Here is a 57,671-nt window from a genome sequence, read left to right on the forward strand (position 1 = left end):
CGGGCGATAACATCACGATGGACATCGAGCTCATCGCGCCGGTCGCGCTCGAGGAGCAGATGCGGTTCGCGATCCGCGAGGGTGGGAAGACCGTCGGCGCGGGCATCGTGACGAAGATCCTCAAGTAGCGAGATCGAGATGTCGGTGCAGGGCGGCGGGTCTGGCGGGCCCTCGGGAGAACGAGGGACACGAATCTCGATCTCGCTGGCCTGCACCGAATGTACGGCGAGGAACTACAAGACGACCAAGTCTCCCGGGGATTACGTGGAACTGAAGAAGTTCTGCAAGCAGTGCAAGAAGCACACGCTGCACCGGGAGACGAAGTAGTCGGGATCGAAAGTAGACGAACTGCTTGGCGCGTGGCAATCAGTCCCGGGTCGAGCAGCTTGAAGGGGTATAGCTCAGCTGGTAGAGCAGCGGATTCCAAATCCGCAGGTCGGGAGTTCGAGCCTCTCTGCCCCTGCCCACAAGGGCTCCTTCCGGTCAGCACGAGGTAGGGGCCACACGAGACGCCTCGCTCGGCCTCGCGAACGCGAGCGGGCGAGGCGTAGATGTCGGTGACGCTGCTCGAGGCGAGATCCGGCACGTTGGGACGAACGGCGATGGCGACACGACGAGAGAAAGACGAGGCACAGAAGGCCCAGAAAAAGGGCTCTGCGCCGGACTCTGCCCCGGACTCGGCTCCGGATGCTTCGCTCGCGGTGCGCGAGGGGAGCGATCTCGACGTGGCGGCTGCCGAGGGCGAGGGCGAGGAAGAGCACGACGAGGCCTCGGAAGGCTCGGAGACGCAGGCGTCGGAGGGCGACGGGGCCGGCGAGGACGGGGAGGTCGCGGCGGCGCGGCAGCTCGGGACCGACCGCTACGTGATGGCGGGGTTCTTCGGGGCGGCGATCCTCGGCGCGTACGTGCTCGGCAAGGCCATCCACGGACTCTGGGGCAACCTCTCGAACCGGGACTGGTTCAGCCGGGCGGTGCCGACGCTCGCGGCGGTCACGGACGAGGACAAGGCGATGTACGCGACGATGATCGCGGGCGTCATTGCGCTCGTCGTCACGCTGCGGACCTACCGTCGGCCCGACGTGCGGGAGTGGACGGACGAGGTTGCTTCGGAGCTCATCAAGGTCAAGTGGCCGACCAAGAAGGACGTCACGAACTCAACCGTGGTGGTCATCGCGGCGAGCGCGGTTGCCACCCTTTATCTCGCGCTGCTCGACCGGTTGTGGTCGTTCGTGACGGGCATCGTCTACGGCACTGGGAGCTAGGGCCGTTAGGGAGCCACGCGCCATGGCGAAGAAGTGGTACGTCATTCATACCTACTCGGGCTACGAGGCGAAGGTGCGCGATGCGCTCCAGCAGCGAGCCAAGCAGCACGGTCTCGAGGATAAAATTGGCGAGATCCTGATCCCGAGTGAGACGGTCACGGAGAACCGTCCGGGGGGCAAGCAGCGGGTTCGTCAGAAGCTCAGCTTGCCTGGTTACATCTTCGCTGAGATGGAGATGAGCGAGACGGTGTGGCACCTCGTGAAGGACACGCCGAAGGTGACGGGCTTCATCGGCAACCAGACGCCGCAGGAGGTCCCGGCCCCGCAGATCGAGAGTCTGCGTCGAGGCATCGTGGAGGGCGCGGTCAAGCCGAAGCCCAAGCTCACGTTCGAGGTCGGCGAGGAGGTTCGCGTGCTCGACGGCGCGTTCGCCAACTTCACCGGGACCGTGGACGACGTGAAGATGGATAAGCAGAAGCTGAAGGTCAAGGTGTCGATCTTCGGCCGTCCGACCAGCGTGGAGCTCGATTTTTCGGCGGTGGAGAAGCGCTGAGCGACGCTCCGGGGCGGAACGAACAAGGTAGACGCAGCACAGAACGGGTAAAGCAATGGCGAAGAAGGTCACCGGGTACGTCAAGCTTCAGCTCCCTGCGGGGAAGGCCAACCCCTCGCCGCCGGTCGGTCCTGCGCTCGGCCAGCACGGCGTGAACATCATGGCGTTCTGCAAGGACTTCAACTCGCGGACCGCCTCGCAGGGCGACATGATCATCCCGGTGGTGATCACGGTCTATTCGGACCGGTCGTTCACGTTCATCTTGAAGACGCCGCCCGCGTCGGTGCTTCTCAAGAAGGCCGCGGGGCTGGAGACCAAGAAGAAGCCTGGTTCGGGTTCGAAGGAGCCGAACAAGGTGAAGGTCGGCCAGGTGTCGAGCAAGCAGCTCCAAGAGCTCGCGCAGATGAAGATGCAGGACATGAACACGACGAACCTCGAGTCGGCGATGCGCAGCATGGCGGGTACGGCCCGCTCGATGGGCATCACGATCGTCGACTGAGGCGTGATTTCGCGCGTTCTGCAGCACCTCCGTTCGTCGGAGAAGCCGGCTGCGAGCGCGCGGCCGCGTGAAGGCGCGGCTTGAAAAGAGCACCCCCCCACGTTGGGAGGAGAGCACCACGGTTAAAACGGCGCACCGTGGGAGGCGTAAGCCGATAAAACAGGAGGGCAGATGCCGAAAGTCGCCAAGAAACGCGTTGCGGCCCAGGCCATGGTGGACCGTACGCGCAAGTACACGCTTCAGGAAGCGTGTACGCTCGTCAAGCAGGCTGCGAACGCGAAGTTCGACGAGACCGTCGATCTCGCGGTGCGGCTGGGCGTGAATCCGCGCCATGCGGACCAGATGGTCCGTGGTGCCGTGGTCATGCCGGCAGGAACGGGCCAGTCGGTCCGCGTCCTCGTCTTCGCCAAGGGCGAAAAGGCGAAGGAAGCGGAGGCGGCGGGCGCCGATGTTGTCGGTGAGGCCGACCTGGTGAACAAGATCCAGGAAGGTTTCATGGACTTCGACCGCGTGATCGCGACCCCGGACATGATGGGGTTGGTCGGTAAGCTCGGTCGTATCCTCGGTCCGCGAGGCCTCATGCCGAACCCGAAGGTCGGCACCGTCACCGTCGACGTGAAGACGGCGGTGTCCGAAGCGAAGGCCGGCAAGGTGGAGTACCGCGTCGAGAAGGCGGGCATCGTGCACGCTCGGATCGGCAAGGTCTCCTTCAAGGAGGACGCGCTCGCCAAGAACGCGGAGGCCTTGATTCAGGCTCTCATCCGCGCGAAGCCGTCGACGGCGAAGGGGGTGTACCTCCGGAGCATCACGATGTCTTCGACGATGGGGCCGGGCGTCCGGATCGACCCGGTGCACCTCAGCGACAAGGGTGAGGAGGGCTGATCATGGAGCGCACGGAGAAAGAGGCTCTGGTCGGCGAGGTCAAGCAGCGATTCGATCGCATGACCTCGGCGGTCTTCCTCGACTTCACGGGGCTCAACGTCGCGGTGGTCACGAAGCTGCGCGACGAGTTCCGGAAGGCGGGCGTCGAGTATCGAGTCGTGAAAAACACGCTCGTTCGTCATGCGATCAAGCATCACGCGTGGTCGCAGAAGCTCGACGACACGCTGGTCGGGATGACCGGGATCGCCTGGAGTTACGAAGACCCCAGCGCGGCCGCGAAGGTTGTCAAGGCCTTCCGCAAGGACAAAGAGCACGAGAAGCTGAAGATCAAGGCGGGCCTCATCGAGGGCCAGATTCTCGACGCCGCCGGCGTGGAGAATCAGCTCGCGACGATGCCTGGCAAGGACGAGCTCCGGGCGATGCTGCTTGCCACGTTGCAGGCGCCTCTCACGCAGTTCGTGCAGCAGCTCAACGCGCCTCTTCAGAACTTCGCGTACCTGTTGAAGGCCAAGGAGGACGCGGCGGGCGGGGCCGGCTGAGGAGCCCTGGTACCGGGTCCGATCGTGGTCGGGGCGAGGGCTGCCGGGGGTGATTCGGCACGCCAAACGCTCGACCAGTGAGAAAGGGCATTGCGCCCTTCGGGTTTTGATCTAGAGACGCGCCCCGGGGTACTCATCCCACCGCGGCGCGCAGACGGTTTGAAGGAGTCTCGTCATGGCTGAGATCACGCGGGAGCAGGTCGTCGATTACCTTTCCAACCTGCCGGTCATCCAGATCGCCGAGCTCATCAAGGAGCTCGAGAACAAGTGGGGCGTGAAGGCTGCTCCGGCTGCGGTGGCGGTTGCTGCTGGCCCGGCGGCTGCGGCCGAGGCGCCCAAGGCTGAGGAGAAGACCGAGTTCGACGTCGTGCTGGCGAACGCCGGCGCGAACAAGATCGCGGTCATCAAGGCGGTCCGCGAGATCACGGGCCTTGGCCTCAAGGAGGCGAAGGACCTGGTCGAGGGCGCGCCCAAGAACGTGAAGGAAGCGGTCTCCAAGGCCGACGCCGAGGAGATGAAGAAGAAGCTCACCGAGGCAGGTGCGACGGTCGAGCTCAAGTAAGGATCCGAGCTTCCCTGTTAGGGACAGCGCGATCCGCCATGCGACGGCGGCAGGGGCGAACGTCCCTGCCGCGCGTCGAGTTTTGTCTTTGGGGGGTTTGCTGCTGCGTCTGCCGCGCGTTTCGAGCGTGGTGTCCAGGTCGCGGTAGCGCAGCCGAGTTTGTCCGTCGCCGGGACCTTTGATGGCTGTTTCGTAGCTTCGAGGCTGATGCTCGGTTCGTGGAGCGCGCGGGGAACGAGCCCTGTGCACCCGTAGGAGCCGGAGGAATATCGATGCCGTCGGTCGTCCAATCCAACTTCCGCATCCGTAAGAATCTGGGGCGCGTTCGTCGCATCATCGACGTTCCGAACCTGATCGACATCCAGAAGTCCAGCTACGACAAGTTCCTCCAGATGAACGTCCCGCCGCACGAGCGGGAGGAAGTCGGGCTCCAGGCGGTGTTCCGCTCGGTGTTCCCCATCAAGGACTTCAACGGGACGAGTGAGCTCGTCTTCGTATCGTACAACCTCGAGCCGCCGAAGTACGACGTCGAGGAGTGCCGCCAGCGAGGCATGACCTACGCGGCGCCGATCAAGGTCACCAACCAGCTCATGATCTACGACACCCGTGACGGCGGCGAGCGCATCGTCCGGGATATCAAGGAGCAGGAGGTGTACTTCGGCGAGCTGCCGCTGATGACCGAGACGGGCACGTTCATCATCAACGGCACCGAGCGCGTGGTCGTCAGCCAGCTCCACCGCTCGCCGGGCGTGTTCTTCGATCACGACAAGGGCAAGACGCACTCGAGCGGCAAGCTGCTCTACTCGGCGCGCGTCATCCCGTACCGCGGCTCGTGGCTCGATTTCGAGTTCGACCCGAAGGACATCATCTACGTGCGCATCGACCGTCGCCGGAAGATGCACGCGACGGTGCTCCTGCGCGCGCTCGGCTACTCGACGCAGGACCTGCTCAACTACTTCTACTCGACGGAGACGGTCTACCTCGAGAAGGGCGGCAAGTACGCGAAGAGCATCGAGTACGACCTCCTCGCCGGCCAGCGCGCGACGCGTGACATCAAGATCAAGGAAGATGTCATCGTCAAGAAGAACACGAAGTTCACGCGCGCCGCGATTCGCAAGATGAAGGAGGCGAAGCTCGAGCGCATGCAGGTCGAGACCGAGGAGCTCGTCAGCAAGGTCGCGGCGCACGACGTCGTCGATCCGGAGACGGGCGAGGTCATCGTCGAGGTGAACGAGGAGCTCACGGACGCCAAGCTCGAGCGCATCCGCGAGGCGAAGCTCGAGAGCTTCCGCATCCTCTTCATCGACGGCCTCAACGTCGGCTCGTACCTCCGCGACACGCTGCTCGCGGACAAGGTGAAGACGCAGGAGGACTCGATCCTCGAGATCTACCGTCGCCTGCGCCCGGGTGATCCGCCCACGCTCGAGACGGCGAAGACGCTCTTCCACAACCTGTTTTTCAACCCCGAGCGTTACGACCTCTCGAAGGTCGGCCGGCTGAAGCTGAACTACAAGTTCTACCGGGATCTGCCGGAGGGCCAGCGCCCGAACCTCGATCTCACGGTGCTCACGCCGCAGGACATCCTGGAGACGGTCCGGCACCTCATCGAGCTCAAGAACGGCCGCGGCTCGGTCGACGACATCGACCACCTCGGCAACCGCCGCGTGCGCGCGGTCGGTGAGCTCATGGAGAACCAGTACCGCATCGGCCTGGTCCGCATGGAGCGCGCGATCAAGGAGCGCATGAGCATGTCGCAGGAGATCGACACGCTCATGCCGCACGACCTGATCAACGCGAAGCCCGTCAGCGCGGTGGTCAAGGAGTACTTCGGGAGCTCGCAGCTCTCGCAGTTCATGGACCAGACGAACCCGCTCTCCGAGGTCACGCACAAGCGGCGTTTGTCCGCCCTCGGCCCGGGTGGTCTCACGCGCGAGCGCGCGGGCTTCGAGGTGCGCGACGTCCACGCCACGCACTACGGCCGCATCTGCCCGATCGAGACGCCGGAAGGCCCGAACATCGGCCTCATCGCGTCGCTCTCGACGTTCGCCCGCGTGAACGAGTTTGGCTTCGTCGAGACGCCGTACCGCAAGGTCACGGAGAGCACGGTGACCGACGAGGTGACCTGGCTCAGCGCGCTCGAGGAAGAGGGCAAGTACATCGCGCAGGCGACGGCCGCGCTCGATGACGGTCGCAAGTTCCGCGAGAACGTGGTCTCGGCGCGTCTGAACGGCGATTTCAAGATCGTCGCCTCCGACATGATCGAGCTCATGGACATCGCGCCGAACCAGATGGTGAGCGTCGCGGCCGCGCTCGTGCCCTTCCTCGAGCACGACGACGCGAACCGCGCGCTCATGGGCGCGAACATGCAGCGCCAGGCGGTGCCGCTCATCCGGAGCGAGGCCCCGCTCGTCGGCACGGGCATGGAGAACCGGCTCGCGCGGGACTCGGGCGTGTGCGTCGTGGCGCGTCGGCCGGGCATCGTGGAGAGCGTCGACGCGACGCGTATCGTGGTGCGCGCGGCGGGCGAGGGCGCCGAGGTGCCGGACATCTACCACCTCATGAAGTACCAGCGCTCGAACCAGTCGACCTGCTACACGCAGAAGCCGATCGTGCGCACGGGCGACGTGGTGAGGGCGGGCGACGTGCTCGCGGACGGCCCGTCGACGGACATGGGCGAGCTCGCGCTGGGGCAGAACGTGCTCGTCGCGTTCATGCCGTGGCAGGGCTACAACTTCGAGGACTCGATCCTGGTCTCGGAGCGCATCGCGAAGGACGACGTGTTCACCTCGATCCACATCGAGGAGTTCGAGTGCGTCGCGCGCGACACGAAGCTCGGCAAGGAGGAGATCACGCGTGACATCCCGAACGTCGGCGAGGAGGCCCTGAAGGACCTCGACGACTCGGGCATCGTGCGGATCGGCGCCGAGGTTCGTCCTGGCGACATCCTCGTCGGTAAGATCACGCCGAAGGGCGAGACCCAGCTCTCCCCCGAGGAGAAGCTGCTCCGCGCGATCTTCGGCGAGAAGGCCGGCGACGTGCGTGACAGCTCGCTCAAGGTCCCGCCGGGCGTGAGCGGCATCGTGATCAACGCGCGTGTCTTCTCGCGCAAGGGCACGGAGAAGGACGACCGCGCGCGGGACATCGAGGATCAGGAGCGCGCTCGGATCGAGCGGACGCGCGACGAGGAGATCAAGATCCTGCGCGACTCGTTCTACCGTCGGGTCCGCGAGATCCTGGTCGGCAAGACGACGAACGGGAAGCTCGTCGACGACAAGGGCAAGGTTCTCTTGCAGAAGGGTGACGAGATCACCGAGGCGGCCCTCGCCGAGATCCCGCGCCGTTACTGGGGCGAGATCCCTGTCGAGGAGACGGACCGGATCCAGAACATCCTCCGCGACCTCGAAGACCTCGTGCGCACGCGCGAAGAGCACTTCCGCGACAAGATCGAGCGCCTGTCGAAGGGCGACGAGCTGCCGCCGGGCGTGATCAAGATGGTGAAGGTCTACATCGCCATCAAGCGCAAGCTCCAGGTCGGCGACAAGATGGCGGGCCGTCACGGCAACAAGGGCGTCATCAGCCGGATCCTGCCGGAGGAGGACATGCCCTACCTGCAGGACGGCCGGCCGGTGGACATCGTGCTGAACCCGCTCGGCGTGCCGAGCCGCATGAACGTCGGTCAGATCCTGGAGATCCACCTCGGCTGGGGTGCCTACGAGCTCGGCCGACAGCTCCAGCAGATGATCGAGGAGCAGAAGGCGGGCGCGGAGATCCGCGAGCGTCTGGCGCAGGTCTACGCGGGCGACGAGGAGAGCGCGGCGATCGTCGCGTCGATGGACGAGGGTGACGCGGTGCGGGCCGGGCGCAAGGTTCGCCACGGTGTGTTCGTCGCGTCGCCGGTCTTCGACGGCGCGACCGAGGAGGACATCAAGGGCGCGCTCGCGCTCGCGGGCCTGCCGAGCTCGGGTCAGGCGATCCTCTTCGACGGTCGTACGGGCGAGGCGTTCGATCAGAACGTCACGGTGGGCATCATGTACATGCTGAAGCTGCACCACCTCGTGGACGACAAGATCCACGCCCGTTCGATCGGTCCCTACTCGCTCGTCACGCAGCAGCCGCTGGGCGGAAAGGCTCAGTTCGGCGGCCAGCGCCTCGGCGAGATGGAAGTCTGGGCGATGGAGGCCTACGGCGCGGCGTACGCGCTACAGGAGTTCCTCACGGTGAAATCCGACGACGTGATGGGTCGTACGCGCATGTACGAGGCGATCGTCAAGGGCGAGTACACGCTGGAGGCCGGCCTGCCGGAGAGCTTCAACGTGCTCATCAAAGAGCTGCAATCGTTGTGTCTGAACGTCGAGCTGGTCGAGACGGGCCTCGAGGCCTCGGCCGCGGAAGAGGAGTGATGCCGAATGCGTGACATCTTCAGCTTCTTCGAGAAGCCCAAAGATCCGCTGTCGTTCAGCGCCATTCGGATCTCGCTCGCGAGCCCGGAGAAGATCCGGGAGTGGTCGCACGGCGAGGTGAAGAAGCCCGAGACGATCAACTACCGCACGTTCAAGCCGGAGCGGGACGGCCTCTTCTGCGCGAAGATCTTCGGGCCGGTGAAGGACTACGAGTGCAACTGCGGCAAGTACAAGCGCATGAAGCACCGTGGGATCGTGTGCGAGAAGTGCGGCGTCGAGGTCATCCAGTCGAAGGTTCGACGTGAGCGCCTCGGCCACATCTCGCTCGCGACGCCGGTCGCGCACATCTGGTTCCTGAAGAGCCTGCCGTCGCGCATCGGCAACATGCTCGACATCACGCTGAAGGATCTGGAGAAGGTCCTTTATTGCGAGGCGTACATCGTCATCGACCCGAAGGAGACGGGTCTGCAGCGCGGCGACCTCCTCAGCGAGGAGCGCTACCTGCAGATCCTCGACGAGTACGGCGACGACAAGATCGCCGCGGGCATGGGCGGCGAGGCCGTGCTCGAGATGCTCAAGCAGGTCGACGTGCACGCGCTCGCGGAGCTGCTCCGCGAGGAGATGCGCAAGGCGACGAGCGAGGCGAAGCGCAAGAAGCTCGCGAAGCGCCTGAAGGTCGTCGAGGCGTTCCGGGAGAGCGGCAACCGGCCCGAGTGGATGATGCTCACGGTCATCCCCGTGCTGCCGCCCGACCTGCGCCCGCTCGTCCCGCTCGACGGTGGTCGGTTCGCGACGAGCGATCTGAACGACCTCTACCGCCGCGTCATCAACCGCAACAACCGCCTGAAGCGGCTGCTCGAGCTGAATGCGCCCGAGATCATCATCCGCAACGAGCGGCGCATGCTGCAGGAGGCGGTCGACGCCCTCTTCGACAACGGCCGCCGCGGCAAGACGATCACGGGCCCGAACAAGCGTCCGCTGAAGAGCCTCAGCGACATGCTGAAGGGCAAGCAGGGTCGCTTCCGGCAGAACCTGCTCGGCAAGCGCGTCGACTACTCGGGCCGCTCGGTCATCGTCGTCGGCCCGACGCTGCGCCTGCACCAGTGCGGTCTTCCGAAGAAGATGGCGCTCGAGCTCTTCAAGCCGTTCATCTACAACAAGCTGGAAGAGCGCGGGTACGTCAACACCATCAAGAGCGCGAAGAAGATGGTGGAGAAGGAGCGTCCCGAGGTCTGGGACATCCTCGAAGAGGTGATCAGCGAGCATCCGGTGCTCCTGAACCGCGCGCCCACGCTCCACCGCCTGGGCATCCAGGCGTTCGAGCCGGTGCTCATCGAGGGCAAGGCGATCCAGCTCCACCCGCTCGTCTGCGCGGCGTTCAACGCCGACTTCGACGGCGACCAGATGGCGGTGCACGTGCCGCTCTCGATCGAGGCGCAGATGGAGGCGCGCGTGCTCATGATGAGCACGAACAACATCCTCTCGCCTGCGAACGGCAAGCCCATCATCAACCCGACGCAGGACATCGTGCTCGGGCTCTACTACGCCACGCGCGAGCGCAAGTTCGCGAAGGGCAGCTTCCGCGAGGGCAGCCTGCGCTTCAACACGGGCGATGGGGCCGAGGGCACGGTCTCCGGCGCGGCGGCCGAGGGCTACCTGCGCGGCGTCTACGCGTCTCCCGAGGAGGTGCGCATGGCGTTCGACGCGGGCGAGGTCGCGCTGCACGCGGGCATCCGCGTGCGCGTGCCGCACATCGACGAGGACGGCAACCCCGTCAAGGACGAGCACGGCCAGATCAAGCGCCGCATCGTGCAGACGACGGTGGGTCGTGTGCTCATCTCCGAGGTCCTGCCGAAGGGCGTGAGCTTCGACTACGCGAACAAGACGCTCGACAAGAAGGCCCTCTCGGCCCTCATCGACGTCTGCTACCGCGTCCACCGCAACAAGGAGACCGTCCTGCTCGCGGACCGGCTCCGCACGCTCGGCTTCGACCACGCGATGCGCGCCGGCATCTCGATCTGCATGGATCACATGGTGATCCCGCCGGCGAAGAAGGACCTCCTCGAGGAGGCGCAGCGCGAGGTCGAGCGCGTCGTCGAGCAGTACCAGGAAGGTCTGATCACGGACGGCGAGCGCTACAACAAGATCGTCGACATCTGGGCCGGCGTGGCGGACGCGGTCACGGCGAAGATGATGGACGGGATCGGCAAGGAGCGCTTCGTCGACCCGGAGACGGGCAAGGAGAGCATCGAGCCGAGCTTCAACCCGATCTACATCATGGCGGACTCGGGCGCGCGTGGCTCGACCCAGCAGATCCGTCAGCTCGCCGCGATGCGTGGCCTCATGGCCAAGCCCTCGGGCGAGATCATCGAGACGCCCATCACGGCGAACTTCCGTGAAGGCCTCACCGTGCTGCAGTACTTCATCTCGACGCACGGCGCGCGTAAGGGCCTCGCGGACACGGCGCTCAAGACGGCGAACTCGGGTTACCTCACCCGGCGCCTCGTCGACGTCGCGCAGGACGCGGTCATCTCCGAGTACGACTGCGCCACGATCGACGGCATCCGCGTGACGAAGCTCGAGGAGGCCGGCGAGGTGATCCAGCCCCTCGGCGACCGCATCCTCGGCCGCGTCGTGCTCGAGGACGTGATCGACCCGCTCACGGGCGAGGTCCTGATCACGGCCAACACCGAGCTCGACGAGGCTTCGGTCAAGCGGATCGAGGACGCGGGCATCGAGGAGGTCGTGATCCGCTCGGTGCTCACCTGCCAGACGCGGCGGGGCGTTTGCGCGCTCTGCTACGGCCGCGACCTCGCGCGTGGCTACCGCGTCAACATCGGTGAGGCGGTCGGCATCATCGCCGCTCAGTCGATCGGCGAGCCCGGCACGCAGCTCACGATGCGCACGTTCCACATCGGTGGTACGGCGGCCCGCGGCAAGATCGAGGCGAGTTACCTCGAGGCCCGGACCGAGGGCACCGTCCGCCTGCGCCGCGCGAACGTGCAGCGCAAGAAGGACGGCCAGATGGTGGTCATGAACCGCCATGGCGAGCTCGTCGTCGTCGACGAGACGGGCCGCGAGCGCGAGCATCACCGCCTGGTCTACGGCGCCAACATGAAGGTCGCCGACGGCCAGCGCGTGAAGCCGGGCGAGCTGCTCGCCGAGTGGGACCAGTTCGCGACGCCGATCCTCACCGAGGTCTCCGGCATCGTGAAGTACGGCGACCTCGTCGAGGGCGTCAGCGTCCAGGAGCGCGTCGACGAGGTCACGGGCCTGTCGCGCAAGGTCGTCATCGAGTCCAAGGCGGCCGACCTCCGCCCGCGGATCTCGCTGAAGGATCCGAACTCAAGCGCCACCTTGAAGCTCCCGAACAGCGAGCTCGAGGCGCGTTACCTCCTGCCGGTCGGCGCGCACATCGTCGCCCAGCAGGACGACATGATCGAGGCCGGTGACATCATCGCCAAGATCCCGCGCGACACGACGAAGGTGCAGGACATCACCGGTGGTCTGCCCCGCGTCGCCGAGCTCTTCGAGGCCCGCAAGCCGAAGGATCACGCCATCATCACCGAGATCGACGGCGAGGTCTCCTTCGGCAAGGACACGAAGGGCAAGCGCAAGGTGATCATCACGCCGTTCGGCGCGGACATGCACCCGCTCCCGGATCAGGCGCGCGAGTACCTGATCCCCAAGGGCAAGCACATCCAGGTGCAGCCCGGCGATCGCGTGCGCGCGGGCGACCCGCTCCAGGACGGCCCGCCGAACCCGCACGACATCCTGCGCGTGAAGGGCGAGAAGGAGCTCGCGGCCTGGCTCGTGAACGAGATCCAGCAGGTCTACCGCCTGCAGGGCGTCGGTATCAACGACAAGCACATCGAGGTGATCGTGCGGCAGATGCTCCGGCGCGTTCGCGTCAAGGACGTCGGCGATACGAACTTCCTCGTGGACGAGCAGGTCGAGAAGCACCTCTTCGAGCGTGAGAACGAGCGGGTGCTCGAGCGTGGGGGTCGCCCCGCCATCGCCGAGCCGCTCCTCCTCGGCATCACCAAGGCCAGCCTCTCGACCGAGTCGTTCATCAGCGCCTCGTCGTTCCAGGAGACGACCAAGGTGCTCACCGAGGCGGCGATCAGCGGCAAGGTGGACGATCTCCGCGGCCTCAAGGAGAACGTCATCATGGGCCGCCTGATCCCGGCCGGTACGGGCCTGCCCGCCTACAAGCGGCTGCAGGTCATCGTCGAGGGCGAGCAGCCGATGCGCGAACGCGCGCCGGCCGCCGAGCCCCCGGCCCCGGCCATGGCGCCCCCGCGTCCCCGCCCCGAGGAGACGCTCACGGCCGTCAACGAGGAGTGATCGCGTCGGGGTAGGGGAGGCCGTCCGGCCTGTCCTACCTCGCCGAATTTCGATCAACACACGCCCGCCCTTTCACGAGGCGCGGGCGTGTGGTTTTTTTGTTCGGCCTGGTACGCGCCACTCCCTGCCGATCTGCCGGATGACTGCTGCTTCGGCGGGTCCAGGGATCCCCCATCCTTGCGGACATGTACTATCTCTGGTCTCGCGATGTCCGTGCACGGCACCAACCAGCGTGTCGCTGATCGCCTGCTCTCCGAGGGCCGGATCGGGGCCGAGGAGCATCGGCGCGCCGTGGAGCACGCGAGCCGCCAGCGCGGCCGCATCGAGGACGCGCTCGTCGAGCTCGACATCGTGCCCGAAGGGGACCTGCTCAAGTACGTCGCGACCCTGCACAACACGCGGTTCGTCTCGACCGAGAAGCTCTCGAAGGCCGCCATCGAGCCTCGCGTGCTCGGGCGCGTCTTGCCGAAGACCGCGAAGATGCACGGCGTCTTCCCGGTGCTGCTCGACGAGGCGAAGTCGGTGCTCTCCGTCGTCACCGCCGATCCCGACAACGACGCGGCGATCCACGAGGTGAAGCTCGCGGCGGGCGTGCGCGAGGTGCGCGCGCTCGTGGCCCGGCCGGCCGCGGTGCGCGCGGCGATCGCGCGGCATTACTTCAAGGAAACGTCGGCCTTCGAAGCGCTCCTCCGGCCTGTCGCGACGGCCGCGCAGACGGGGGATTTCATCGACATCGATCTCGGCCCCGCGCCTGCGCGTCCTGCCACCGGGCCCGTGCCGACGCCGGCCGCGTCGCCGCGCAGGTCGGCCTTGCAGCCGCCTCCGCCGCCGCGCGCGCCGATGCCCACGGCGCCCTCGGCGACCGGACAAACCAGCCCCTCGGGCGCGCGCGAGCAGACGCAGCCCTCGGTGCACACGGGCAGCACGCAGCCCTCGGTGAACGGCGGGCCCCCGCCTCCTGTCGCGGCGAGCGCGCAGACCTCGCCCACGGGCGGCCACGCGCCGCCCACGCAGGCCCGCCCGCAGCTCGCCCCGCCGCCTTCACCGACGCCGCCGCCTCCTCCCGTCCCGGTCCTCACGCCGATCGAGACCCACGAGTACGTCGAGACGCTCAACGTCCTCGTCAGCTTGCTCGAAGCGAACCGGCAGGACCTACGTGGCCACTCGGCCGTCGTCGCGCGCCTCGTGCGTCGCACGTGCGAGCGCATCGGCCTCGCGCCTGCGCATGTCGCGGCGTTTGTCGTGGCGGCCTACCTGCACGACCTCGGCAAGATGGGCGCGTATCACCTCACGGCGCTAAACGTCGCCGAGTACGAGGGCCACAGGGTCGCGGGGCTCAAGGCCGTCGCGCTCCCGGCGCAGCTCATGGGCTCGGTGGGCTTGCCGGCGGAGAGCATCGCGGCGCTGCAGGCCATGTACGAGCGGTACGACGGCCGCGGCTTGCCGCATGGCCTCGCGGGCAAGGAGATCCCGCTCGGCGCGCGTATCCTCGCCGTCGCGGACACCTACGCCGACCTCACGCAGAACCCGCGCAACCCCTTCCGCAAGATCCTGCGCCCGCCCGAGGCGTGTGACGTGCTTGCCGGGTATCGCGGCACCGTCTTCGATCCGAACATCGTCGACCTCTTCCGCCACGAGGTCACGGGTGACGACATGCGCGCGCGGCTCCTGTCCGAGCGGTACACCGTGCTCGTCATCGACCCGGATCCCGAGGAGACGACGGTGCTCGAGCTCCGGCTCATCGAGCAGGGCTTCGAGGTGCGCGTCGCGCGGACCGTGGCGCAGGCGTGGCGTGAGCTCGAGGGCGGCGAGATCGCGGCGGTCGTCAGCGAGATCGACCTCGAGGAGCCCGAGATGGGCCTCGCGCTCCGGGCGGACGCGCAGAAGGAGTCGTGGGGTCGCGGGATCACGTGGGTGATCCTCACGCGCAAGAACGACAAGCACAGCGCGCAGAAGTCCTTTGATCTCGGCGTCGACGACTTCGTTTCGAAGCCGACGTCCGCGGACATCTTCGCGGCCAAGCTCCGTCAGCTCGTCGAGCGTCGGGTCGCGCGTGGTGGCGGGCGCGGCGTGGCGGGATCCCTCGCGGAGATGAGCATCCCGGACATGGTCCAGGTCCTCTGGCATGGCCGCAAGACGTGCGCGCTGCGTATCCAGACGGGCAAGGGCACGGGCGAGATCCACTTCGCGGAGGGGCAGATCGTGGACGCGCGCTGGGAGCAGGTCTTCGGCGAGGAGGCCTTCTACCGCATGATCGCGCTCGACGAGGGCGAGTTCCGGCTCGAGCCCGACGTCGAGCCTACGGGCCGCACGATCGCCGTCTCGCCCGAGGCGCTCTTGCTGGAGGGCATGCGCCGCCTCGACGAGGGCATGCTCCACGCGCCGTGACCGCAGCGGACGTCTCTCGTCTATTTTCGTCTTCTCCGACCGCTGGACATTCCTGGAGCGACGACGGGCGTAGAATCGAGGGGCCACGCGCTTCCTCGGGGGACTCGCGTGGCGAAGCGTCCCTCGCTCGGCGCTGCCGGGCCCTTGCCTTGGAGAACACGCGATGAAGCTCCTTCGCGCCTTCGTTTTGTCCTTGCCGCTCCTCGCCGCGCCCGCGCTCTACGCGGGTGACGCCGACGCCTGCGGCGGCTGTACCGTCGTGCAGTCGGAGAACACGCAGGTCACCGGTCATCGGATGATCCTTTCGATCTCCAACGATCGGACGACGCTCTACGATCAGATCACCTACGCGGGCAACCCCTCCTCCTTCGCGTGGATCCTGCCCATCAAGGGCGAGGTCGACGTCGGGCTCTCGTCCGACGCGGTCTTCAACGCGCTCGAGCAGGCCACGCAGATCTCGGTCGTCTCGCCCTCGATCAACTGCCTGCCGCCTGGCTGCGCGGGCGCGCCGAACGCGGGCGGCGACTTCGACAACGCGGGATCGGGCGGCGCGGGCGGCGGCGGCGTCGAGGTGATCGCCGAGGAGGTCGTGGGTCCGTACGCCACGGTGCAGCTCTCGTCGCAGGACCCGAACGCGCTCGCGAACTGGCTGCTCTCGAACGGCTACTACGTCCCGCCGGACATCAAGCCCGTCATCGACGCCTACGTGAACGAGGGCTTCAACTTCCTCGCCCTCAAGCTCGTGCCTGGCGAGGGCGTCAACTCGATGCGGCCCGTGCGTATCTCCTCGCTCGGCGCGCAGCCGACCTTGCCTCTGCGTATGGTCGCCGCGGGCACGGGCGCGATCACGCCGATCACCTTGTGGATCCTCGGCGAGGGCCGGTACGAGCCGACGAACTTCCCGAGCTTCCAGATCAAGGCCCAGGATCTCGTGTGGAACTGGGACACGCAGTCGAGCAACTACACGGACCTCAAGAAAAAGAGCTTCGACGCGTCGGGCGGCAAGGCGTGGCTCATCGAGGCGGGCCAGCCGTTCTCGAGGTACTGGATCGAGGACAACCTGAAGTGGACGGCCCAGAACGACCCGGAGAACAGCGGCTACGGCGGCGATCCCATGGGGCCGAGCGCGCTCGACGAGTGTGTCGAGGACCTCGACACGCTCTTCGGCTCGATCCCCGAGAACACCCTCTGGTTGACGCGCATCCACGCCGAACTCTCGCGCCCCGCGCTCGCGACCGATCTCACGCTGGGCGCGTCGGCCGACCAGTCGCACGTCGAGCGATGGCTGCAGGTCGAGAACGCCATCGGCACGCCGCCCGCATGCCCGCCCCCGCCGGACTGGTGCTTCGATCAGGACATGCCCGACGTGAACCCGTGGGACAACGGCGTCGGCGTCGGGGCGGACGACCCGAACGCCGGCACGAAGAGCAACGCGAGCTGCGCCATCCGCGGCGAGGCGAGCATGCCTGCGACGCTCGGGCTCCTCGGCGGCGCGCTGGTCCTCTCGGTCGCGCGTCGTCGTCGGCGTCGTTGATCGCCTGTCTTGCCGTTTCCTTCGGGTCGCCCTAGCCTCGGATCAGGCGTGGACCGTGTCATGCGGCCGCGACCCGGAGGAAAACATGTACGGTCCCAAAGGTCAGAGCAGCGGCGGCGGGCGTCCGGCTGCGGCTCCCAAGAAGATCACCGTGCCGGACATTCGCGCGCGCAAGGCGAACGGACCGCCGATCGCGATGGTGACGGCCTACGACTTCACGATGGCGCGGCTCTTCGACGAGGGCGGCGCGGACATGCTGCTCGTCGGCGACTCGCTCGGCATGGTCGTGCAGGGGCACCCGACGACGTTGCCCGTGACGGTCGAGGAGATCTGCTACCACGGCCGCGCGGTCGCGCGTGGAGCGCGGCGCGCGCACGTGGTGGGGGACATGCCGTTCATGAGCTTCCAGGTCTCGGCCGTGCAAGCGCTGGAGAACGCGGGCCGCCTGATGAAGGACGGCGCGTTCGAAAGCGTGAAGATCGAGGGCGGCGAGGAGGTGGCCGAGCACGTGCGCCGCATCGTCGCGGCGGGCATCCCCGTGATGGGGCACGTGGGTTTGACGCCGCAGTCGGTGCACGCGATGGGCGGCTTCAAGGTGCAGGGCAAGGGCGAGGACGCCGCGGCGCGCCTCCTTCGGGACGCGCAGGCGCTCGACGAGGCGGGGGCGTATGCGATCGTGCTCGAGGCGATCCCGCCGGACCTCGCCGAGGAGATCACGGCGGCCGTGTCTGTCCCGACGATCGGCATCGGCGCGGGCGCGGGTTGTGATGGGCAGGTGCTCGTCTGTTACGACATGCTCGGCATGTACCCGGAGCTGCGCCCGAAGTTCGCGAAGCGCTTCTCCGAGGTGGGCGAGCAGATCATGGCGGCGACACGTGCGTACGTGGACGAGGTGCAGGCGCGCACGTTCCCTGGCGCCGAGCACAGCTTCAAGCCGAACGGCCCGCGCCGCGCGCCGCCGTCGGCCGAGCCCGCCGTGGCGCTGGAGGAGATTCCTCCGCACTGGCAGACGCATTAGCCTCACCCCCCATCCCCCTCTCCACTCCGTGAAGAGGGGGAGAATAAGCGCCTCTTCCCCCCTCTCCACGGAGTGGAGAGGGGTTGGGGGTGAGGCTCAGTTGCAGTCGATCCCGCAGATCAGCCCGACCTCGCCGATGCAGATCCCGTCCCAGTTCTGCTCGCAGCAATAGGGATCGGCCTTGCACACGGCCTCCGCGCACGGGTTGCACGTCGGATCCAGCGCGCCGCCGTTCTGGCAGATCGAGTGCGCGCAGTTGCAGCTCACGCCGCACTTCATGGTCGCCGCCGCCACGCACGCCTCGTCCCAGCCCGTCGTGCAGCATTCGGGCTGATCCATGCACACCGACGTGATGCACGGATCCGCGCCGCAGAGCGTGTCGGCGAGGTAGGAGCACGCTCCGCTCCACGGCGCGCTCGAGCCCATGCCGCAGCAGGCCGGGTCCTGCATACACACCTCGTCCACGCACGACCCGCGACAAACGTTCGGGTCGAGCGCCGCGCCCGTGCCGCAGACGGAGTGCGGACACTCCGGGCACGGACCACAATCCTGCGCGCACGTCCCGCAGTCCTCGCCGCCGTTGCACGTGCCGTCGCCGCAGGCGCAGGCGCCGCAGTCGTTCGGGCACGAGTCACACGTCTCGCCGTTGCACTCGCCGTTGCCGCAGCAGCCGGCGCTGCAGAGCTCGTCGGCGAGCGCCACGCAACCCGCCCCCCAGAAGTTGTCGCAGCAGCCCTGGCCGTTCTGCGCGTTGCAGACCTGATCGACGCACGCATTACAGCCCAGCGTGAGCGCGTCGCCGACGCTGCAGACCGCGTGCTGGCAGGTGTCGCCGCCGCCCGACGAGGACGACGAGGCGGACGACGACGAGGACGAGGACGCGCTGGACGATGAGGACGAGGCCGCGCTCGAGCTCGACGCGCTCGACGAGGACGACGCCGTGCTCCCGGACGAGGACGACGCGCTCATGCCGCCCATGCCGGCCATGCCGCCCATGCCGCCGCTCCCCCACGTGCCGCCTTCGCCGCCGCCGCCCTGGTTGTTCGGCGTGCCGAAGAGGTCCCGGCCGTCGGCCGTGCACCCGGCCGCGGCGAGCGCGGCGATCGCGAAGAAGCTTGTGAATCGCATGTCCCGACTCCTCCGAGGCAAGGAGCGCGATGCTACCGCGCCCGAGCCGCCTCGTGCGCATCTTCTCCCCTCTCCGCGTGCGGAGAGGGGCTGGGGGTGAGGCTCAGGCTGCCGCCGAACCCTCGCGCTTTTGCCCCACCGCGCGCAGGAACAGCTCCAGCACGACCAGGCCGAGCAGCCCGAGCGCCACGTAGGGCGACGCGTCGATCGACGGCACGACGCCCCCGAGCTCCTCCGCGCGCGCCGCGTCGACGACGCGCCGCGGCCGCAGATCGATCTCGCGCTCCGGCACCGTCGCGACCCGGATCACCCGCTCGCCGTCGAGCCGCACCTCGTACCGACCTCGCAGCGGCGCCACCGCGCGGCGGCGCCCGTCCTGCTCCACGACCGGGATCGTCCGGCGCGCCTCGCCCGCGCCGACGGGCAGTCGCTCGACCGCCACGTCCTTGAACCCGTCGAACGTGAACGCGTCGCCGACCTCGATCTGCCGCGCTCCGCCCCGGGCCCGCGCCGTGCCCACGAAGCGATCGAGCAGCGCCAGGAAGGCCGGACGCAAAACGAAGTCGCTCTCCTCCACCGTGAGCGGCAGCGACAGCACGTAGACCGCCCCGCGGCCGAGCGAGCGGCGCAAGAGCAGCGGCGCCCCGTCGTCCCAGCGCGCGAGCACGTCCGCGTTCGTCAGGGCGGCCGGATCGAAGGACGCGCGTCCGTCGGGCGAGAGCTTGGCCAGGCCCTCCGCGCTTGGCCCGAAGAACACCGCGCTCGTGGGGTCCGCGCCTTGCGACGGGCTCGCCCCCCAGCGCACCACGCCCGGCACGAGCGGGTCGAACCCCGCGCCGAGCGGCGCCGTCGCGGCGCGTGGACCGAGCGTCAAGAGCAGCACGCCCCCGCGCTCCACCCACGCCGCGAGCGAGCGCCGCACCTCCGGCGTGAAGCCCGGCACGTCGTCCACGACGAGCCCCGCGAACGCCGACAGCTCCTCCGCGTGGTCCGGCACGGCCGGCAGCGGGCGCACCTCCGCGTCGAGGTGCATCGCCGCGAGGGCCTGCTCGATCGGCGGCGGCCCGCCCGTGGCCACGTGCGAGGACGCCACGTCCACCACGACCGCGATCGGCAGCGCCCCGCCGGCCGCGACCACCGGCGCCTCGTCGTCCTCCAGGATCGTGTCGCCCGGCGTCAGCCCGACCGTGAGCTCCGCCGGCGCGCCCGCCGGCACGTCGAGCGAGATTTCTTCGGCGCGGACCGCCGCCCCGAGCGGCGCCGAGGCGAGCACCTTGCCCTCGCCGCGGAGCTCGATCGAGCGCCCGGCCGAGGCGGAAGCGGCGCCTGCGGCCTCGGGGCTACACACGACCCGCGCCCGCACCTTGCCCGCGCGCCCGTCCGCGCGTGTCACCGCGCAATCGCCGCCCGTGGCTTCGAGCTCCGGCACGGGCGCCCAGAGCGCCGCATCCGAGCCGCCGCCGAGGGGCGGCGCGCTCGGCGCCCCGTCCGCGAGGTCGCTCAAAAGCACCACCCGCCGATCGGCGTGGGGCACGCGGAGCAGGAGCTCCCGCGCCAGGGCCAGGGCGCCTTCCAGGTCGGTCGCGCGATCGGACGGCTCGATCATGTCGAGCGCGCCCGTCACGGCCGTCATGTTCGTCGTCGCGGCGAGCGCCACGCGCGCGGGCGCGCCGCCGAGCACCACCGCGACCGCGTCGCCGCTGCGTAGCCCCGTCGCGAGCTCGCGCGCCGACGCGAGGGCCCGGTCGAACTTCGTCCGCTTGCCCGGCCCGCCTGGCCCGCCCTCCAGCGGCGCGCGCATGCTGAGCGAGTCGTCGATCACGATCGCCAGCGCCACCGACGCCCCGTCCTTCCGGGCCAGGCCGAGCCGCGCGCAGCGCACGAACGGCGTCGCGCCGAGCACGGCCAGCAGGAGCACGCTGAGCGCTCGCACCGCGAAGAGCGAGCGATCCTCGAGCATGCTGCGCCGCCGGGCCATGGGCTTCGTCGGCGGGACGAGTTTTGCCGGCGGGAACGGCTGCTCCTCGGCCTGCCTTCGCCGCAGCATGTGGGCCGCGATCGGCGCGGCGACGAGCAGCGCCACGAGCAGCCCGGCGATCGTGGTGAAGCTCATGCCCGCGCCTCGGCCACGGCGCGCACCACGTCGCGCACCACGTCGGCGGGGGGCCTGTCCGTCGTCGCCTCCACCCAGCGCCCGCCTCGGCCCGAGAGCTCCCTCGACCAGCGCTCGGCGATCGCGGCGAGCCGCTCGCGGTAGATCGCGCGCACCTCCTCGGCGTCCGTCTCGACGACCACGTCGCCCTCGCTCGCGCGTAGCCGCACGTGCCCGGAGAAGCCGAGATCCGCCTCGTTCGGGTCGAGCACCCGCACCGCCACGAGCGAGCGCCCGCCGGCCGCGAGCGCCGAAAACGCCGAGAGCGCCCGCTCGGGCAGGTCCACGAAATCGCTCACCAGCACGATCACCGCGCCGCGCCGGGCGCGCCGCGCCACCGGGGCGAGGGCGCGCTCCATCGCGGCCTCGTCTGCGCTCGCGTCGCCTGCGGCTGCGGCCCCTTCGAGCGCGCCGGCCACCCTGTCGAACGCCTCGCGCCCGCTCGACGCCGGCAGCGCGAGCGTCCCTCGCCCGCCGATCCACGCGAGCCCCACGGGATCGCCGCTCGACAGCGCCACGCGCGCGAGCGCCGCGGCCACGAGCGCCCCGTACGCGAGCTTCGCCCCGGGGGCCCGCGTGCTCCGGTAGGCCATCGACGCGGTCGCGTCCACGCAGAGCCAGAGCGCGCGATCCGTCTCCGTCTCGAACTCGCGGATCATCATCCGGTCGTGCCGGAGCAGCGCGCGGCGGTCGAAGAACCGCAGATCGTCGCCGGGCACGTAGGGCCTGTGCCCGCCGAACTCCACGCCGGGCCCTTTTCGAACGCTCCGGTGCCCTCCGGCGTACACGCCTTCGGCCAGGGACCGGGCGCGGAGGCGCAGCGGCGCGAGGCTGCCCCAGTCGATGGGGATCCCGTCCTTTCCGGACCGCGACGAGGGGCGAGGCTCGGCCATGGGGGATCGTTCAATTACCCCAACGCGGAGGGCCCGCCACGACAAAACTTGTGGCAAGAGTGGGCCTGTGCGCGACAAGTTCGGCGGCTCTTTCCGCGGGGTCCTGCTCGCGACGCTCCTCGTATCGTGCGAGACCGCCGAACCCGAGCCGGCGCCCGCGCCGCCCTTCGCGCCCTCCGCGTCGGCGGCGCCCGCGGCGCCCGTGCTGCCGCGGCGCCCGACGGTCCGCCATTACCTCGCGCGCAAGGACGAGCGTTGCGAGGTCTACGCGGTCGACGGTGATCGTGTCTCCGCGGCCACGCGGACCCCGTGCCCGCAGGATCTCCAGGTCGGCGAGCGAATCCGCGTGATGGGGAAATCGTGTATGCGGGAGGGCATCGCCGAGCGGGCGCAGCCGGTCGTCTGCCCCGGAGCGCTCCTGACGGCGGCGACGCCCCCGGATGTGGATGCCGGGGGGACCTGAGCCTCGGGGGACCTTTGATGAAAGGTCTCGAGGGGGTCGATCAAAGGTCTCGAGGGGGTCGATCAAAGGTCTCGAGGGGGTCGATCAAAGGTCTCGACCCGGTCGCGGACCTGCTCGACCCGGTCGCGGACCTGCTCGACCCGGTCGGCGACCTGCTCGACCCGGTCGCGAACCTGCTCGACCCGGTCGGTGACCTCCTCGACCCGGTCGCGAACCTGCTCGACCCGGTCGCGGACCTCCTCGACCCGGTCGCGGACCTGCTCGACCCGGTCGCGGACCTGCTCGACCCGGTCGCGGACCTCCTCGACCCGGTCGCGGACCTGCTCGACCCGGTCGCGGACCTGCTCGACCCGGTCGCGGACCTCCTCGACCCGGTCGCCGACCGCCTGGACGGGGGCCTGTTCGGCGTGGGAGAGAACGCGTACCCTGGAGCTCTTGGCAACCCGGATCGAAGGGCGGATCGGAGACCATTACCAGCTCTCGGCCGTGCTCGGCCGGGGGGCCATGGGCACGGTGTACGCGGCGAAGGACCTGCGCACGGGCAAACGCGTGGCCCTCAAGGCCCTGCACGTCCGCGGGTTCCTCGACCCGCGCGACCCGGACGTCCTGCGCTTCGAGCAGGAGGCGCGTATCGCAGGATCGCTCGCGTCCGAGCACATCGCCCAGGTCTTCGACATCGAGCGAGACCCCGAGACCGAGGCGCCGTTCCTCGTGATGGAGCTGCTCCGCGGCGAGGACCTGCAATCGCTGCTCGACCGCGTGGGGCCCCTCTCGGTCGACGTGGCCTTGCGGATCGCGGCGCAGGCCGCGCGGGGGCTCGCGGCGGCGCACGCGGCCGGGGTCGTGCATCGGGACGTCAAGCCCGGCAACCTCTACCTGGCGCGGCAACATGGCGGCGAGATCGTGGTCAAGGTCCTCGATTTTGGCATCGCCAAGATACGGCGCCTCCCGGTCGACCTGTCCGCGGGCGCCGGGCTCACGGCGCCGCAGGCGTCGATGACGGCGACGGGGCAGCTCCTCGGCTCGCCGCTCTACATGTCGCCGGAGCAGGTGGACGGCGCGAAGGGCCTCGACGCGCGCAGCGACGTGTTCTCGCTGGCCGTGACGCTCTACGCGATGCTCGCCGGCCGGCCGCCGCACGCGGACGTGAAATCGTTCCCGATGCTGCTCACGCGTATCTCGACGACGCCCATGCCCCGCATTCGCGCGGCGGCGCCGTGGGTCTCGCCCGAGGTCGAGGCGCTGCTCGACCACGCGGCGCAGCTCGACCGCGAGGCGCGATTCCCGAACGCGGCGGGGTTGCTCGACGCGATCGAGCCTCTCCTCCCGGCAGGCGCGGCATTACGCGAGGAGCTGCTCGTCGGCTGCGGGGGGAATTCCGGACCGTGATGAGGACCGACGCGTGATGAACCAGCGGCAGATCCTGGCTTTTGTCGAGAAGCTCCGGCAGGCGCGGACCTTCGAGGACGCCGCGCAGGCCATGCTGCGCGGGATGCTGGACGCGGCGAACGAGGCGCTCGGGGCGAGCGGGTTCGCGAACCGAGGCCGCATCCTCCGCGGCATGGCGCATCTGCGGCCCGGCGACGGCTACCGGCGATTGGTGCTCGTCGACGACGCCCACCGGAGCGGCGAGCCCGTGATCCACCATCTGCCCTCCGCGAGCGCGTGGCGGTGGATCGTCACGCGGGGGCGCCCCATTGCGCTCGACGTCCCGCTCGGCCGCGTGTGGACGCTGGAGGACGATGCGCCGAAGGTGCTCCAGGAGGGCGGGTTCTCCGGCCAGGACAGCGTGCTGCGATTGACGAACCGCGACACGAGCCACCTCTATGCGGTCCCCCTGCGGGCCTTCCACGGCGCGATCGAGGGGATGGCGACGGTCGAGGCGGCCTGCCCGCGGGCCGTGGGCGACGATTTCATCTTCCCGGCCCTCCACGAATCGCTCGAGGTCCTCGCCGACCTCGCGGCGCCTTATCTCGCGACCTTGCCCTTGCGGCCTGTGACGGGTGGCGCCACGGACGAGCTCTTGCCGGTCATTGGCCAGACCATGGCGGGCTTGATCGAAATGCTCCGGGTCTTCGCGCAGCAGGAGGAGACCTTGCTCATCGGCGGTCCGACGGGGGCGGGCAAATCGCGGCTGGCGCGGTGGTGCCATGCGCAATCGGTCCGGCGGGGGGCGCCGTTCGAGGTGCTCGACCTCATCGCCGTGCCCGAGGAGCTCCAGATGGCGGAGCTCTTCGGCTGGAAAAAGGGCGCCTTCACGGGCGCGGTGCGCGACACGCCGGGCTGCATCACGCGGGCGTTCAAGGGGACCTTGTTCATCGACGAGATCGACAAGCTCTCGCTGAAGGCGCAGGCGGGCTTGCTCCAGCTCCTCGAATCGCGGACGTATCGCCCGATCGGGGACGGGGCGCGGGAGCAGCAGGCGAACGTGCGCTTCATCGTGGGCAGCAACGTCGACCTGTACGATCAGGTGAAGGCGGGCCGTTTCCGGGAGGATCTTTATTATCGGATCAACGTGCTGCCCTTGAAGATCCCCCCGCTCGACGAGCGGCGGGACGAGGTGGCGGAGTGGGCGCGATTCATGGCGGTGCGGCGTCATCGTGAATCGGTGCCGGGCGGAGAGGTGCGAATCCTGGCGGGGGCGGAGCGGCTGCTGGCGGAGCACACGTGGCCGGGGAATTTGCGGCAGCTCGACAACGTGGTGCGGCGGGCCTACGCGCTCGCGTTGATGACGCATGGCCAGGCGGGGGCGGAGGTCGTGCTGGAGGAGAAACATTTCGCGCGGGCCTTGAGCTACGAGCGCGGGAGCGAGCGGCGGTCGGCGCTGGAGGCGCTACGCGGCGCGGCGGAGGCGCTGGTGGAGGAGGCGGAGCGGCTGGAGGCGAAGGGGCAGGGGCTCGAGCTGGAGGTATGCGACGCGTTCCGCGGGATCGTGCTGGGGACGGCGGTGGAGAAGCTCGGCAGCCGGGACGCGGCGTTCCGGCTGTTCGGGAAGGGCGCGCAGGTGCAGGCGCGCAATCACCACAAGATGTTGCGGCGCGAATGGGAGAAGGTGGAGGCGCTCTGCAAGGCGCTCGGGGAGGAGGGAGCGCCGTTCAAGGGGATGGGGGAGGAGGAGGGGTGAGGGGCACTCACTGCAGTATGTAGCAGCTCGCGTCCTCGGTCTTGAGGCGTACCCGGATCGTCTCGGTGTAGCCATAGCTGTCGAAGTAGTCCCAGAGGCCGCCCTCCAAGGAACCTCCCCCGGAACCGCACACACCGAGGTTCGTCAGGTTGCACGTCGAGCTCGTGTCGCAGATGCGGGTTGACATGGCCTGGGCAGGATCGCCGCACGCGTTCGCGAGGTCGTCCTCCCAGCACACGTACGCCTCCGAGTTCGCTGGGCCCAGGAACAGATTGCCGAACGCGGTCGACTCGCGGAGATTGTACGTCCCCTGCAAGGTGCTGTCGGGCTCGATGGCGGCGTGCGCCCCCTCGAGCAGGATGGGCACGGGCTCCTCGAAGGCATTCAGCTTTTGAATCATGCAGGCGGAGACCCACCGTTGCTCCGAGAGCGTAAGCGGAGCGCCAAGCCATCCATCGGCGAGCCCCCACCAACCCCTGTACGTCTCCCCGGTGATCGGGTCACGCACCGCCTGGTCCTCGCGTAGCGCGCACTTCACGGCCGATCTGAAATACTGGTGAGAGTAGACCGGCGGCTTGGTGAGGAACGATATCATCGTTCCACCTCCTGCATCGAGCGCCTGAGAGCCGATGGCGTATAGCGCCGTCAGCGTTTGGGGCCACCACAAGGGCACCGAGTCGTCGCCATTCTGCCCGGTCGGCGGCGGATCGGGGTCGCCCATCGTCTGGAACGGGACGTCGAACATGTCCTCGTCGAGCGCGTGTTCGGGGCCGCTGCAGCCGGTCGCCAAGGTGCATGCGCCAGCGAGCATCAAGGATGAAAGTCGAACGTTGATCATGAGTACCTTTCCATTCAATGGCAGCCCCTTGCAGGGCGCCGCTAGCGGCTCGGATTCGGTGGACGAGGCTCGTCGTGGACCACGAAGTGGGGTCACTCCGGGAGGTCGCAGTCGAGCCCGTACATGTCGAGGTTGGGCAGGCGCTCGCGGAAATTGAGATAGGTGCCGCCGCAGCTCCAGTAGTTTCCGCCGTTCCACCAAGTGCACGCGGTCTCGCACGGCCCTACCACGTGGACGCCACACGAGGTGCCTGCGGTGCCGCAGAGCTTGTCGTCGAGCACGGCCTCCGCATCGTTGCAGTCGTACATCAGGTCGTCGAAGTAACACGCGCTGGCCGTGAACGCGGGGCGGGAAAAGCGCGGGGTATAATCTTCGGGCTCGAGGGGCGCGATCGAATCGAACAGATTGCCCCAGACGATCGAGTCGTACTTGGGGTATCCAGACGGGACCGTGTTGATGTAGAAGCCCGGGCGATACCCCTCCAGCAAGAGGTTCGTGGTGGTCTTGTAACCATTGAGGTGCTGGACGAGGCAGGAGGTCATCCAGTATCTGTTGTCGGAGCCGAGGGCCTGGGTCTGCCATTGCGAGGCGACGCCGTACCAGCCGGAGTACGTCAGGTTCGTGGCAGGATCCGTGACGGTCACGTTCTGCGGCAGGGCGCACTTGATCAGGAACTTGAGGGCGTGTTCCCTGCACGAATCGGACCCGAGCTGCGGCAGGTGCGGCATGCTGGGGAGCTGCCCCTGCGCATTGACGAGCGGGCCATCAGCGAGATCGCGGTACGTCTGCTGGACGCCGTGGTGCCAGAAGCAGTTGGGGAAGAAGGGATTTTGCCCGGTGGGGGGCGGATCGGGATCCGGATCGCCGCCGGTCATCGGCTCGAGCGGCACGTCGAACGCGTCCACTCCGACCGTGCCTCCGGCACCGATGTCTCCGCACCCCGTCGCCAGCATACAAGCACTGACCAGGATCATGCACGAGGATCGAACGTCATTCATGAGTGCCTCCACGGTTCCGCGAGCCGAGCGGACGGTAGTGCACCGCTCGTGCCAACTCCACGTGAGCCGTGACGACGGGCGTCATCGTAGGGACCGGAGGCCTCGGTACGGCAGGTGAAGCCCACCCGCCACCACGTCTCGGATACGTTGGTGTTACAGGGTGCGGTATCAGGTGTCCGTGGGGTACGCGAGCGCGTACCCAGGGGACGCGGCGGGTCTCAGAGCAACGCAAGCGCCTCCATGAGAGCCTGGCCATGTTGGCGCTCGAGGCTGTGATCCTCGCGGAAGGCGGACTCCAGGGCCTCCCTCGCGCGACGGGCGGCGTCGGAGACCGCGGCCCCACGGCCTGCCGCGCGAGCCTGTACCAGGTAGAGTAGACCCTTCGCCAGGAGCGCCGTGGCCATGTGTGGATTTATCGAGAGCGCCTTGTCCGCCATGAGGAGCCCGGCGGCGACGTCCTCGCGCGAACTTCTGGCGGTCTGCTGGGCCCACGACGCCCGCCAGGCATGGATCTCGGCCGCGATTTGGTATGGGTTCGGATCCCTGGCATCGGAGAGCAACGGGCGTATCGTCGCGAGGGCGGCATCAAAGGCGTCGGCGTCCACGTCCCTCCGTTGCACGGCGACGCGTATGGCGATCAGGTCGATCTCCGCGGTCATTCCGCGCAGGTCGGGGGTCAGGCCCCCGCGAAGCTTCGCCGCCTCCGATGTAGCTTGCCGTGCGGTCGAGACGGAGGCGTCCGGGGCGAGACCTTCCTGGATCTCGTACAAGGCACGCAGATAATAACAGCAGGCCACTTCGGCGAGCAGGTACGGATCTCTGGGCTGGTCACCGGCGAAGCGACGCACCCTATCGAGAGCTGATTGTATCGATGGGCGTGGATCTCGGCCGAGGGAGAGCTCGCGAAGTCCTTGGAGTCGCTCCACGCGTGCCCTCCAGTAGGCTTTACGAAATGGGTCGATGTTTTCCCGCTGCTCGAGTGACGTGAGTGCCGCCGCCAGCGCCGCGACTGGAGCCATCTCGGCTCGACCTCGTTGGATCTCGTGACGCACCAGCAGGGCGAGCGCCTGGACTCTCAGATGGATGGGTGGCGCGAAGGCCGGATCCAGCGCGATCGCGCGGTCGAAATGTCGGAGGGCCTCGTTCACGACATCCTGCACATCCTCGCCGCGCGAGGTGGCCCGGCCTGCAGCCGCAAGATATACCTGCCCCAGCTCGTTGACCGCCCAGGTGAAGCTCGGGTCGAGCTCGATGGCTCGACGATACGCAGAGATGACGGGCTCGACCGATAGATCCTCGCCCCGCGAGGAGAGGATCTGCGTGTGGTTGTTGATCGAGCGCGCCATCGCATAATGCGCCATCACGTCCCCCGGGCTCATGCGCACGCTCTCCTCCGCCGCGCGCACCGCCTCCTCCGCGACCCGCCGTGCTTCCTCCCCGGTATCGCCGCGGAATGCATACGATCGCGCCGACATCACGAGCGCCCGCTGCACCCGCGCCCTTCCATCCTTCGAGCTCGCCTGCACCGCGCGCATGCAAGCTTCATCCGCCGTATCGAGCGCCGCCTTCATCGACGCCCCCTTCTCCCCCGCTGCCCACCCCATCTTCTCCCAAAGCTCACACTCCGCCCGATGCAGGTCCGGATCACTCTCCCCCATCCGCGCCGCCACCGCGTACGCCTCCGCCGCCGGATCGAAATACCGCTTCATCTTCTCCCAATCGAACGCCGCGTCGTGCCGATACTTGCTCCCCTCCGCGAACAACGCATCCGCCTCCAGTTGCTTCGCCTCGTACATCCACGGCGCCTGCTCGAACGCCTCCTTCCCCAGCGCCCGCGCCTCCTCGTTCCTCCCCTCGTACAGCGCGATCAGCCCCTCCACGTACGCCGGCGCCTCGATCTCCGCCCCCGACGCCGCCCGCAGATGCCCGAGCGCAGGATCCCGCAACGCCGCCGCGAGCTCCGCCTCCCGCTTCTTTCGCTCCTCCGCGTTCGTGATCCGCTTCGTCTCGTCGAGCGCCCTTCGATACAGCTCCCCCAGCGTCCGACCGAGCGCATATTCGAGCTCCGGCGACCGATACCCCGCCGCCACCGCCGCCTCCAGGTGCTCCCGCGCCTTCTCCGGATCCCCCAGCGCCAGATACCCCCGCCCGAGCGCGTAATGCCCCGGCCCCTCGCCGACCCGCCCCGCCTCCTTCATTCGTTGCTCGATCCCCGCGAGCTTCCGCCGCACCACGTCCCGCTCCCGCTCCACGTCGTGCAAGGGCAATGCGTAGGCCGCGCGCAGGAAGAGCTCCATCTCCTTCACCCGCTCCCCGAGCTCCTGCGCGAGCCTCGCCTCCGCCGCCGCCTGCTGCCGCGCCTCGAACCACACACCCGAGAGCGCGAGCGCGGCGACGAGCGACGCCCCCCCGAGCGCCGTCGCGAGCTTGTGCTTCCGCGCCTTCTTCAGGAGCACGTATCCCCAGGACGCACGCCGCGCCGCGATGGGCTCCCCGTCCAGAAATCGCTGCAGATCCTCCGCGAGCGCCCGCGCCGATTCGTATCGACGCCCGGGATCACGCTCCAGGCATTTCATCACGATCGTCTCGAGGTCCGCCGGCACCCCCTTCTTCACCGTCCCGAGCGGCGGCGGATCCTCGAACGCCACCATCATCAAGAGCTTCCACGCGTGTGGCGCGACGAACGGTGGCCGCTCCGCGAGGACGTCGTACAAGGTCGCCCCGAGCGAATACACGTCCGAACGTCGATCCAGCGCGTGCACCTCGCCCTTCGCTTGCTCCGGCGACATGAACGCCGGCGTCCCCAGCACCGCCCCCGTCACCGTCTCCCCCTTGTCCGCGACCTCCCGCGCCAGACCAAAATCCATCACGTACGGCTTGATTCCCCCGTCCGCGTCGGCCTCGACCATGATGTTCCCGGGCTTCAGATCCCGATGAATCAGCCCGAGCCGGTGCGCCTCGTGCACCGCCGCCGCGACCTCGCGCATCACCTTCACGCGTTGCTCGAGCGAGAGCCGCCCGGCCATCCTCGAGAGCGGCTCGCCCTCGATGTATTGCATCGCGATGAACGGCTCGCCGTCGGCCTCCCCGGCCTCGTAAATGCGGCAGACGTGCTCGTGCTGGATCTTCGCCTGCGCGCGCGCCTCCAGCAGGAAACGCCGCCAGAGCTCCGGATCGCTGCCCTTCAAGAGCTTGAGCGCCACCACGCGCCCGAGCCGCTTGTCCCGGCCGCGGTAGACCGCCCCCATCCCGCCTTCGCCGAGGAAATGGATGTCCTCGTACCGCTCCGCGAGGGACGGAGGCACGAAGCGACGCTCGGACCGCGGCACCGAACGAGGGCCTGATTCCGTCGACGCGAGACCCGGCGCCGCGAGCACCGTGGTGTTCTCCACGTCGACGTTCTCCTCGGGCGACGCTCGAACGATCCTCATCCAGCCTCCCCCCTTTGCAGCCAGAGCATTCCGGGCAAACACCATACCAGCCGAGCGGCCCGCGCGGAAGCCGCCGTTTCGTTCGTCCGTGCCGCCCGCCATCGCGCCGGCTCGACGAAATGTCGCGCCTGCGCAACGCCTCGCGCCTTTCTGACATCGAAGCCCGGATCGAGGAGGTTTTCCATGGAGCGCTGGGACACGATCGTCGTGGGATCGGGGTCGGGGGGCCTCACGGCCGCGCTCGCGCTCGCGCGGGCCGGGCAGCGGGTGCTCGTCCTCGAACAGCATTATCTGCCGGGCGGCTGGACGCACAGCTTCGCGCTCGAAGGTTATCGGTTCAGCCCCGGCGTCCATTACATCGGCGAGCTCGGCCCCGGCGAATCCGTCCGCGCCCTTTACGAGGGCCTCGGCCTCGCCCCGGACCTCGTCTTCCACGAGCTCGCCCCGGACGGGTTCGACCATTTCGTCATCGGCGGCGAGCGGTTCGACGTCCCTGCCGGCTTCGATCGATATTTCGAGCGCCTCGTCTCCCGCTTCCCGCACGAGCGAAAGGGCCTCGAGAAATACTTCGACGTCGTCGGCCGCATCGTCGCCGACACCCTCCGCTGCGAGGAGCTGCTCGCCTCGCCGGGCGGCGCCCTCACGCTCCCGTTCCGCGCCCGGAGCCTCGCCGTCTGGGGCCTGCGCACCCAGCGCGCGCTGCTCGACGGCACCATCCGCGATCCGCTCCTCCGCGGCATCCTCGCCGCGCAATCGGGCAACCACGGCCTGCCCCCCTCGCGTGTCTCGCTCCCGCTCCACGCCCGCATGATCACCCATTATTACGGCGGCGGTTTTTATCCACGCGGCGGCGCCAAGCGTATCCCCATGGCCATGATCAAGGCCCTGCGCAAGCGCGGCGGCGAGATCCGCCTCCGCGCCCGCGTCCGCCGCATCCTCGTCGAGGACGGCCGCGCGGCCGGCGTCGAGCTCGAATCCGGCGAGCGGTTCGCGTCCCGCGCCGTCGTCTCCAACGCCGACCCCGCGATCACCTTCGGCAAGCTCCTCGAGCCGCCCCACGGCGAGCGCGAGCGCCGGAAGACCCGCCGCATGGAATACTCCGTCGGCCTGCTCAGCGTCTTCGCCGCCACCGACCTCGATCTACGCGCCCTGGGCCTCGACTCGGGCAATTACTGGATCTATCGCACGCTCGACGTGAGCGGCGTCTACGAGCGCGCCCTCCACGCGCTCCCCCAGGGCCTCATCGAGGGCCTCTTCCTCACGGTCACCACGCTGAAGGACCCCGGCCACGCCCCGAAGGGCCACCATACCCTCGAGCTCTTCACGTTCGTCCCCTACGAGCCCTTCGAGGCCTGGGCCGGCACCACCGCGGCCCGCCCCGCGGCCTATCGCGACCTCAAGGAGCGCCTCGGCGACGCCATGATCGCCGCCGCCGAGCGCGTGATCCCCGGGCTCGGCAAGAACCTCGTCTTCCGCTCCGTCGGCACGCCCCTCACGAACGACTTTTATTGCGAGACCCACCGCGGCGCGAGTTACGGCACCGCAAAGCTCCCGTCCCAGCTCGGCCCCTTTTCGTTCCCCATTCGCTCGAGCGTCCCCGGCCTCTACAACGTCGGCGCCAGCACGATCAGCCACGGCGTCGCGGGCGCCGCCACCTCCGGCCTCTTCGCGGCCCGCGAGATCCTCGGCGTCCGGCACATCCAGGACCTGCTCGCCCCGGCCGACGGCTCGCTCCGGGTCGTCCCCGCTTCGGACGTCGCGCCCGCCTCCGGGGCCCGCGGACACGCGCCCCACGAGGACGAAAACGAAGACGCCCTCGCCTCCTGATCGACGCTTTCCCGGGGAGGCCGTTTCCGCTATCGAACGGGCGTCGATGACCGCTCCCCGCCCAGCCTGGTCGCTCTTCCTCGACGTCCTCCGCGGGCCCCGCGCCGCGATGGCCGGCGTCGCCGCGCGCGCCGACGCGCGGGAAGGCCGTTCGGTGATGCTCGTCCTCGGCGCGACGCATGGCCTCTTCTCGCTGCTCCTCTACCTCTCGGGCCACGCGCCTCGGTTCGGCTTGCCGGGGCTCGACCCGGGCCGGCATTATCTCTTCCAGGCCCTCTTCGCGGTCCCGCTTTACCTCGTCCTCTTCTGGATCGGCGGCGGCGTCGCGCACGCCCTCGCGCGTCGCCTCTCCGCGTCGGGCGGGGCGGGCAGCCGGGGCGCGTCGCTCGCGGTGTTCGGCGTCTCGTACGCCGCGCCGATGATGTTGCTCTTCCTCCTGCCCGACATCGTCGTCCACCTCGCGTTTGGTTTTTCCGCCATCGGAAAGGCCATGCGATATTACGCGCCCCTCGCCGCGATCGGCTGCTTGATCCTCGGCACGATGGGGTTGTCGCGCGCGCACCACCTCCCCACGCGGACGGCTCTCCTCTCCGCGTTCGTCGGTTTTCTGACGCAGGCCGTCGTCGGCGCGTTGTTCCTGCGATAACGAGCTCGCCGCTCGAGGCATCGGAAAAAGCTAAGTGTCGAGCTGAGATATCCGACGCGCCGCCAGGGGTTTGCGGCCCGCCTCGCATCGGAAAACGAAGGCCCGGGTCGAGGTCCTTTGCGTACCCAACAATTCGGTTGGACCACCCGTTCGGCCTCGGCTACCCTCCGCGGTCATGGAAAAGTTGCTCCGAGGCATCATCGACTTCCGCAAGAACAAGCGCCCCGGTCTCCTCGACCTGTTCCGGAACCTCGCAGAAAAAGGGCAGAAGCCGGACGTCCTGTTTTTCGCCTGCGCGGACAGCCGTGTCGTGCCGAACCTCGTCGTCTCGACCGATCCCGGCGATCTCTTCGTCGTCCGCAGCGTCGGCAACCTCGTCGCTCCGGCCTCGTCCGAGGGCGTGTCGGTCGCCGATGTCTCCGAGGCCTCGGCCATCGAGTACAGCATCAACCACCTCCCGGTGAAGCATATCGTCGTTTGCGGGCACTCCCACTGCGGCGCGATGGGCGCCGTCCTCGCCGGCCGGGACAAGCTCAAGGGCGTGCCGAACCTGAAGGAATGGCTCTCGCACGCGGAGCCCTCGTTCGCGCGCCTCGTGCGCTCGCCCTTCATCAAGAACGAGCTGCCGCCCGCGGATCGCCTCTCCCAGGCGAACGTGCTCCAGCAGATCGACCACATCCTCACGTACCCCGGGATCTCCGAGCGCGTGGCGCAGGGCACGCTCATGCTGCACGCCTGGTGGTTCGACGTCCCGAATGCCGACGTGCACGTCTACGACCGGGAGCGCGGCGGTTATACCCTGCTCGACGAGGCCGAGGCCGACCGCGTGCTCTCCGGACGATCGGGCATCCGCCCGAGCTGATTCACACCTCGACAGGTCTTCAACCAGCGGCCCCGCCCGGCAACCCCGTCGGGTCGGGGTCGACCTGGTCCTTCGCGTCCCGCTTCCGCCGCGCCGCCGGATCGTCGTACATGAAGACGACCGTGAAGAGCACGAACGCGGCCCACATCGCCACGTGGTGGTAGAGCATCGTGATGCCGCCGAAGCGCTGGAAGATCCGGCTGGCGACGAGCGGACCCGTGAGGATGCCCGCCGCGTAGAACATGTTGTAGATCGCGTTGGCGCGGCTGTAATCGCGCGGCTCGACGATCACGCCCGTCAGCGCGAGGGCCACCGGCGACATCGAGGCGAACGACCCGCCCGTCCCGAAGACGATGGCGAGCATCAGCCAGTAATTGTCGACGTACACGAAGCCGAGCACGCAGGCGAGCCCGATGACCGAGAGCACGCGGACGGAGCGCAGGTGCCCCACGCGGTCGGCGATCCGGCCCGCGATGTTCGAGAACACCATCATCCCCAGGCAAAAGAGCCCCGTCAGGACGATCGTGTTGTTCTCGGGGACCCCTTTCGACTCGATGAGGTAAAGCGGCAGGAAAATCACCACGGCCGCCTGGAAGTAGCCGTACGAGAACGAGGCGAAACACGAGGTCTTGATCCGCCACAGGATCGTCGCGGCGGAGAGCTCCGAAGCTTTCTCCTGGCTGTTTTCGTCCTCCGCGCTCGCGCCTTCGACGGGCGGCGCCGGCGGCATTCGGAGCGACACATAAATACCGGCGGCGAGCGCGAAGAGCGCGGCCACGCTGAACGAGACCGTCGCCGGGACGAAATAGGCCATTCCCGTCGCCATCAACGGGCCGGCCACGTATCCGCTCGCCAGCCATATCGCATAGAGGCTCGTGAGGTAGGCCTTGTGCTCCTTCTTGGCCTGCGCGAGCAGCACCGTCTCGGAGCTGACCCATATCCCGATCGTGAAGAGCCCGTCGACGAAGCGGACGGCCGCGACCGAGGCGAAGCTCGGCGCGAACGGGAAGGCGACCAGGCAGCAGGCATAACCGAGCAGAGACGCGGCGAGGACACGCTCGGCCGAAAACCGCCGAATGATCGCCCCAACCGGCAGCGCGAAGAGCACGAGCCCCGCGCCGAAGAACACGGCCAGATCGCCGATCTGCGCCTTCGTGTACCCGACCTTGTTCAGGTAGACCGCCGTCAGCCCGATCGAGATGCCGCACGCGATCCCGAACGGCAACGTGGTCCCATAGAGCCGGCGGAGCGGGGGGGTCACATGACTCACGCCCGGCCTCTACCATGGCAGGCGCGCGTGGGCTATGCGCCTCTGCTGCGAACGATCTTACCCATCCGCCCGCCGTGCCGCAGCATGAAAGCTCGCCCGCCGGAGCGGCGAACGGGAGGCGCGGTTTTGTGTTGACAGGGGAGGGGGCGAGGCGGGCGGGCGGGCGGGCGCAGCGCGCGTCAATCGGGGATATCGGATTCGTCTCCGACCACGACCGCGAAGATGTCCGAGAGCGCGGCCAGCGCGACCTCGTGCACGGTCGCCGCGGGCAGGACGCGGCCGCTCGGCCCCGGCAGGGCGCGCGTCGCCGTCGCGCCGCCGACCACCGTGGCGCGGTAGCCGCGGTTGAATGCGGCGCGGGCCGTGGAGTTCACGCAGACGTGCGTCATGAAGCCGGCCAGGATCAGGTTTTTCGCGCCAAGCTTCTCGAGCCGCTCGGCGAGGTCCGTCTGCTCGAACGAGCTCGGGAAACGTTTCACGATCAAAGGCTCGCCCGCCCGCGGCGCGACGACGTCCGCGATGTGCCCGATCTCGGCGTTCACGTCGTACGGGCTGCCGGGGCCGGCGTCGTGCGCGATGTGGATCACCGGCGCCCCGACCACGCGCGCCCGCGCGAGCAGCCGCGCGGCCTGATCGAGCGCTGCCTCCACGCCTTCGAGCTGCATCACGCCGCGTCGATAGGTGTTCTGGCAATCGATCATCACGAGCGCCGAGTCGCGGAGCGCCGTGGGATCCGCGGGCAGGCCGACGAGGGCGCGCAGGGTCGTGGGTTCAGCCATGGTGTCTCCTCAGTATCCGTCGCAGGCGCCGGGGGTCTTCTCGATGAGCTGCAAGACCTCGCCGTCGAAGCGACAGATCATGCTGATATCGGGGTTCAGCGAGCTGTTCAAGAGGCAGTTGTCGAGCGCCTCCTCGCACGAGATCGCCGGCGTGTACGAGCTGCCGCCCTGGTCCGAGCAGAACTTCCATTCGGCGACGCCGGCGCCCTTGCCCGCGCAGGGATCCGCGACCGGCGGCTCGTCGTCGCAATCGACCGCGCCCTCGGCGACGTGGCTCGTCTGCGTGTAGCCCGCCTCGACCGCGCAGGACGAGTCGGCCTGGAGATCGTCGTGCAGCGTGAAATGCGTGGCCTGGTAGCAGCCATGGAACGAGGTCAACGCGCGCCCCGTCAGGCCCTCGACCGCCGTCACGAGCGCCTGCGTATCGCTGCCGCCCTCGGCGTTGGGCCACGCGTAGGCATAAGCGCCGAGCGAGCCGTCCGGCCCGTCGTAGGCCTCGACCGGCACGCCCTCGGGCACGTCGGCCGTTTGATCGTGATACCCGTTCAGGATGACCTTTTCGAGCGTGACGCCGTCGGCCACGGTGACCGTCCAGTGCACCGGCTCGTACGACGAGAGGACCAGGATCGAGCTCGATTGCCGCTCGACGTGCACGCTCGCGGCGCCGGGCGGGTGAATGTTCCCGCTGTGATCGCCGTGTGATTCGTAGATACCGATGAGGTGCAGCTCGGAGCCGCAGACGGGGGCTGGACTGACGACGCCGCCGCCGGGTCCGCCGGGTCCGCCCGGCCCGCCCGGCTGGCCCTCGCCGCCGCCACCAACCACCACGGTCCCCTTGCAGCCCAGGAGCCCGAGCGTGCCCACCAGAAACATCCCCGCGAACATCCGCCCGAGATTCGATAAGCGCATCGCCATTCCTCCGCTCGATAACAATTCGAGGCGGGGAAGGTAGCACGCGTGGAATGCCTGGAGAAGCGTGGAAGCGCCGCGTGTCATGATTTTGGCGACCCCCGCCAAGACCTCGCCGCGGCGCGTCGAACTTCAGTGAACGGCCTGCGCTTCGCCGCCGGTCGTCTCGTCGTTGCCGAGCGGGACGGTCTCCTCTTCGGACGGCCGCTCCTCCAGCGCCGCGGCGATCACCTGGCTCATGTCCTCGGCGAACACGAGCTCCAGCGAGGTCCGCACCTCCTCCGGCACCTCGTCGACGTCACGCGCGTTTTTTTGCGGCAGGATGACCCGCTTGATGCCGGCGCGGTGCGCGGCCATCACCTTGGCCTTGATCCCGCCGACGGGAAGGACGCGCCCGCGCAGCGTGCATTCGCCGGTCATGGCCGTGTCGCTCCGCACCCGCCGCGACGAGAGCAGCGACGTCAACGCCGTGAACATCGTCACGCCCGCGCTCGGCCCGTCCTTGGGCACGGCGCCCGCGGGGACGTGGATGTGCAGGTCCTCCTCCTCGAGCTTCGACGTATCCACGCCGAGCGCCGACGCGTGGCTCTTCACGTACGAGAGCGCCGCCTTCGCCGATTCTTTCATCACGTCGCCGAGCTGCCCCGTGATCTCCACGCGCCCTCGGCCCGGCATCCGGCTCGTCTCGATGAACAGGATGTCCCCGCCCACCGGCGTCCAGGCCATTCCCGTCGCCACCCCCGGCGTCGCCGTCCGCTCCGCCACCTCCGCGAAGAATTTCACCTTGCCGAGATACCTCCCGAGGTCGCTCTCCTCCACGTGCAGATGGGGCTTCTCCTCCTTCGCTCGCGCCACTTCGAGGGAGAGCGCGCGGCAGAGCTTCTTGATTTCTCGTTCGAGCTGCCTGACGCCCGCCTCTCGCGTGTAATCGCGGACGATCGCCCGGAGCGCGTCGTCCGTGATCGTGAGCGTGCCCTCCGGGATCCCGTGCGCCGCGAGCTGCTTCGGGATCAGATGCCTGCGCGCGATGTGCGCCTTCTCGTCCGGCGTGTACCCGGGGACCTCGATGATCTCCAGCCGATCCCGCAGCGGCGCCGAGAGCGTGGAGAGATCGTTCGCCGTGCACACGAAGAGCACCTCGGACAGGTCGAACGGCAGCTCCAGGTAATGGTCCTGGAACGTCTTGTTTTGTTCCGGATCCAGCACCTCGAGCAGCGCCGCCTCGGGGTTGCCCGCCCAGCCCACCGCGAGTTTGTCGATCTCGTCCAGGAGGACGACCGGGTTCTTCACCTTCGCCTTCTTCATCGCGTGGACGATCCGCCCCGGCAAGGCCGCCACGTACGTGCGCCGATGCCCGCGGATCTCCGCCTCGTCGCGCACGCCGCCGAGCGCGATCCGCACGAACGGCCGGCCCGTCGCGTCCGCGATCGATTGCCCGATCGACGTCTTGCCGACCCCGGGCGGGCCCGCGAGGCAGAGGATGCTCCCCCTCGTCGTGCCCTTCAATTTGAGGACCGCGATGTGCTCCAGGATCCGGCGCTTCACGTCGCCGAGACCGTAATGGTCCTCGTCGAGCTTCTCGCCCACCGCGTCGATGTCGTCCTTCGCGTCCGCGCGGTGGCTCCACGGCAGCTCCGCGATCCAGTCGAGGTACGTCCGGATCACGTTGTATTCGGCCTGCTGCGGGTTGAGCGCCTCGAGCCGCTCGAGCTCGCGCTTGGCGACGGCCCGGACCTCCTCGGGCAAGACCGCCTTCTCCAGCCGCTCGCGCAGCTTACCCGTCTCGTCGCGCTCGCCGTCCTCGCCGAGCTCCTTCTTGATGGCCTTGAGCTGCTCGCGCAGGATCGCCTCGCGCTGGTGATTGCCGATCTCGCGGCGCACGTCCTGCTCGATCTTGCGCTTCACCTCGGAGAGCGATTTCTGCTCGATGACGAAGCCCGCCACGATCCGCAGCCGCTCCACCACGTCGAGCGCCTCGAGCACGCGCATGTCCTTGTCCGACGTCAGCCCGAGCAACGCCGAGACCCGATCCGCGAAGAGCCCCGGATCCTCCTCGGCGAGCGAGGCGTCGACCGAATTCTCGATCCCGCGGCCGAGCTCGCGCACCTGATCGAAGAGCGCCCGCGCGAAGAGCTTGGCCTCCTCGCTCGCCTCGCCCGTCTCCGCGGCGACCTCGCCCTCGGCGAGCCAGAACGGGTCCCGCCGAACGAGGCTGGAGAGGCGCATGCGGCCCACGCCCTCGAGGACGAGCTTCATGTCCCCGCTCGGCAGCCTCCCCGTCTCCACCACGCGGGCGAACGTGCCGAGGCGATAGAGCTCGGCCTCCGACGGGTCCGCGACGTTGCGGTCCTTCTGCGTGAGGACGCCGATCACGTCACCCTTGGCGAGGGTCCGGACGAGCGCGACCGAGCGCTCGCGGCCGATGGGGAGAGCGATCACCGCGCCGGGAAAGAGCACCCCGTTGCGGAGCGGAAGCACGGGAAACGGAGAAGAGGGCACACGGGCCCCGTCGCGGAGCGTCGTCATCGTGGGACTCCTTGGGAACTCAGGAAAGAGCGCCTCGCCACGGTCGGCGTCGCCGGCCCGATGGCCCGAGGCGTGAACGAACCATAAATCCGTTCATCGCTCCGTCAACGGGGGGACGTGACGTTAGGGCACCCGGTCGCCGTGGGGAGGCTTGGGAGACGTGGTCACCGACGTCGATTTCCTGCTCGTCGGGGGCCTCGGAGAAGATGATCCGCGCTCTCCAGGGGCGTATGCTCGGCGCGGTGCGGGCAAACGGGACCTCGTCGGACAGCGGTTTCGGCCATCCGCCCTCGGGATGAGAGTCGGCCAGGTCCTCGCGCAGCGATTCCGCATCGACGCCCAGGTCGGGGGCGGCGGCATGGGGCAGGTCTACCGCGCCACGGACCTGTCCACGGGCGAGATCGTCGCCGCGAAGGTCCTGAACGACACGTCGCCCGAGACGGTGTCGCGCTTCGAGCGGGAAGGCCGGGCCCTCGCGCGGCTCTCGCACCCGAGCATCGTCCGGTACGTCGCGTACGACGTGGCCTCCGACGGACAACCATTCCTGGTGATGGAGTGGCTCGAAGGCGAGGACCTCGCGCAAAGGCTCGCGCGCGAGCACCTCACGGTCCCCGAGACGATCCTCCTCGCCAAGCGCGTGGCCGAGGCGCTCGGGGCCGCGCACGCGCAGGGCATCGTCCACCGCGACCTCAAGCCCGGCAATGTCTTCCTCGTCGGAGGGCGAATCGATTCGCCGAAGGTCCTCGATTTCGGCATCGCGTTTTTCGGCGGCAGCGCCCGCATCACCGCCACCGGCACGATGATGGGCACGCCGAGCTACATCGCGCCCGAGCAGGCGCGCAGCGGCGGCGTGGTCGACGCATCGGCCGACGTGTTCTCCCTCGGATGCGTGCTCTTCGAGTGCCTCTCGGGCAGGCCGCCGTTCCAGGGGGATCACTTCGTCGCGGTGCTCGCCAAGGTCATCTTCGAGGAGGCGCCGCGCCTCTTCGAGCTCGGCGTCGTCGTGCCTCCGTGGCTCGACGATCTCGTCACGCGTATGCTCTCGAAGGAGCCCGCGCGCAGGCCGCGCGACGGCGCGATGCTCTCGCGCGCGCTCGAGGCCGAGGCGCTCGACGGAGAAGGGCTCGAGGAGAGCGCGCCGCCACGCTCGCTCGGCAAGCGCGAGCGGCGCTTCCTCGGCGTCGTGCTGCTCGGCAAGCTCGCGGCTGCGCCGCTCGTCACCTCGACGTCGAAGACGCTCGCGGTCTCCACGCCCGACACGATGCGCTCGGTGGTGACGAGGTTCGGCGCGCACCTCGAGCTGCTCGCCGACGGCACGGCCGTCGTGATCCTGGATCACACGAGCGTGCCCACCGACATCGCCGCGCAGGTCGCGCGTTGCGCGCTCGCGCTGCGCGAGCACTTCCCGGGCGCGCCGATCGCCGTGACCACCGGCTGGTGCGAGCTCGGGCGCGGCTTGCCGGTCGGCGAGGCGATCGAGCGCGCGCTCTGGCTCTTGCGCATGGAGGGCTCGATCCCGGGGCCACGCGTGGCGATCGATGAGACCACGGCGGGCCTGCTCGACAGCCGCTTCGACCTCGTGGACCTCGCGCCCGGCGGCCTCGAGCTGCGCGGCGAGCGTGTCGCGGCCGAGGCGTTCCGCCCGCTTCTCGGCAGGATCACGCCGTGTGTCGGTCGCGAGAACGAGCTCGCGTTGCTCGAGCAGAGCCTGGCCCACGCCGAGCGGGAGCCCGCGGCGATCGCCGTGGTGATCACGGGCTCGGCGGGCATCGGCAAGTCGCGCCTCGTCCACGAGTTCATCGAGCGGCGCAAGCGCGCGGCGACGCCGGTCGAGCTGCTCTGGGGGCGCGGCGATCTGCAGCGCGCGGGCTCCACCTTCGGCCTGCTCGCCGACGTGCTCTGGCGCGCGGCCGAGGTGAAGGGCGGCGAGCCGATCGAGGTCCGGCGCGAGCGCCTCGAGGCCTTCGTCGCGCGTTATGTCCCCGAGCGGGATCTGCGCCGCGTGACCGAGTTCCTCGGCGAGCTCTCGGGCATCCCGTTTCCCGACGAGGACAGCCTGCCGCTGCGCGCCGCGCGCCAGGACCCCGAGCTCTGCGGCGAACAGATACGACGCGCATTTCGTGATTTTCTGCGCGCTCTTTGCGCCGAGCGCCCTGCGCTGATCATCGTCGAGGACGTGCACTGGGGCGATCGCGCCTCCGTCTCTGCGCTCGAGGCTGCGCTGCGCGAGCTCGCGGACGAGCCCCTCCTGCTCGTCGCCACCGCGCGCCCCGAGGTCGAGCAGATCTTCCCGCAGCTCTGGGTCGAGTGTGGTCGTCAGGAGATCCGCCTGAAGCACCTCTCCGCGAAGGCGAGCGCGCGGCTCGCGCGCAAGGTGCTCGGCGACGCGGCGGCGGCGCCGCTCGTCGAGCGGCTCGTGGCGCTCTCCGAGGGGCACCCGTTTTTCCTGGAAGAGCTCGTGCGCGCGGCGTCCGAGGGCTCGCTCGGCGAGACCTTGCCGGGCACGATCGTGGCGATGGTGCAGACGCGCCTCGAGCGGCTCGAGCCGCGGGCGCGGAGAGCGCTGCGCGCGGCGAGTATCCTCGGCGAGGTCTTCTGGCGAGGCGCCGTCGTGCAGATGATCGGCGAGGGCGAGCCTGGCAGTGATGCGCTCGTCGCGCTCGTCGCGGGCGAGATCTGCCTGCGGCATCGGGAGAGCCGTTTCCCGGGCGACGAGGAGTTCGCGTTCCGCCACGCGCTCCTGCGCGAAGGCGCGTATGCGCTGCTCACGGACGACGATCGCGAGCTCGGCCATCGGCTGGCGGGCGAGTGGCTCGAGCGCGCGGGCGAGTCCGATCCGCTCGTCCTCGCGAACCACTTCGAGCGCGGCGGCCTCTTCGAGCGCGCGGGCACGATGTACATCCGCGGCGCGGAGCAGGCGAGCGCGCGGCGCAACTACCAGGACGCCGAGCGCTGGTTCGCCCGCGCCGACGAGCTGCTCTCGGGCCTGCCTGCCGTGGCGCGGCGCGCGCGTGGCCTCGCGCGGTTCCGGCGGGGCCAGCATCAGGACGCCGTGACCGAGCTCGCGGCGGCGGCGGAGCAGGCCGAGGCCGCGGGGGACGTCCTCCTGCAGGTCGAGCTCTTGCTCGACGAGGCCATGGTCTTCGACTGGATGGGCGACGTGAAGCGCGCCGAGGAGCGCGTCCTCGCGGCGCAGGCGCGGTACGTGGAGGGCAGCTCGCCGCTCGTCGACGCGCGCCTCTTGCTCGGGCTCGGCCGGACCTGGCACCGCGCCGATCGCAAGGAGGAGGCGGCGCGGGCGCTCGCGGGTGCCGAGGAGAAGGCGGCCGAGCTCGGGGAGGAGGGCTACGAGACCCGGACGATCGCGCTCCTCTTGCTCGGGTTCATCTTGCCGGGCCTCGGTCGGCTCGAGGAGGCGGCCTCGGTGCTCGACGAGGTCATTCATGGCTGCGAGGTGCGCGCCGACCTCCTGCACCTCGGCGCTGCGCTCGCCAACCGGGGGCTCATCCGGGGTTGTATCGGCGATCGAGCCGGGCTCATCGCCGATCTCGAGCGAACGATCGCGATCGGGCACGAGATCGGGCACCCGGCGCTGGAGCTCGTGGGGCATTACAATCTGGCTGAATATCTTTATCTGATGGACGATCTGGCTGCCGCCGAGCCGTGCATCCGCTCCGCTGCGGCCTTGTTCACCCGGCCCAAGATTGGGGCGCACCCTGCGATCGTCCAATTGCTCGAGGCCCGCATCGCCGTTTACCGTGGCGACGAGGCGAGCGCTGCGGCGGTGGTCCGGGCCATTCGTTCTGCGCAGGTCGAGGCGCGGGCGCAGGGGGCCGAGATCCTCGCGCCGTCCGAGGAGGTCCTCTGCTCCATGGTCGAGCTCGCGACGATCGACGCGCCGGACGAGCGCTGGGACGAGCTCGAGGAGCGATCGGCGCGGTGTTCGGTGGGTCAGGAGCGCATCGAGGTCCTCGAGGCGCGGGCGCTCACGGCGCTGCGCCGGGGCCGCCGTGACGAAGCTGCGCGGCGGCTCCGGGCGGCCCTCGACGTGGCCTCGCGGGTCCCGAACGTCATGATGGTGCGGCTTCGGCGTGCGCTCGATGCCACGACGTCCTGAGGGCGAGCGCGCTCTCTTTTTGTTTTCTTTTTGAAAGTTCCGTCAGGGAATCGCTGTATACGAATACGGCGAACGCGCGCTTGACGACGCGGCGCTCGTGGAAAACCGAGCCGACCTTGCGCATGTTGAGCAACGTTCGCTCAATCGTCCACGGCGTTTTTCCTCTTGCTTCGGTTTTGAATACCATATACAAATAACGGAATGTCCGGAAACCCTGCATCTTTCGGCTTCATCGTTTTTTTGCTGCAGGAGCGGAGGTCTACCATGCGTGTTCTCAGTCGAGGGACTCGGCTCGTGGTTCTGGCGGCGGCGCTGGCGGGGTGCACCGCGGAAGTGGGTCCGGAGGGGGAGGTCGCGGAGGCGGCGGGCGCCATCGAGATCATGAATGCCCTCAACATGAACGCGCTCAACATGAACGCGCTCAACATGAACGCGCTCAACATGAACGCGCTCAATATGAACGGGCTCGACCCGAATTCGCTCTCGGCGATCCGCGATCCCGGCCCGAACGGCGACCTCGCCCGTGAGTTCGTCAAGTACGCCGTGAGCTGCTCGCTCGCGTCGGACCAGTCGTTCGACTTCACCTGGGCCGACGCGGAGGAGGTCGAGCATCCCGAGAGTTATCCGGGCGTGCTCGGGCTCGAGCCGGAGTGGGCGAACGGCCCCCTCAGCCTGAACGGCCAGCGCAAGGTGAGCGCGTGCTTGGCCGGGCTCACGAACATGTACGGCGTGCACGTCACCATCTCGATGCGTGGCCCCGAGGCTCCATTGAAGATCGTCGACCCGGCCGAGCTTCAGGCCTACCCGAACGTCGAGGGCGCGTTCTGGGGCAACCTCTGGGCGGACACGCCCCACCTCTACGCCTGTTACAACGGCGACACGGTCGCGAACTCCCGCGCCCATCAGCGCGTCTGCGCCGCGGGCCAGCTCAACCCCGACAGCTCCATCACGGAGTGCGGCATGATCGACATCGTCGGCCCCTGCAGCGACGTCTGCGAGCCGGTGAGCAGCGAGACGGGGGCTCACCCGACCTGCCTCGTGAACCCCGGGACGCAAGATCCCACCACGACCGAGCACGTCGTCACGACCGCGCTGCCCTGAACGGGCCCTCTCCCCGCCCATTCCGTCCATCCATCGCCGTTTCCAGCCGCGACCGGGCCGATGCTCGGAGCGCGCAACGCGTTGCGGGCGCCTCTCATCCAAGCACGAACCCGTCGGCGGTCCGACCTGGATGAGCCATCGTCGCGCCACCCGCGGGAATGACGCACCTTCGAGAGGGGTCGTATGCGCGCTTGGCGATGGATGCTCGGGTCATGGGCGTTTTTTTTATCCGGCTGCGTCGGGGACGTGCGTGACGTCTCCGAGGAGGTCCTCGAGGCCAGGACCCCGCTCGTGGAGGGCAACAAGCTCTCCTCGAACTCGCTCGCGTTGAACTCGCTCGCGCTGAACTCGCTCGCGCTGAACTCGCTCGCGTTGAACTCGATGGATTCACAATCGCTCGCGGCGATCCAGGATCCGGGCAGCCAGGGCGCGCTCGCGCGCGCGTTCCTCCGGTATGCCATCGGTTGCGCTTTTGATGTGTCGCAGAGCCTGAGCTTCAGCTTCACCGACGCGGCGGGCCTGGTCCACGAGGAGACGTACCACGGCGAGCTCGGCCTCGCGCCCGAATGGGCCACGACCGCGCTCGATTACTTCGGGCAGCGCATGGTGAGCGCCTGCGTGGTCGCTCGCGTCAATTATTACGAGGTCCCCGTCCTCATCTCCATGCGCTCGGCCGTGCCGCCCCTCCATCTGGCCCCGGCCCCGGAGCTCAGCCAGTTTCCCCACATCGAGGGCGCCTTCTGGGGCAACCTCTGGGGCTCCTCGCCCGCCATCTACGCCTGCTACAAGCGCGAGAACGTCGCGAACTCCCGCGCCTTCGCCCGCGACTGCGCGGCCGGACACCTGCGCAATGACGGCACGATCGAGGAGTGCGGCATGATCGACATCGTGGGGCCCTGCGACACGTTCTGCTCCACGCAGAAGGGTGACCCCTATTATCAAAGCTGCATCGACCAACCCCGCAAGGCAGGGAAAGGCAGCACGCAGATGCTCGTCACGACCGCGCTGCCTTGACCACCTTCCGCCCGCGCTGCGGCGCAACGCTTTCCAGCCTTGCCTCATCGTACCCCGAGACCTCACCGTGCTCACGCGCTGGGCTCCGTCCCCGGGCGAACCACGCGGGCGAGGACCCCATTTCTTGGAGGTGCAATATGCGAGCTTGCTGGACGAGGATGGCGCTCTTGACTCTGGTCCCTGTCCTCGGCTGCACGACGGGCGTCGACGAAGGCTCCGATGACGTCGTCGAGGCCGAGGTCGCGCTCGTACAGGGGAACATGCTGGCGGCGAACTCGCTCGCGCTGAATTCGCTCGCGCTCAATGGGCTTGCCCTGAACGGACTCGCGCTGAACACGCTCGACCCCGCGGCCCTCGCCTCCCTTCGGGATCCGGGGTCCGACGGCGCCCTGGCCCGCGCCTTCTTGAAATATGCCATCGGCTGCGCATTCGACCCGTCGCAGAGCTTTTCGTTCGCCTGGACCGAGAGCGCGGGGGGCGATGACGACGACGATGACGACGATGACGACGATGACGACGATGACGAGGTCCTCGTCCACGAGGAGACGTATCACGGCCAGATCGGCCTCGCGCCGGGCTGGGCCACGGGGCCGCTCGACGAGCATGGCCAGCGGATGGTGACCGCCTGCCTCGCGGCCCGCGTCAATTATTACGAGGTGCCGGTCACCATTTCACTACGATCGGCCGCGGAGCCCCTCGAATCCCTCACCGGCAGCGCGGAGATCGCCGCGTTCCCGCACGTCGAAGGCGCGTTCTGGGGCAACCTCTGGGCGCCCAAGCCGTTCGTCAAGGCCTGCTTCCACGGCCACAACGTCGCCCATTCACGCGCCTGGAAGCGCGAATGCGCCACGGGGCACCGGCGCAAGGACGGGTCGATCGAGCAGTGCGGCATCATCGACATCGTGGGTCCTTGCTCGATGGTGTGCCAGAAGCTGAAAGGCACGGGACAGTATTACCCGTCCTGCTTCGAGAGGCCCGGCAAGAGCGTGATGACGACCCAGCTCGTGATCACCACCGCATTGCCCTGACACCAGGCCAAACCGCCATCTCCCTCCCCACGGCGCGCTCCGTTCCGGGCGCCCGGCCCCACCTCCTCGCCATTTTCATCCGACCCGGTCGGATATCGATTGTCGTTTCTTTTCCGAGGGTCCCTGGACGCGGGAAATCCGAGGGTTAGGCTTCCTCTCGTGCGGCCGGGAGAGGTGCTCGGTGGGCGCTTCCGCGTCGAGGCGCGCGTCAATGCAGGAGGGATGGGCGAGATCTTTCGCGCCATCGATCTCCTGACCGATCACGTCGTCGCGGCGAAGATCCTCGTCAACGTCTCCCCCGAGAGCCTCGAGCGTTTCCGCCGCGAGGCGCAGATCCTCGAGCGCCTCTCCCACCCCGGCATCGTCCGCTACGTCGCATACGACACGTCCGACGAGACGAGCCCGCTGCTCGTGATGGAATGGCTCGAGGGCGAGGACCTCGGCCGCAGGCTCGCCCGAGGCCCGCTCACCGTCCGCGAGGCCGTCGCGCTCGGCCAGCGCATCGCCGAGGCCCTCTCCGTGGCCCACGAGGCCGGCGTCGTGCACCGCGACCTCAAGCCGCAGAACGTCTTCCTCGTGAACGGCTCCACCTCCGAGCCGCGTATCCTCGACTTCGGCATCGCCCACTGCGGCGAGGCCTCGCGCATCACCCAGACCGGCACCGTCATCGGCACGCCGAGCTACATGGCGCCCGAGCAGGTCCGCAGCGGCAGCGTCGTCAAGGCGAGCGCCGACGTCTTCTCCCTCGGCTGCCTCCTCTTCGAATGCATCACCGGCGCGCCGCCCTTCCGCGCCGATCACACGATCGCCGTCCTCGCCAAGATCATCTTCGAAGACGCGCCGCGCCTCGGCGAGCGCGCGCCCGCCGTGCCCTCGTGGCTCGACGGGTTCGTCGCCCGCATGCTCGCCAAGGACCCGGCCGGGAGGCCCCCAGACGGCGCGGCCGTCGCGCTCGCGCTCGCCGGCGAGAAGGACCTCGAGCCCCCCATCTCGGAGGCGCCGCGCTCCTCCGCGCCCCGCTCCACGCTCGGCGCGTGCGAGCGCAGGTTCCTCGGGGTCGTGCTCCGCGGCCGCAGGGAGCCCCAGCGCCGCAGCTACCCTCCTCCCGCGGCCACGCTCGCCTGCACCTCGCCGACCGACGATCTCAGCGCGATCGCCGAGCGCTTCGGGGGCCACCTCGAGGTCTTCGCCGACGGCACGGCCGCCGTCGTCATCGACAGGACACGCGTGCCCACCGACGTCGCGGCCCACGTCGCCCGCTGCGCCCTCGCGCTCTGGGAGCGCGCGCCCGGCGCTGCCATGGCCGTCGCCGCGGGCTTCGGCGAGCGCGCGCGTGGCGTGCCCGTCGGCGAGGCCATCGACCGCGCCGCGCGGCTCCTGCACGACGGCGGCGACGAGGCGCGTATCGCCCTCGACGAGACCACGGCGGGCCTGCTCGACGCGCGCTTCGACGTGGAGGCGCTCGAGGGCGGCGGCTTCGCGCTGCTCGGCGAGCGCGCCAGCTTCGAGGTCTCGCGGCCGCTGCTCGGCAAGGCCACGCCTTGTGTCGGTCGCGAGCACGAGCTCGGCCTCTTCGACCTCACCTTCGGCGCCTGCAAGAACGAGCCTGCGGCGCGTGTCGTCGTCGTCTCCGGGCCCGCCGGCATCGGCAAGTCGCGCCTGCTCCACGAGTTCGTCGAGCGGCAGCGGGCCGCGATCGAGCCGGCCGAGATCTGGTTCGGCCGCGGGGATCCTCTACGTGTCGCGTCGAGCTTTGGCCTGCTCGCCGAGGTCCTGCGGGGCGCCTCGGGCATCCGGGGCGGCGAGCCGCTCGCGCGCCGCCGCGAGCTGCTCTTCGCCCGCGTCGCGTGTTCTGTACCCGAGCGGGATCGCCGCCGCGTCGCGCATTTCCTCGGCGAGCTCATGGGCGTGCCCTTCCCCGACGACGAGGACTTGCCGCTGCGCGCCGCGCGCCAGGACCCCGAGCTCTGCGGCGAGCAGATGCAGCGCGCGCTGCGTGATTTCCTGCGCGCCGAGTGCGCGGACAAACCGCTCGTGCTCCTGCTCGAGGACGTGCACTGGGGTGATCGTGCCTCCTTGCTCGCGCTCGACGCGGCGCTCGAGGGCCTCGCGTTCGAGCCGATCTTCCTCGTCGCCTCGGCGCGCCCCGAGATCGACGAGCTCTTCCCTGGCCTCTGGTCGAGCCGCGGCCGGCAGGACGTCCGCCTCCGGCAGCTCTCGCCGCGGGCGTGTGTTCGCCTCGTGCGCCACGCGCTCGGCGAGCTCCGGCCCGAGCTCGAGCAGCGCCTCGTCGTGTCCTCCGAGGGGCACCCGTTTTTCCTGGAGGAGCTCATCCGCGCCGAGGCCGAGGGTCGCGGCGGCAGCCCGCCTGGGACGGTCGTGGCCATGGTGCAATCGCGCCTCGAGCGCCTGGAGCCGAGCGCGCGCCGCACCTTGCGCGCCGCGAGTATCCTCGGCGAGGTCTTCTGGCGTGGCGCCGTCACGCGTTTGGCGGGTGAGGACGACGAGGCCGTCGCGCGGGATCTCTCGGCCCTCGTCACCCACGAGATCGTGATCCGCCAGCGCGAGAGCCGGTTCCTGGGGGAGCCTCAATATGCATTTCGCCAGGCGCTCTGGCGCGAGGGCGCGTATGCGATGCTCACGGACGAGGATCGCGCGCTCGGCCATCACCTCGCGGCCGAGTGGCTGGACGAGAAGGGCGAGGGTGATCCGCTCGTCCTGGCGGAGCATTTCGAGCGTGGCGGCGCCGCGCCGCGCGCGGCCTCGTTTTACCTGGCCTCGGCCGAGCAATCGGCGGCCCGCAAGGATTACCTCGACGCCGAGCGATGTTATGGCAAGGCGGAGGCGCTCTGGGGTGAATTGCCGACGCTCGCGCAGCGGGGCCGGGGCCTCACGCGGTTCCGGCTCGGCCGTTATCACGACGCGCTCACCGACCTCACGCGTGCGCGGGAAGGGGCCGCGAAGCGCGGGCAGATCCTCCTCGTCGTCGAATTGCTCCTCGACGAGGCCATGGTGCTCGACTGGATGGGCGAGTATCGCGAGGCCGAGCGGCGCGTGCTCGCCGCGCGGGACGTCGATCTGGGCGAGGACGGGCGCACGCCGCTGCTCGGCGCGAGGCTCTTGCTCGGCATCGGGCGATCGGCGCTGCGGGCCGAGCGCGAGGAGGAGGCGGCCGACGAGCTCGCGCGGGCGGCCGAATTCGCCCAGGGCCTCGGCGACGAGGGATACGAGACCTATGTCATTGCGCACCTCCTCCTCGGGTACCTTTTGCCATTGCTGAGCCGGGTGGACGAGGCGGCGGCGTTGCTCGACGAGGTCATTCGTCGCTGCGAGGAGCGGGGGGACCTCTTGCACCTCGGCGCTGCGTGGAACACGCGCGCGATGGTCCGGGCCATTCGTGGGGATCGGGAGGGGATGATCGAGGACTTCGAGCGCACGAGCGCGCTCGGGCGTGAGCTCGGCCAGCCGACGCTCGAGATCGCGGGGCATTACAACCTGGCGGAGCACCTGTACTGGATGGACGACGTCGAGGCGGCCGAGCCCATGATTCGCGCGGCGCTCGCCATTGCGGCGCGGCGGTCGGGCTGCGTGCGCCCGGCGATGCTCGCCTTGCTCGACGCGCGGATCGCGCTCGGGCGCGGCGACGCGCGGACGGCGCGGGCGATCGCCTCTGGGCTTCGGGGGGGCGCCGCGGAGATGTCGCCCTCGGAGGACGTGTTATGCGCGATGATCGAGCTCGCGACGGGGGACGACTTCGAGGCGGGCCGGGCGGAGGTCGAGGCGGCGTGGGAGGCGCTCGAGGCGCGCTCGGCGCGGGCGAGCGTGGGGCAGGAGCACATCGAGGTGCTGGAGGCGCGAGCGCTCCACGCCTCGCGCCTCGGCCAGCGTGAGCGGGCCATGCGCCAGCTCGACAAGGCCATCGCGGCGGCGTCGCGGATCCCGAACGTGATGATCGATCGGCTCCGGCGCAGGCGAGCGGAGTTCGAACCGGCGCTTGGTCGTTCCGTTTGTGCGTGAGCGCACGGCGCGGGGGGAGGCCGTCGCGTTCGGAGGTTGCGCGCGCGCGAGGTGGAGGTCGCGCGCGCGAGACCTGGAGACGCGTGGGCGAGACCTGGAGACGCGTGGGCGAGACCTTCGGGGTTCGTTCGCTCACCTTGGAGACGCCTGGGCGAGACCTGGAGACGCGTGGGCGGGTGGTGAGGCACTTTGCCCCAAAGTGAGGCAGTTTGACGAATACGCGAGCGTGATGCCGTAGGATGGGCTGGCCTGAAAAGGCGCCGCCCCGAAGGTGTAGCAAGCACCTCCGAGGCGACTTGACGCACCGCCGCATACACGGAGGAACGCCCATGCACGATCTAGACTGGCCCGGCTCGTACGGCCAAGAGAACGATCCGCCCTGCCCGCCCGAACCTGAGACGCCGCGCCGCCGCAAGTCGGGCGCGCTCATGCTCTCCACGGAGGAAGCGCGCCACGTCCGCGTCGCCGTCCGCAAGCTCCGCCGCGCCTTCGGGAGCTTCCGCGCGATCTCCGCGATGACCGGGATCCCGGCGAGCACGCTCCGCCGCGCCGCGAACCCGAAGAGTTCGCCCACGGGCACGCTCGCGATCCGCATCGCGTCCGCCGCTGGCGTCGCGGTCGAGGTCCTTCTCGGCGGCAAGCTCGTCGTGACCACGCCGGTCATCGGGAGGGCAGCATGAAGCGCTCCCGTGTGAGGGAACGCGAGCGCCTTCGTGCGCCCGTCGAGACCACCGACCCGGCCGCGCTGGCGGCCTACGCGGGCGAGCTGCGCCCCGTCGTCGCGAGCCTTCGGGCCCTCGCCGAAGATGCGACCGCGGCGCCGTCGCAGCGCGTCCACGCGCGCTCGTTCCTGCGTCGGGAGTTGCTGCGCGGGATCCGGGAGCTTGAAGCCCGGATCGACGCCGCTGCGCCCGTGGCGCCCGCCTGATCACACCCACCTCCCGATCCATCGCAGAGTCCGAGGCGGCACAAGAACAGCCGCGTCACGATGAAGCGGCCTCAGATACGAGACCGGCCTAGCGTCGCTGTGGACATGTCAAGACTTTTCTGATATCCGGGCGTCAAGGAGACTTGACCATGAGCGCGGTTGCCAGCGAAGCCACCATCCGCATTGCGTACGATGGAGACGCGCTCCAATCCGGCACCATGGATGTTCGCGACTTGGCGCCAGCATTATTGGCGCTGTCGGACCTATTCGACGGAGCCAATAAGGTTCTCAATGGGCCGGACAGAGCAATACAGCTTCGGATACGACACGACGTCAAGCGCGGCTCGTTCGACGTCGGTATCCAGGTTGTTCAGACGTGGGCATCCAAGATCGTGTCGCTGTTCGCAGGCGACGCGGCATCTAGTGCGGCCAACCTAATCGAAATACTTGGCTTCGCAATTGGGGCCCCGCTGGGACTTCTTAAGCTAATTAAATGGCTGCGTGGCCGAGCGGTGCAACGGGTAGAGTTGCTGAACGACAACGGGGCGCGTCTTATCGTAGAGGGCGACGAGATAATTATTTCGCGCCCATTGGCTATGGTCTTCAATGACCTTGGGGTCCGTCGCGCGCTGGCTGCCGTGATGTCGCCTCTGAATCGGGATGGGATCGACTCGTTCGTGGCCAAGACGGCTGACGGCGTGGTCGTTGAGCAGGTCGCAAAAGACGAACGCGGAGTGTTTAGCCCTCCCGACGCGGTTGATACCACATCGAAGCCAATCAACATAAGCGAATTTAAGCAGGCATACACCATTGTATCTGTTACGTTCAAAGACGGCAACAAGTGGCGCGTGTCCGATGGTCAAAGCACCATTGCGGTCACAATCGAAGATGCTGACTTTTTGCGACGCGTAAACAATCACGACGTTAGCTTTGTCAAGGACGACGTGATTCGATGCGAAGTCAGGCAAGAGCAGTCGATGACGCCATCTGGGCTGAAGACCGAGGTCTTCGTTAAACGTGTGCTTGAGCATCAGCATACCTATCGACAAATGATATTGCCGATGTCTGAAGCGGCAACCGTGCGCCCAGCCCTGCCGCCGGTTGAGCGCGCAATTGGCAGCGGGGATGAAGTGTTGGCTTTCTCGGCGCCACAATCGAATGAGGAAACGGCCAACGCCCCGTCGGTGGCCAAAGAGGAAACGGCGGTTGCGGTGACGGCTTCGCGGCCACTCGAAACGAACTCGGAAGGGCCGCGCCACGTCCAGCCCACCGACATTAGTCCGTCAAAGCCCGGTCCGAAGAAGAAGGGTGCTAAGCGGAAACGCTAGGACATTCAGTGTCCGATCGGAGCGTCGATTCTCCACGTTTTCGGCCTCTCTCGTGGTACTTTCTACCAGTCAACGGCGACGCGGGGAGGGTGCGACGGGGCGCCCGATAGACCGTCGCCGGGGCCGGTGCCCGATGGCGAACGTCCTTTCCGACGAGAAGCGTCTTCGTGTCTTCGCCGCGCTGGTAGACGGCAACTCCGAGCGCGCCGTCTCGCGTATGACCGACGTCCACACCCGGACCATCCGGAAGCTCGTCCTTGCCCTCGGAGAGGGCGCCGTGAGCCTGCACAACCGGCTCGCGCGCGACCTCCGGTGCTCGCTCATCCAATGCGATGAGGTGTGGAGCTACGTCGGGAAGAAGCAGGCCCGCGTGACCGCGGAGGACGCGCCCGGCATCGGCGAGGCGTACACGTTCGTGGCGCTCGATGCGTCGAGCCGGTTCGTGATCTCGTGGTTCGTGGGGAAGCGCGACGAGCAGAGCGCCCGCGCCTTCATGACCGACGTGCGCGCGCGCCTGGTCGTGATGCCCATGGTCGCCACGGACGGCTTCGCGCCCTACGTGACCGCCATCGGCGCGTCCTTCGGGCCCGGCGTCGATTACGCACAGATGTCGAAGAATTACAGCGGGAAGCGACGCCGCGACGATGATCACCGCTACGAGCCGCCCCGTGAGCCCTTCATCACGAAGAAGCCCGTCTTCGGCGCGCCCGACATGGCGAAGACCTCTACCGCCTACATCGAGCGGCAAAACGCCACCATGCGGCACGTCATCGGCCGCATGCGCCGGCTCTGCTACGCGTTCAGCAAGCGCCCCGAGAATCACCGCGCTGCGATTGCGTTGTCCTACGTCTATTACAACTTCTGTCATGTCGTCTCCTCGCTTCGAGTGACGCCGGCCATGGCCGTTGGCATCACGGATCACGTGTGGTCGTTGGAAGAACTGCTCGGCGCGCTTCTGGACGCTGCGCCGACCGACCGCCCCGAGAAGAAGCCCCTCGCGCCGCGCGTGCCCGAAGGCCCGGCGCGGGAGTTGCCGAACGGCCGTGGCTTCCTCCGTGTGGTCGACGGCGGGAAGGGGACGGCGCAGCGTCATCACTTCGAGCCGCCCCCGGTTACCCCGGCACCCGTCGCCGCGCGCGTCGAGCCCGTCGCCGATCCGACTGGACAGCTTGACCTCTTGTCGTGGCGTCCGAAGCCCCGGCCCCCGATCCAGATGAGCCTCTTTCCGGACCTGGAAAAGTGAGGCACTTTGAACCGCGAGTGGGATACATGCCCCACTACCCGTGGGCGAGACCTGGAGACGCGTGGGCGAGACCTTCGGGGTTCGTTCGCTCACCTTGGAGACGTGTGGGCGAGACCTGGAGACGCGTGGGCGGGTGGTGGGCCTCTTTAGATAAGACTGGGCCCTTTTGACGCACTAGCGCGATCTCGGAGCTACGCTTCGGGGGCCTGAAAAGGCGCCGCCCCGATGGCGCTATCCACACCACCGGGGCGACTTGACGCAACCACGCTCGCACGAGGTCACGCCCATGCACGATCTGTCATGGCCCGGTTCATACGGCCAAGAGAACGACCCCCACTGCCCCGCCGAACCCGAGACGCCCGAACCAAAGCGCCGCCGCTCGGGCGCGCTCATGCTCTCCGCGGAGGAGGCGCGCCACGTGCGCGTCGCGATCCGCAAGCTCCGCCGCGCCTTCGGGAGCTTCCGCGCGCTCTCCCTGAAGACCGGCATCCCGGCGAGTACGCTCCGCCGCGCCGCGAACCCGAAGAGCTCGCCCACGGGCACGCTCGCGATCCGCATCGCATCGGCCGCGGGCGTCGCGGTCGAGGTGCTTCTCGGCGGCAAGCTCGTCGTGACCACGCCGGTCATCGGGAGGGCAGCGTGAGCCGGTCGCGTGTTCGGGATCGGGCTCGCCTTCGAGCGCCCGTCGAGACCACCGACCCGGCCGCGCTGGCGGCCTACGCGGGCACGCTGCGCCCCGTCGTCGCGAGCCTCCGGGCGTTGGTCGAGGATGCTACGGCCGCGCCGTCGCAACGCGTCCACGCCCGCGCCTTCCTGCGTCGTGAGATCCTCCGCGGCATCCGCGAACTGGAAGCCCGGATCGACGCCGCTACGCCGTCTACGTGACCGAAGGGGCGCCTATCCCCCGGGCGCCCTGCTCCCCCGTCCAGGTCCGACCCGCCTACGCCGCGATCCGGCGGCTTCCTCCCCTGCTAGCCCGTCACGCGTGAACGCTCGCCCCCGGTGCATACGCTCCGGATTGCGGCTGAGAACGCATTGCTCGTATACGACGGTGTATGAGGATTGGTATCAAAGGCAAGGCATTGAACGGTTGCGATTTCAACGAGCGCACCGCTCTCGCGGTAGTCGACACGTACCGCACGTCTCTAGAGACATTTGGACACGGCTTGCGTGCGTCCAGCCGTCTGGCGGTAAACGCCGTCGCGGCTGCGTCGGGCGGCGCGATGCTACCGATTACGAGCGTTGCACCGCTTGAGCCGGAAGAGAAAGCGGAGGTTCGGCGCCTGGTGGAGGTGTTTGCGGCGAAGTATTTCCCTGAATACGCAATCGAGATTGAAGACACTCAGCCATCAAGCGCTGGGTGATTACTTCCGAGCACAAGTAGAAACGGAAACGCGCGGTGTCGATAGTGTTCGGTTTGGTAGTCATAGCAAGCACCTTTGCAATACCGATACCACGCCTACCCGTCCGGGAACAGCGTCAACTGCCCGCTCCGGGGGCGCCACGCGAACAGGTCAAGCTGCGTCCCCGGTGGCGGTAGCGGCTCGCGCGGAGCTTCCCCCGTCCCGACCCTCGCCGGGGGCGCGGCAGGCGGCGTAGGAGCACGCGGAGCCTCGCTCGGCTTGGCCTTCCCGCCGTCGACCACGCGAAGGAACCCGCGCCCGTTCGGCAGCTCCCGAGCCGGGCCCTCGGGCACGCGCGGCGCGAGGGGCTTCGTCTCGGGGCGCTCGACGGGCGCGGCTGAGAGGATCGCCTGCATGAACTCCTCCAGCGACCAGACGTGATCCGTGACGCCCGCGGCCATCGCCGGGGTCACGCGGAGCGTCGAGACCACGTGGCAGAGGTTGTAGTACGCGTAGCAGAGCGAGATCGCGGCGCGGTGGTTCTCGGCCTTCTTGCTGAACGCGTAGCAGAGCCGGCGGAGTCGCCCGATCGTGTGCCGCATCGTCGCGTTCTGGCGCTCGACGTACGCCGTCGAGACCTTGCCCATGTCGGGCGCCCCGAAGACGACCTTCTTCGTGATGAAGGGGTCGCGAGGCGGCTCGTAGCGGTGATCGCCCCGCTGCCCGTCCGCGCGCCGCTTGCTCGTGTAGTTCTTCGACATCATCGCGTAGTCGACGCCGGGCCCGAAGGACGCGCCCACGGCGGCCACGTAGGGCGCGAACCCGTCCGTCGCGACCATGGGCATCACGGCGAGCCGGGCGCGGACGTCGGCCATGAACTCCCGCGCGGTCTGCTCGTCGCGCTTCCCGACGTGCCACGAGATCACGAACCGGCTCGACGCGTCGAGCGCGACGAACGTGTACGCCTCGCCGATCCCTGGCGCGTCATCCGCGGTCACGCGGGCCTGCTTCTTCCCGACGTAGGACCAGATCTCGTCGCACTGGATGAGCGAGCACCGGAGGTCCCGCGCGAGGCGGTTGTGGAGGCTCTGCGCGCCCCGCCCGAACGCGAGCGCTAGGCGGCGGATCGTCTTCCGATCCACGTCGGTCATCCGCTCGACGGCGCGCTCGGAGTTGCCGTCGACCAAAGCAGCAAGCACGCGGAGACGCTTCTCCGGATCCAGGACGTTCGCCACGGTCCCCTCGCCAGCGCTCCGGCGTCGGACCGCGATCTCGCGGCTTCCGACCCATCGGAGCGGTTCAAGTGATGGGACGAGAATAGCATAACGTGCATGAATCGCGCGCACGTTTGTGGCGCAGGTAGGACGCATAATGTCCTACGTCACGCGGTTCCGCGGCGTTCGTCGCGGGCTACGACGTTCCACGTTCGTGCACGTTTAGCGATTGTTGCACGATTAAAGTGCTTCCCTTGTGCCGTCGCGGGATGGAGCTACGGTGCGGGCTGCTCGCCAAAGCGAGAAGGCCGGGGAGCTGCCAACTCCCCGGCCTTCTCCGTCGCTTTGAGCGACGCGCGACGAAAGCCCTCGCCGCGGTATGCACCCGTGTATTAGCGCAATGCGCGGGCAGTGGGTAGGGCTTTCGTCGCGACTTCGGACCATTTCGACCGGAGGACGCAATGAAGACGAAGAAGAACGCTCCGCCCCCTGCGAACGACAACGCCGA

44 protein-coding genes and 1 tRNA gene (1 of these 45 running past the window's edge) are annotated in these 57,671 nt (G+C 68.6%); 33 read left to right on the forward strand and 12 right to left on the reverse strand.

Translation table 11 applies throughout. The features are described from left to right. The 14 genes from GF068_RS28005 to panB all read left to right on the forward strand — a co-directional run. Positions 1 to 128 (forward strand): EF-Tu C-terminal domain-related protein (locus tag GF068_RS28005; protein WP_476704320.1); only part of this gene is annotated, 128 nt, incomplete at its 5' end. A 10-nt stretch (positions 129 to 138) separates the two neighbouring features. Then, complete coding sequence (rpmG, locus tag GF068_RS28010; protein WP_153822553.1) at positions 139 to 327, forward strand: 50S ribosomal protein L33; 189 nt, start codon at positions 139 to 141, stop codon at positions 325 to 327. Between the two features lie 63 nt (positions 328 to 390). Further along, positions 391 to 463 (forward strand) — tRNA-Trp (locus tag GF068_RS28015). Between the two features lie 139 nt (positions 464 to 602). Beyond that, positions 603 to 1,262 carry a preprotein translocase subunit SecE gene (gene secE / locus GF068_RS28020; protein ID WP_153822554.1) on the forward strand — a complete coding sequence of 220 codons (660 nt, stop codon included), beginning with the start codon at positions 603 to 605 and terminating at the stop codon, positions 1,260 to 1,262. A gap of 22 nt (positions 1,263 to 1,284) precedes the next feature. Further along, complete coding sequence (nusG, locus tag GF068_RS28025; RefSeq protein WP_136932097.1) at positions 1,285 to 1,815, forward strand: transcription termination/antitermination protein NusG; 531 nt, start codon at positions 1,285 to 1,287, stop codon at positions 1,813 to 1,815. 55 nt (positions 1,816 to 1,870) lie between these two features. After that, positions 1,871 to 2,314 carry a 50S ribosomal protein L11 gene (gene rplK, locus GF068_RS28030; protein ID WP_153822555.1) on the forward strand — a complete coding sequence of 148 codons (444 nt, stop codon included), beginning with the start codon at positions 1,871 to 1,873 and terminating at the stop codon, positions 2,312 to 2,314. Between the two features lie 171 nt (positions 2,315 to 2,485). Further along, the gene (gene rplA / locus GF068_RS28035) at positions 2,486 to 3,196 is read left to right on the forward strand and encodes a 50S ribosomal protein L1 (protein ID WP_153822556.1); all 711 of its coding nucleotides are present in this window, start codon (positions 2,486 to 2,488) and stop codon (positions 3,194 to 3,196) included. A 2-nt stretch (positions 3,197 to 3,198) separates the two neighbouring features. After that, a complete protein-coding gene (gene rplJ, locus GF068_RS28040) occupies positions 3,199 to 3,735 on the forward strand; it encodes a 50S ribosomal protein L10 (RefSeq protein ID WP_153822557.1) in 537 nt (178 codons plus the stop codon). 175 nt (positions 3,736 to 3,910) lie between these two features. Then, the gene (rplL, locus tag GF068_RS28045) at positions 3,911 to 4,297 is read left to right on the forward strand and encodes a 50S ribosomal protein L7/L12 (protein WP_153822558.1); all 387 of its coding nucleotides are present in this window, start codon (positions 3,911 to 3,913) and stop codon (positions 4,295 to 4,297) included. 272 nt (positions 4,298 to 4,569) lie between these two features. Then, positions 4,570 to 8,697 (forward strand): DNA-directed RNA polymerase subunit beta, encoded by a 4,128-nt coding sequence (gene rpoB, locus GF068_RS28050; protein ID WP_153822559.1) that lies wholly within the window; start codon positions 4,570 to 4,572, stop codon positions 8,695 to 8,697. Between the two features lie 6 nt (positions 8,698 to 8,703). Then, positions 8,704 to 13,044, forward strand: coding sequence for a DNA-directed RNA polymerase subunit beta' (gene rpoC, locus GF068_RS28055; protein WP_153822560.1), 4,341 nt, complete (start codon positions 8,704 to 8,706; stop codon positions 13,042 to 13,044). A gap of 207 nt (positions 13,045 to 13,251) precedes the next feature. Beyond that, a complete protein-coding gene (locus GF068_RS28060) occupies positions 13,252 to 15,432 on the forward strand; it encodes a DUF4388 domain-containing protein (RefSeq protein WP_153822561.1) in 2,181 nt (726 codons plus the stop codon). Positions 15,433 to 15,595: 163 nt separating this feature from the next. Continuing rightward, positions 15,596 to 16,966, forward strand: a complete 1,371-nt coding sequence (locus GF068_RS28065) for a DUF2330 domain-containing protein (RefSeq protein WP_153822562.1) — start codon at positions 15,596 to 15,598, stop codon at positions 16,964 to 16,966. An 85-nt stretch (positions 16,967 to 17,051) separates the two neighbouring features. Next, complete coding sequence (gene panB / locus GF068_RS28070) at positions 17,052 to 17,984, forward strand: 3-methyl-2-oxobutanoate hydroxymethyltransferase (protein WP_153822563.1); 933 nt, start codon at positions 17,052 to 17,054, stop codon at positions 17,982 to 17,984. Between the two features lie 96 nt (positions 17,985 to 18,080). Here the strand turns inward: panB and GF068_RS28075 are convergent, their stop codons facing one another. The 3 genes from GF068_RS28075 to GF068_RS28085 all read right to left on the reverse strand — a co-directional run bounded on the left by GF068_RS28075 (position 18,081) and on the right by GF068_RS28085 (position 22,157). Further along, positions 18,081 to 19,112 carry a hypothetical protein gene (locus GF068_RS28075; RefSeq protein ID WP_153822564.1) on the reverse strand — a complete coding sequence of 344 codons (1,032 nt, stop codon included), beginning with the start codon at positions 19,110 to 19,112 and terminating at the stop codon, positions 18,081 to 18,083. A 103-nt stretch (positions 19,113 to 19,215) separates the two neighbouring features. Next, the gene (locus GF068_RS28080) at positions 19,216 to 21,225 is read right to left on the reverse strand and encodes a VWA domain-containing protein (protein WP_153822565.1); all 2,010 of its coding nucleotides are present in this window, start codon (positions 21,223 to 21,225) and stop codon (positions 19,216 to 19,218) included. Then, positions 21,222 to 22,157 carry a DUF58 domain-containing protein gene (locus tag GF068_RS28085; RefSeq protein ID WP_153822566.1) on the reverse strand — a complete coding sequence of 312 codons (936 nt, stop codon included), beginning with the start codon at positions 22,155 to 22,157 and terminating at the stop codon, positions 21,222 to 21,224. The genes GF068_RS28080 and GF068_RS28085 overlap by 4 nt, the downstream gene beginning before the upstream one ends. A gap of 67 nt (positions 22,158 to 22,224) precedes the next feature. Here GF068_RS28085 and GF068_RS28090 point away from each other — a divergent pair, with 67 nt between their 5' ends. From GF068_RS28090 to GF068_RS28105, 3 genes are all read left to right on the forward strand, one after another. Continuing rightward, positions 22,225 to 22,620, forward strand: a complete 396-nt coding sequence (locus tag GF068_RS28090; protein ID WP_153822567.1) for a hypothetical protein — start codon at positions 22,225 to 22,227, stop codon at positions 22,618 to 22,620. A gap of 435 nt (positions 22,621 to 23,055) precedes the next feature. After that, a complete protein-coding gene (locus GF068_RS28100) occupies positions 23,056 to 24,009 on the forward strand; it encodes a serine/threonine-protein kinase (protein WP_153822568.1) in 954 nt (317 codons plus the stop codon). A 16-nt stretch (positions 24,010 to 24,025) separates the two neighbouring features. After that, positions 24,026 to 25,744: a sigma-54-dependent transcriptional regulator gene (locus GF068_RS28105; RefSeq protein WP_153822569.1), complete on the forward strand. Its 1,719-nt coding sequence runs from the start codon at positions 24,026 to 24,028 to the stop codon at positions 25,742 to 25,744. A 7-nt stretch (positions 25,745 to 25,751) separates the two neighbouring features. Here the strand turns inward: GF068_RS28105 and GF068_RS28110 are convergent, their stop codons facing one another. The 3 genes from GF068_RS28110 to GF068_RS28120 all read right to left on the reverse strand — a co-directional run bounded on the left by GF068_RS28110 (position 25,752) and on the right by GF068_RS28120 (position 31,011). After that, positions 25,752 to 26,489 (reverse strand): hypothetical protein, encoded by a 738-nt coding sequence (locus GF068_RS28110; RefSeq protein ID WP_153822570.1) that lies wholly within the window; start codon positions 26,487 to 26,489, stop codon positions 25,752 to 25,754. 185 nt (positions 26,490 to 26,674) lie between these two features. Continuing rightward, on the reverse strand, positions 26,675 to 27,580 hold the full coding sequence (locus tag GF068_RS28115) for a hypothetical protein (RefSeq protein ID WP_153822571.1): 906 nt from the start codon (positions 27,578 to 27,580) through the stop codon (positions 26,675 to 26,677). A 218-nt stretch (positions 27,581 to 27,798) separates the two neighbouring features. Beyond that, positions 27,799 to 31,011: a serine/threonine-protein kinase gene (locus GF068_RS28120; RefSeq protein WP_170319725.1), complete on the reverse strand. Its 3,213-nt coding sequence runs from the start codon at positions 31,009 to 31,011 to the stop codon at positions 27,799 to 27,801. A 183-nt stretch (positions 31,012 to 31,194) separates the two neighbouring features. On the opposite strand from GF068_RS28120, the gene GF068_RS28125 reads away from it, so the two are divergent. From GF068_RS28125 to GF068_RS28135, 3 genes are all read left to right on the forward strand, one after another. Beyond that, complete coding sequence (locus GF068_RS28125) at positions 31,195 to 32,838, forward strand: phytoene desaturase family protein (RefSeq protein WP_153822573.1); 1,644 nt, start codon at positions 31,195 to 31,197, stop codon at positions 32,836 to 32,838. A gap of 46 nt (positions 32,839 to 32,884) precedes the next feature. Next, positions 32,885 to 33,484: a hypothetical protein gene (locus tag GF068_RS28130; RefSeq protein ID WP_153822574.1), complete on the forward strand. Its 600-nt coding sequence runs from the start codon at positions 32,885 to 32,887 to the stop codon at positions 33,482 to 33,484. Positions 33,485 to 33,659: 175 nt separating this feature from the next. Continuing rightward, a complete protein-coding gene (locus tag GF068_RS28135; protein WP_153822575.1) occupies positions 33,660 to 34,346 on the forward strand; it encodes a carbonic anhydrase in 687 nt (228 codons plus the stop codon). 19 nt (positions 34,347 to 34,365) lie between these two features. Here GF068_RS28135 and GF068_RS28140 read toward each other — a convergent pair whose 3' ends face one another. The 4 genes from GF068_RS28140 to lon all read right to left on the reverse strand — a co-directional run bounded on the left by GF068_RS28140 (position 34,366) and on the right by lon (position 39,830). Beyond that, a complete protein-coding gene (locus GF068_RS28140; RefSeq protein WP_338046601.1) occupies positions 34,366 to 35,616 on the reverse strand; it encodes an MFS transporter in 1,251 nt (416 codons plus the stop codon). Between the two features lie 179 nt (positions 35,617 to 35,795). Next, positions 35,796 to 36,395: a cysteine hydrolase family protein gene (locus GF068_RS28145; protein ID WP_153822576.1), complete on the reverse strand. Its 600-nt coding sequence runs from the start codon at positions 36,393 to 36,395 to the stop codon at positions 35,796 to 35,798. A 9-nt stretch (positions 36,396 to 36,404) separates the two neighbouring features. Then, the gene (locus GF068_RS28150) at positions 36,405 to 37,304 is read right to left on the reverse strand and encodes a hypothetical protein (protein ID WP_153822577.1); all 900 of its coding nucleotides are present in this window, start codon (positions 37,302 to 37,304) and stop codon (positions 36,405 to 36,407) included. Positions 37,305 to 37,436: 132 nt separating this feature from the next. After that, the gene (gene lon / locus GF068_RS28155; RefSeq protein WP_153822578.1) at positions 37,437 to 39,830 is read right to left on the reverse strand and encodes an endopeptidase La; all 2,394 of its coding nucleotides are present in this window, start codon (positions 39,828 to 39,830) and stop codon (positions 37,437 to 37,439) included. Positions 39,831 to 40,125: 295 nt separating this feature from the next. Here lon and GF068_RS28160 point away from each other — a divergent pair, with 295 nt between their 5' ends. After that, positions 40,126 to 43,947 carry a serine/threonine-protein kinase gene (locus GF068_RS28160; RefSeq protein ID WP_153822579.1) on the forward strand — a complete coding sequence of 1,274 codons (3,822 nt, stop codon included), beginning with the start codon at positions 40,126 to 40,128 and terminating at the stop codon, positions 43,945 to 43,947. Here GF068_RS28160 and GF068_RS28165 read toward each other — a convergent pair. Continuing rightward, positions 43,901 to 44,167: a hypothetical protein gene (locus tag GF068_RS28165; protein ID WP_153822580.1), complete on the reverse strand. Its 267-nt coding sequence runs from the start codon at positions 44,165 to 44,167 to the stop codon at positions 43,901 to 43,903. The genes GF068_RS28160 and GF068_RS28165 overlap by 47 nt on opposite strands. A gap of 44 nt (positions 44,168 to 44,211) precedes the next feature. Here GF068_RS28165 and GF068_RS28170 point away from each other — a divergent pair, with 44 nt between their 5' ends. From GF068_RS28170 to GF068_RS28220, 11 genes are all read left to right on the forward strand, one after another. Then, on the forward strand, positions 44,212 to 45,048 hold the full coding sequence (locus tag GF068_RS28170; RefSeq protein WP_240807527.1) for a hypothetical protein: 837 nt from the start codon (positions 44,212 to 44,214) through the stop codon (positions 45,046 to 45,048). A 183-nt stretch (positions 45,049 to 45,231) separates the two neighbouring features. Continuing rightward, entirely contained in the window at positions 45,232 to 46,062 is an 831-nt protein-coding gene (locus GF068_RS28175) for a hypothetical protein (RefSeq protein WP_153822581.1), read from the forward strand. 167 nt (positions 46,063 to 46,229) lie between these two features. Beyond that, a complete protein-coding gene (locus GF068_RS28180) occupies positions 46,230 to 47,090 on the forward strand; it encodes a hypothetical protein (protein WP_240807528.1) in 861 nt (286 codons plus the stop codon). 159 nt (positions 47,091 to 47,249) lie between these two features. Next, positions 47,250 to 51,107, forward strand: a complete 3,858-nt coding sequence (locus GF068_RS28185; protein ID WP_338046602.1) for a serine/threonine-protein kinase — start codon at positions 47,250 to 47,252, stop codon at positions 51,105 to 51,107. 329 nt (positions 51,108 to 51,436) lie between these two features. After that, complete coding sequence (locus tag GF068_RS28190) at positions 51,437 to 51,787, forward strand: helix-turn-helix domain-containing protein (protein WP_153822583.1); 351 nt, start codon at positions 51,437 to 51,439, stop codon at positions 51,785 to 51,787. Beyond that, positions 51,784 to 52,035 (forward strand): hypothetical protein, encoded by a 252-nt coding sequence (locus tag GF068_RS28195; RefSeq protein WP_153822584.1) that lies wholly within the window; start codon positions 51,784 to 51,786, stop codon positions 52,033 to 52,035. The genes GF068_RS28190 and GF068_RS28195 overlap by 4 nt, the downstream gene beginning before the upstream one ends. Positions 52,036 to 52,184: 149 nt before the next feature. Continuing rightward, positions 52,185 to 53,363 (forward strand): LAPAL motif-containing putative phage structural protein, encoded by a 1,179-nt coding sequence (locus tag GF068_RS28200; protein WP_153822585.1) that lies wholly within the window; start codon positions 52,185 to 52,187, stop codon positions 53,361 to 53,363. 133 nt (positions 53,364 to 53,496) lie between these two features. Beyond that, positions 53,497 to 54,606 (forward strand): transposase, encoded by a 1,110-nt coding sequence (locus GF068_RS28205; protein ID WP_153822586.1) that lies wholly within the window; start codon positions 53,497 to 53,499, stop codon positions 54,604 to 54,606. A gap of 286 nt (positions 54,607 to 54,892) precedes the next feature. After that, positions 54,893 to 55,249: a helix-turn-helix domain-containing protein gene (locus tag GF068_RS28210; protein ID WP_153822587.1), complete on the forward strand. Its 357-nt coding sequence runs from the start codon at positions 54,893 to 54,895 to the stop codon at positions 55,247 to 55,249. Further along, positions 55,246 to 55,491, forward strand: coding sequence for a hypothetical protein (locus tag GF068_RS28215; RefSeq protein WP_153822588.1), 246 nt, complete (start codon positions 55,246 to 55,248; stop codon positions 55,489 to 55,491). The genes GF068_RS28210 and GF068_RS28215 overlap by 4 nt, the downstream gene beginning before the upstream one ends. Positions 55,492 to 55,661: 170 nt before the next feature. Beyond that, positions 55,662 to 55,970, forward strand: coding sequence for a hypothetical protein (locus GF068_RS28220; protein WP_153822589.1), 309 nt, complete (start codon positions 55,662 to 55,664; stop codon positions 55,968 to 55,970). Positions 55,971 to 56,065: 95 nt separating this feature from the next. Here the strand turns inward: GF068_RS28220 and GF068_RS28225 are convergent, their stop codons facing one another. Beyond that, positions 56,066 to 57,184 carry a transposase gene (locus GF068_RS28225; RefSeq protein WP_338046603.1) on the reverse strand — a complete coding sequence of 373 codons (1,119 nt, stop codon included), beginning with the start codon at positions 57,182 to 57,184 and terminating at the stop codon, positions 56,066 to 56,068. A 440-nt stretch (positions 57,185 to 57,624) separates the two neighbouring features. Here GF068_RS28225 and GF068_RS28230 point away from each other — a divergent pair, with 440 nt between their 5' ends. Then, positions 57,625 to 57,671, forward strand: the beginning of a protein-coding gene (locus GF068_RS28230) for a hypothetical protein (RefSeq protein WP_153822590.1). It continues 154 nt past the right edge of the window; only the first 47 of its 201 coding nucleotides appear in the window; the start codon lies at positions 57,625 to 57,627; its stop codon lies beyond the right edge, outside the window.

It is taken from the genome of Polyangium spumosum, assembly GCF_009649845.1.
In the GTDB taxonomy this organism is placed as follows: Bacteria; Myxococcota_A; Polyangia; order Polyangiales; family Polyangiaceae; genus Polyangium; species Polyangium spumosum.

Excerpts from the sequence above, each read along its gene's own strand:
- rplJ (WP_153822557.1), top strand. The coding sequence starts at position 3,199 with ATGGAGCGCACGGAGAAAGAGGCTCTGGTCGGCGAGGTCAAGCAGCGA.
- GF068_RS28160 (WP_153822579.1), top strand. The coding sequence starts at position 40,126 with ATGAGAGTCGGCCAGGTCCTCGCGCAGCGATTCCGCATCGACGCCCAG.
- rpmG (WP_153822553.1), top strand. The coding sequence starts at position 139 with ATGTCGGTGCAGGGCGGCGGGTCTGGCGGGCCCTCGGGAGAACGAGGG.
- rplA (WP_153822556.1), top strand. The coding sequence starts at position 2,486 with ATGCCGAAAGTCGCCAAGAAACGCGTTGCGGCCCAGGCCATGGTGGAC.
- GF068_RS28115 (WP_153822571.1), bottom strand. The coding sequence starts at position 27,580 with ATGAATGACGTTCGATCCTCGTGCATGATCCTGGTCAGTGCTTGTATG.
- GF068_RS28060 (WP_153822561.1), top strand. The coding sequence starts at position 13,252 with ATGTCCGTGCACGGCACCAACCAGCGTGTCGCTGATCGCCTGCTCTCC.
- secE (WP_153822554.1), top strand. The coding sequence starts at position 603 with ATGGCGACACGACGAGAGAAAGACGAGGCACAGAAGGCCCAGAAAAAG.
- GF068_RS28110 (WP_153822570.1), bottom strand. The coding sequence starts at position 26,489 with ATGTTCGACGTCCCGTTCCAGACGATGGGCGACCCCGATCCGCCGCCG.
- GF068_RS28065 (WP_153822562.1), top strand. The coding sequence starts at position 15,596 with ATGAAGCTCCTTCGCGCCTTCGTTTTGTCCTTGCCGCTCCTCGCCGCG.
- GF068_RS28130 (WP_153822574.1), top strand. The coding sequence starts at position 32,885 with ATGACCGCTCCCCGCCCAGCCTGGTCGCTCTTCCTCGACGTCCTCCGC.
- GF068_RS28125 (WP_153822573.1), top strand. The coding sequence starts at position 31,195 with ATGGAGCGCTGGGACACGATCGTCGTGGGATCGGGGTCGGGGGGCCTC.
- rplK (WP_153822555.1), top strand. The coding sequence starts at position 1,871 with ATGGCGAAGAAGGTCACCGGGTACGTCAAGCTTCAGCTCCCTGCGGGG.
- GF068_RS28105 (WP_153822569.1), top strand. The coding sequence starts at position 24,026 with ATGAACCAGCGGCAGATCCTGGCTTTTGTCGAGAAGCTCCGGCAGGCG.
- GF068_RS28150 (WP_153822577.1), bottom strand. The coding sequence starts at position 37,304 with ATGCGCTTATCGAATCTCGGGCGGATGTTCGCGGGGATGTTTCTGGTG.
- GF068_RS28190 (WP_153822583.1), top strand. The coding sequence starts at position 51,437 with ATGCACGATCTAGACTGGCCCGGCTCGTACGGCCAAGAGAACGATCCG.
- rplL (WP_153822558.1), top strand. The coding sequence starts at position 3,911 with ATGGCTGAGATCACGCGGGAGCAGGTCGTCGATTACCTTTCCAACCTG.
- GF068_RS28220 (WP_153822589.1), top strand. The coding sequence starts at position 55,662 with ATGAGGATTGGTATCAAAGGCAAGGCATTGAACGGTTGCGATTTCAAC.
- lon (WP_153822578.1), bottom strand. The coding sequence starts at position 39,830 with ATGACGACGCTCCGCGACGGGGCCCGTGTGCCCTCTTCTCCGTTTCCC.
- GF068_RS28210 (WP_153822587.1), top strand. The coding sequence starts at position 54,893 with ATGCACGATCTGTCATGGCCCGGTTCATACGGCCAAGAGAACGACCCC.
- GF068_RS28085 (WP_153822566.1), bottom strand. The coding sequence starts at position 22,157 with ATGGCCGAGCCTCGCCCCTCGTCGCGGTCCGGAAAGGACGGGATCCCC.
- nusG (WP_136932097.1), top strand. The coding sequence starts at position 1,285 with ATGGCGAAGAAGTGGTACGTCATTCATACCTACTCGGGCTACGAGGCG.
- GF068_RS28165 (WP_153822580.1), bottom strand. The coding sequence starts at position 44,167 with ATGCAGGGTTTCCGGACATTCCGTTATTTGTATATGGTATTCAAAACC.
- GF068_RS28135 (WP_153822575.1), top strand. The coding sequence starts at position 33,660 with ATGGAAAAGTTGCTCCGAGGCATCATCGACTTCCGCAAGAACAAGCGC.
- GF068_RS28195 (WP_153822584.1), top strand. The coding sequence starts at position 51,784 with ATGAAGCGCTCCCGTGTGAGGGAACGCGAGCGCCTTCGTGCGCCCGTC.
- GF068_RS28170 (WP_240807527.1), top strand. The coding sequence starts at position 44,212 with ATGCGTGTTCTCAGTCGAGGGACTCGGCTCGTGGTTCTGGCGGCGGCG.
- rpoC (WP_153822560.1), top strand. The coding sequence starts at position 8,704 with ATGCGTGACATCTTCAGCTTCTTCGAGAAGCCCAAAGATCCGCTGTCG.
- rpoB (WP_153822559.1), top strand. The coding sequence starts at position 4,570 with ATGCCGTCGGTCGTCCAATCCAACTTCCGCATCCGTAAGAATCTGGGG.
- GF068_RS28075 (WP_153822564.1), bottom strand. The coding sequence starts at position 19,112 with ATGCGATTCACAAGCTTCTTCGCGATCGCCGCGCTCGCCGCGGCCGGG.
- GF068_RS28080 (WP_153822565.1), bottom strand. The coding sequence starts at position 21,225 with ATGAGCTTCACCACGATCGCCGGGCTGCTCGTGGCGCTGCTCGTCGCC.
- GF068_RS28145 (WP_153822576.1), bottom strand. The coding sequence starts at position 36,395 with ATGGCTGAACCCACGACCCTGCGCGCCCTCGTCGGCCTGCCCGCGGAT.
- panB (WP_153822563.1), top strand. The coding sequence starts at position 17,052 with ATGTACGGTCCCAAAGGTCAGAGCAGCGGCGGCGGGCGTCCGGCTGCG.
- GF068_RS28175 (WP_153822581.1), top strand. The coding sequence starts at position 45,232 with ATGCGCGCTTGGCGATGGATGCTCGGGTCATGGGCGTTTTTTTTATCC.
- GF068_RS28120 (WP_170319725.1), bottom strand. The coding sequence starts at position 31,011 with ATGAGGATCGTTCGAGCGTCGCCCGAGGAGAACGTCGACGTGGAGAAC.
- GF068_RS28200 (WP_153822585.1), top strand. The coding sequence starts at position 52,185 with ATGAGCGCGGTTGCCAGCGAAGCCACCATCCGCATTGCGTACGATGGA.
- GF068_RS28205 (WP_153822586.1), top strand. The coding sequence starts at position 53,497 with ATGGCGAACGTCCTTTCCGACGAGAAGCGTCTTCGTGTCTTCGCCGCG.